Consider the following 54,860-nt stretch of genomic DNA (forward strand, 5'->3'; position numbering starts at 1 on the left):
AGCGCCGCGGGAGTGGCGGTGCGGGCAGCACCGGCCCCCCGGGGCGCCGCGACCACCAGACACACCCGGACCCGCATCCCCGCGTCGCGTTGGTCGGCACCGGTCCCTCCCCTGTGGGGACCGGTGCCGACCAACGCGACGGTTTCGATACGCGCCGCATCGACGTCAGCGCGGGTCGAGGAAGGGTCTGAGCCGCAGTCGCGCGACGTCGAGGGAGTGCAGCCTCACAGGGGCTCCCCCCTCTGGGCGCCGCACTGGTGGCCTACTCTGACGCTGCGCGGCCGGATCAGTACCGGAATCAGATCCTGCCAGTCGCAGCTCGGCCCGAGGAGTCCCCACTGTCGTCCGGACGACATAATCGCAGGTCAGACCTATACAGCGAGTTTTCCGGTCCGGATATCCGGGTGCGACAGAAGTAAGAGGTGGAGGCCTTGAGTCCTGGCTCAGAGGCACGCACAGCCTTCGCTGAGCGTCTCGCGCTGCTCTACAAGGAAGCCGGCAATCCTCCCCTTCAGCGCGTGGCCGAGGCGGTCGTTCGGCTTCAGCGGGTCGATGAACGAGGCCGGCCCGTGCGGGTGTCCGCACAGCGGATCAGCGACTGGCGACGGGCCAAGAATGTGCCCGCCCAGTTCGCCGCCCTCGCGGCTGTCCTGAACGTCCTGATCCCCGAAGCGCGGCGGCAGCGTCCCGCGCCGGTGTCCGCGGGGCTGTACGAGATGGCCCAGTGGCGGCTCCTCTGGAGCCGTGCGGTGGCCGACCCGGCTGCTGGACGCGCCACCGCGACGTCCGCGGGCGACGAGGAACGGCCTCGGGCCGAAGCGCCGGCCGACCCCGGCGTGTGCCCGTACCGAGGGCTGGCTTCGTATCGTCAGCAGGACGCTCAGTGGTTCTTCGGCCGCGAGCGGAGCACCGAGGACCTCCTTGCCCAACTCCGTACGACGGAGCAGACGGGCGGCCTGGTCATGCTGGTGGGCGCCTCGGGGGCGGGGAAGTCCTCGCTTCTGAACGCCGGTCTGGTGCCCACCCTGGAGAACGGCGCCCTGGCCGAGGAGAGCGGCCGGCCAGGTCTCGTACTGCAACTCGTACCGGGAGCGGATCCTCTCGCGGAGCTGACCCGCCGCATTCCGGAACTCGCGGATGCCGTCGCCCTCGCCGGGGAACCCGGGACGACGAAGTTCGCGGACGCGGTGCGAGGGTCCGTCACCGCATGGGCGCGGCAGCAGGCCAACGCCGCCGCCACCCGTCCGGTCATCATCGTGGACCAGTTCGAGGAAGTGTTCACCCTCTGCTCCGACGAAGCGGACAGGCGCACCTTCATCCAGCTCCTCCATGCCGCGTGCTCGCCCACCGACTCCGGCGGCCCCGCCCCGGCGCTCGTAGTCCTCGGTCTGCGAGCCGACTTCTACGAGCAGTGCCTCCGGCACCACGAACTGGCCGACGCGCTGCAGCACCGGCACATGGTGCTCGGGCCGCTGACGCACTCCGAGCTGCGCGACGCGATGACCGGACCGGCGAAGGCAGTGGGGCTGGAACTCGAATCGGGCCTCACGGAGCTGATCGTCCGGGAGGTGAGCACGAAAGGTCCCCACGGAGCGCACGACGCGGGAGTTCTGCCGCTCCTCTCCCACGCCCTGCTGGCCACCTGGCAGCGACGTAAGGCGGGACGGCTGACGCTGGCCGGTTACCGCGCGGCCGGAGGCATTCAGGGAGCGGTCGCGGCAACCGCCGAGCGCGCCTGGTCCGGCCTCGACCCCGAGGCGCGCGCGGCCGCGAGACTGCTTCTCCTCAGGCTGGTCCGGCTGGGAGAGGACACCCAGGCCACCCGGAGACGGGGGACTCGGCGCCAGCTCGCGGAGGAGTCCACGGATCCCGCCAAGACAGAGCAATCACTCGAAGCGCTGGTACACGCTCGCCTGGTGACACTCGACGCGGAAACCGTGGAGATCACGCATGAGGCGCTGCTCCATGCCTGGCCGCGCCTGCGCGAGTGGATCGACGAGGACAGGGACGACCACCTGCTACGCCAGCGCCTTGAGGAGGACGGCAAGGCATGGGAGGAGTCGGCCCGCGACACGGCCCTGCTCTACCGGGGTTCCCGGCTGGAGCAGGCCAGGACCTGGGCGCGAGCTACGGACGACACCTTCCTGACACGGGGCGCGGTCGACTTCCTGGCTGCTTCGGCCAGGCTGAACAGGCGCACGGTCCTGATCGCCCGTGGCGCGGTGGCGGCTCTGGTGGCCCTGGCGATTGTGGCTGCGTCTGCGGCGGTGGCCGCATGGAACCAGCGCAACGACGCCGTCTTCGAGCAGGTGGTCGCCGAGGCCGACCGCGCCCAGTACACGGATCCGTCGCTGTCCGCCCAGCTCAGCCTGGTCGCACACCGCCTGCGGCCGGACGACGCCGCGGCGAAGAACCGGTTGATCTCCATCGTGAACGCACCGCTGGCTACGCCACTTCTTGGCCACACCGGTGCCGTCTACCTCACGTCGTTCAGCCCGAACGGGCGGCTTCTGGCCACTGCGAGTTACGACCGCACCGTTCGGCTGTGGGACGTGGCAGATCCGTCACGCCCCAAGAGCCTGGGCGAACCCCTGAGCGGTCACCGGAGCTGGGTGAGCAGCGCGGTCTTCAGTCCGGACGGCTCCACCCTCGCCAGCGCGTCGGACGACGGCACGATCAGACTGTGGAACGTTCGCGATCCCCGGCGTCCGCGCCTGCTGGGTGCTCCCCTGATCAGCGGCGGCGGCTCCATCTATCTGGTCGCCTTCAGCCCGGACGGGCGCACGCTGGCCGCTGCCAATGACGACCACAACGTCCGTCTGTGGAACGTGGCGGACCCGGGCCGGCCGGAGGCGCTCGGTGCGTTTCCCGGGCACACCGCGGCCGTACGCTCCGTGGCCTTCAGCCGCGACGGGCGGACGCTCGCGGCCGGCGGTGACGACGGCACGATCAGGCTGTGGAACACGGCCGACGCGCGCCGGCCGAAGCCGCTGGACAAGATGTTGACGGGACACACCGGCACGGTGCATTCCGTGGCCTTCGCCCCCGACGGCAGGACGCTTGCCAGCGGAGGCTCGGACGAGACCGTCCGGCTCTGGAAGGTGGCCGACCCGCGTCACGCGGAACCGCTCGGTACGCCGCTGACCCACCACACCGGCCCCGTCTGGTCGGTGGCCTTCAACCCCGGCGGGTACATGCTCGCGGCCGCCAGCGCGGACAGCACGGCGAGTCTGTGGAACGTCAGCGACCCCGCGCATCCCTCTCAGGTCGGCGAGCCCCTCGCCGGCAGCAGCGGGGAGATGTACGCCCTCGGCTTCAGCCCCGACGGACGAACCCTCGCCACGGGCAGCGGTGACAACAAGGTCCGTCTGTGGTCGATACCAACGGCGGACATGCTCGGCCGCATTGGAGCGTTTCGCCCTGACGGGAAGGTGCTCGCCACCGCCGCGCGCGACGAGCGAATTCGGCTGTGGAACGTAGAACGCCCCGACCGGCCCTTGTCGGTCAGTCCGCCCTTCAAACCCGGGGAGGGAGACGTGCGTTCCCTGGTGTTCTCCCCCGACGGCAACACAGTGGCCGTGCTGACGGGACGCCGTGCGGTCCAGCTGTGGAACGTGGCCGATCCGGCCCACCCCGTGCCCTATGGTCCGCCCGTCGCGCTGCGGACCCGTTTCGCGGGCCCCCAGGCCCTGGCCTTCAGCCCGGACGGACGTACCCTGGCGACCGCCCTTACCGACCGCACCATCCAGTTGTGGAACGTCGACGACCCTGCTCACCTCGTTCCGCTCTCCCCACCGCTCACCGGGCACAAGGGCTACGTCAACTCCCTCGTCTTCAGCGCGGACAGCGGAACCCTCGCCAGTGGCAGCGCCGACGGCACCATCCGGCTCTGGAACGTGACCGACCCTCGCGGACCGGCCCAGTTGGGCAAGCCTCTGGCGGGGCACCTGGGCCCCGTCAACACGCTGGCCTTCAGTCCGGACAGCCGCGCCCTGGCCAGCGGCAGTGACGACGGCACGGTCCAGGTCTGGAACGTCACCGACCCTCTCAGGGCCGACCGCCCGGAGTCCTCCCTCTCAGGTCACACGGACGCCATAGTGTCCCTGACCTTCAGCCGGGACGGCCGCACGCTGGCGAGTGGAGGCAACGACAACACGGTCCGGCTCTGGGACGTCACTCACCCGTCCAGCGCCTCCCCCATCGGCCAGTCGATGAGCCCCAACGCCAAGACGGGCAGCTTCCTGTCGTTCAGCCCCCAAGGCCGCATGCTCGGCGTTTCGAGCGGCACCGACACGGTCCGGCTCTGGAACTTGGACACCACCGAGGCGATCCACCGCATCTGCTCGACTACGCGGAGTGTTCTGACGCGGGAGAAGTGGCAGGACTACCTCCCCCGTATCTCGTACGCCCCGCCCTGCGACGAATAGCAACTTTCTGCCTCTCACCTGCGCATCACGTCGCGTGATGCCGATCACAACCGCTCATCAAGACCAGGCAGTTGACTACCCCTGGGCAGTCAGTCTTGTTACGTTGAGTACAGCCCGGTCGCTGATGCATCCCCCGTCGTCAGCGACCGGGCGTTTTCGTGGTCCCGCCGCCCGTCCGACGCTGCGAACCCCTCACCTCTCCAAGGCACCTGGCGCACGTGGCTCGTCCGCGTGGGTGCGGCCTTGGACTTGCGCGGCTGGGCCGTCGGCCCCAGGTCTTCGTAGAAGGCGTGCTCGTCGACCGCGGCTCGGGCACGTTCCAGCCGAATGACGCGCTCGCGGGCAGCGGTCATCCGTCGACGGCGGCAGTCTCGGCGGCGCGGCCGGCGGCAAGGCCCGCCCCGTCCCGCGAGGGGAGGAGCCGGGTTCGCACGGGGAGCCGTCAGACGATGGCCGGGGGCTCCGTGTTGCTCCGCTCCGCCGCGGCCAGGAGCAGGGACCGAAGGTCGCCACCCAGAAGCGGGACGAGGCGGTTCTCGATCGCCTGCCAGGAGTCGGCGTCGATGGACATCAACGCAGCGACGGCCGTGGCGCCCTTCCCCTCCTCAACGGCGGTGAGCGCGTCGCGGAGTTCAGCGGAAGCCATCAAGGAGATGCGGGGCGGCGGGGTTGCGGTCTTCTCGCACATGGGTGGTGCTCCTCTCGGTGGATGGGCGGCGCGGAACGGCGACTCGGCTAGATGTCCGGGACGGCGTCGGAGACGGTCGTCACGACCTTGTCGAGGGACGGCGCGAGCGGGGACCGGGCCAGGTAGAAGCCGAAGAGCAGAACGACGATGGCGGCGCCCACTCCCACGGCCTTGTAGCGGACGAGCATGCAGACGATGAGGCCGGTCAGGAGCAGGGCGGAGATCGTGAAGGACAAGGCGGGCCTCCCGGGCGGAGCTGTCTGTGGGTGGATGGTCAGCGGGTGCCTTCGCGGTGAAGGCGGGAGACGAGGTTGCAGGCGCGGCGGCCCATGCGGAGTCGGCGGCCGTAGCCCTCGCAGCGGCGGCACTCGCGCCCGCGCCTCAGGCGACCGGTGCAGCGGGTCGCCCGGACCTTGGCCCCCCAGCCCCCGCACTTCCGGCAGGTGCCGAACGGGCTCGCGTAACAGCGAGCGGAGTAGCAGAACGTGACGACGACGATTCCGGGGAGGTACGCGAGCACGTCGGGCATCGAAACCCCTCTCAGGGCAGGATTCGGAGATGTGCGGGAAGGGGCCGGCAGGAGCTGGATCTGAGGATTTCGGCGCGCTTGATGCCGCGCGGGGGGCGCTTGATGCCGCGCGGCTTGGCGTCCTGGCCGCCCTCGGCGATGCCCCACACCTGCGTGGTGCGGATGCCGTGAGGCCTGAGCGCGGCGGCCAGTTGCTCGGCCGTCCGCCCGCCGTACGTCTCCGGCCGATTTCCTCCGGACGCCATCACACAGACACATCACTCCTCAAGAGGTCATGTCTTCAACTCCTCTTTATGAGTTGCCCCGACTATGACGAAACTCGCCTCACTCGTCAAGACCTCTTTAGGAGTCGTATGCTGATCAGCGTCGAACGACAGGACGGTGAGCACTTCCATGGCAGTGGCGTACGAGCGGATCGCGGACGAACTCCGCGAGGCCATCCGCGCAGGTCAACTCCAGCCAGGAGACCGGCTCCTGTCAGAGACGAAGCTCGCCGAGAAGTACCGGAAGAGCGTGCCGACGATCCGTGACGCGCTGCGGTTGCTGCGCGACGAAGGGCTCGTCGAGAAGCAGCACGGCCGAGGCACCTTCGTCCGCCGGCCCCGCACGAAGGTGTCCCGGACGAACGCTCGCCACCAGTGGGAGAAGGACCGCGTACGCGACCCGGAAGAGAACCGGGCGAAGACCGGAGCCACCGAGCACGACACCGGCCTCACGGTCAACGACCTGATCTTTCAGGCTTCATACCGTGAGATCGAGGCCTCCGAGGAGATCGCGAAGGCCCTCGGCGTCACCGAGGGAACGCCGCTCGTCGAGCGGACCTACCGGACGCGGTACGCCGCCGAGGACGCGCCCTTCAACCTGGTCACCTCGTACCTCGTCCGCGAGATGGTCGCCGCGAACCCCGACCTCCTGGACGAGACCAAGGAGCCGTGGCCGGGCGGCACACAGAGCCAGCTCCACACTGTGGGCATCGAGCTGGACCGCATCGAGGAGCACGTGACCGCACGACCGCCGACCCCGGAAGAGGCCGAAGAGCTTGGGCTTCCGCACGGCACAGCGGTCCTGATCCTGCGCAAGACCTCGTACGACACGAGCAACCGGGTGGTGGAGATGTCCGATATCACCCTTCCCGGCGACCGCACGGAAATGCTGTTCACGACTCCCCTGGAAAGGTGGTGAGCCGTGACCCGGCGCATCATCATCGTCACGGCCGTACACGCGCCCTCGGCACATTTCCTGCCGGACGCGTTCGAGTCGCTCTGTGATCAGGAGTTGCCCGAGGGCTGGGAATGGCACTGGCTCATCCAGGAGGACGGCAGGGGCGACGAGGTCGCACCACACGTCCCCGATGACAAGCGGGTGACCTTCCGGCAGGGCCGGCGGGGCGGACCGGGCGTCGCACGCACCATCGCGCTCGCGCACGCCGACGGCGACTACGTCAAGGTCCTGGACGCCGACGACCAGCTTCCGCCCGGAGCACTGGCCCGCGACCTGGCGGCGCTCGAAGCGGACCCGAGCATCGGCTGGGCGACATCGCGCGTGCTCGATCTGCTCCCCGACGGTTCGACCGCAGGCTTCCCGGGCGACCCGGAGCCCGGCCCCATCGAGCGGGGCGAAGTCCTCGACTTCTGGAAGGCCAACGGCTTCCGCGCCTCGGTCCACCCGGCGACCCTCTTCGTCCGCCGCGACCTCCTGGTCGCACTGGGCGGGTGGATGGCACTTCCGGCCTCCGAGGACACGGGCCTGCTGCTCGCCCTCAACTCCGTGGCCCGCGGCTGGTTCTCCGCCGAGGTGGGGCTCCACTACCGCAAGTGGGAGGGGCAGGCGACCGGCCAGGCCGATCACGTCGACCCCGCCGAGCGCGACGCACGCATGGCCGTAGTCGAAGCCCGCGCGCGTGCGCTGGACTTCTTCCAGTGGCGTTACCCGCTCAGCTCCGAGTGACCGGCGCTTCGTAGACGATCTCGCAGAGGACGGCGGGCACCACGATGCCCGCCGTCTCTACGAGGCGGTCCTGTCCCGGATCGCCGACGAGGTGGAAGCCGCGCAGCTCGACGTGGCGCACCGGGCCCTGGACGACGTCGACGACGTACTCGCACTCCAGCGCCGAACGAACTGAGCGTTTCGCTGGCCAGGTACGAACTGGTGCCTGCTCGGGAGGCGCTGATCGATGTGCTTCGGGTGGCAGAGAGCCGGGCCACTTGCTGCTGTAACGCATGCTCCACTGCCATTACTCGCCCTCCTGGACGTACTCGGCGCGAGGACCGGCCAGCCGCTCGGCCATGACAGCAAGCCAGCCGCTCGGCGCGTAGGGAGCTGGTGGGTCGACCTCCATACCCAACTCGGCAACGGCGACCGCGTAGTCGACCTCTTCCAAGCCGAGGACCAGCAGTTCGCGTACCTCTCCGACGACACGCGCCACGACAGTCGGGGCGGCCGAGGCGGCGTAGTCGCGCACGGCTGCATCGTGGTCGTCGAACTCGTCGGGCATGTCCTGAGAGAACCAGCCACCAAGAAACTGGTGGAGTTCGGGGAAGCGTGCGCGCCACTCCCAAGGAGTGACGGGCAACCGCACCGGAGGCGGGACGCGGCCTTCCTCGATGCTCTGCTTGACATGGTCGGCGACCAGCAGGAGCCACTGCTGGATCTCCCCCTCGGGGAGGCCTATGTCCGGAACAGGGTAGAACTCGCCAAGGCGCTGCCTAAGTCGTCCGGGAGGGTTCTGGGCATAAGTACGGAGCTGTTGCTCGGCAACTGACAGGGCCCAGGGGCGGGTGTGCCAGGTGTGGCGCAGATACGCAGTGAGGGCTTTGCTCGGCCGGTCGGGGGTGTCGTCGGCGGAGAGGCCGACGTATGCGGCGATCACTTGGTCGAGCTCGCCGTAGCGGCGGTCGAATTCCAGGGGCTTCATGTGCCTGGGCCTCTACAGGTAGATCGGAAAGGTGCTGTGCACGATGAAGCCGAGCGGGCTGGCGAGGTCCCTCCGCAGCACCACCCGCGCCGCTCTCACATCCACGGCGCCGCGTCCGGCAAGCATCATGGCCTGGATCAGGACGCGGCCGACCGGATCCTCGCGAGACGGCCAGGCGGCTTCGAGCGTCAGGCGAGGGCAGGTGTCCCGGGCGAGCCAGCGGTGGATGGCCTGCTCGTTCTGAGTGACGACCTGCTGGGTGGCCCACTGGGCGGTTGCACGGTCGGGGTATGTGGCAGATCTGGTGAGCACTGGGTCTTCCCGTTTCGGCGGGTGGAATCAGAGGGACTGGAAGTTCCAGAACACGGCCACTTCTTCGCTGTTGACGGCGATCAGCCCGGCGTCCCAGTCGTAGTGGCTGAAGGAGGAGTGACTCCGGAAGGGCTGTTTGTAGAAATTGGGTTGATCGCCTCTCCAGCCGAGGTTGGTATAGAAGCGGGTGCTGTCGGAGAAGCGCGAAAGGATGGCATCGGCCCGGCGCTCCCTCTCAGTTCTGTGTTCCTCCCAGCCCGGCGACCTTGAAACGTCCATGCCGCTAGCTCCGACTCCGAGCAGGACGACCAGCGACCTGACCGACGGCCGGGGGACCTCCTTCACTCGCCCCCGGTAACGTTCCGCATCCGCAGGCGTGGAGGGCGTCTCAAGCCAGGGGAACAACGGATCGTCCCCACGCTCGTCCTCTCCCTCGTAGGGATCAATGGACTCCCAGCCGCGTGGGTCGTGGGTCTCAAGACGCATGATCGCCCCCACGTCGGACCACCACTCGTCGTGCTCGCGCGGAGCAACTCCGACGAACGTAGAGACCCACTCGTACAGCTTGAGCGCCTCCGACCATGCCTGCGCGTCGAGCGGACCTTGCATGGCTCGCCCCCCCTATTCCGGTGCCGAGGTGTAGACGACGAACGGCGGATTCAGGCTCGGGTCGTACTTGAGGCGACTGGTCACGCCATGAGTATCCCGGGCGGGCTCTACGCGGCCGGTAGCGCCGTCCACCCCGACTGTCCGACCGGTTACCTCGGGAACACTGAACGGGCCGAGGTTCTGGACGGAGGAGACCTCGATGCTCAGATTCTCCGCAGGCGGTGGATTCTTGAGCCAGTCCTGAATCTCACCGGTGTTCTCTCGAATGTTGTACTGGGTATATTTCTGGGCCGAGTTGAGGTCCGTGAAGGACGAGGAGGAGAGGATGTCGAATTTTCCGTTGGCGCGCTGCTGGTCCTGGATTCGCTGCAAGAGCTGCTCATCCGTCTTGCCGACATGCTTGTCGATGGTGTGGGCACCCTGGAGCCCCTCGTTCGTCGCCAAGTCCAGCGAATACATGTAAGGGAAGGGGCTTTCACCACCGATCTGCCATCGGTGTTCCTTCTTGAATTCGTTGAGTGAACGTCCTCCGAAGCTCCGAGCGCGGGCGATCTCGGCCTGGTAGGTCGGAGCACTCTTGATCGCGATCTCAAGTTCCGGGAGCAGCGCCTTCATCCTGCCCGCTGCCTCGGTGAACTCATTGTGGTAGCGCTCGACGACCGCGTCGCACCCTTGCTTGTCCATATGAGAACGGAACGTGAGGACGATCCGGCCGACGAGCCCCCCGACCACCAGTTTGGTCAAGTTCGTCAGACTGACATCACTGAGGTCCGCAGCCGTAGCCCTCGCTGCGTTGATGGCAGCCTGCTTCGTGAACTTCGTGGTCTTCTCGCCGACATCAGCAAGGTGCTCCAGAACGACCGCGATCTCGTCCGCCGTCTTCTTCAGGACGTCGAGAGCAGGACGCCGTTTGGACGGCGGAAGGTCCTTGCTGGTCCGCCACTGACGACCCGTCTGGCTCCGATTGCCGTCCGCGTCAAGCTGACGGCCCCACGCCGTGGTTCCCCAGATCGTCTGGCCGAAGGTCCGCATGGCAGCCTGCCACTCACCCTTGTCCTTCGGATCTGTGATTCCTGCGATGGCGGCATTGAACTCGTCCGAGGCCTTGACAGCCTCGGAACCGAGCTTCCTCCATGCCTTGGCCATGTCCCGGACGTCCCCCTCCTCGATGCCCGGGGTGATCTCGTGGACCTTGCCGAGACGGAGTCCATGCTCGATGGCTGGCCGGATGACATCAGCAGCGAAGTCGGGGATCTCGCCCAGAGCCCCGGTGATCCACCAGGAATCGACGTCCTCGCCGGTCCCCGTCCATTTGATGGGATTCACAGGGCCATAGCGCGGAGGCTTGTTGATGACCAGGGGTACCGGATGGCGGGGCTGTTCCCCCTTGCGGCCTGCCGCTTCCCATTCGGCCACTGCGTAGTGGGTGGCGGTGGAGTTCAGGCCGACAGAGGCTCCGCCAGCACTGACCACGCTGCGACCCCACGCCTCCAGGAACTTCTCAGTGACCTCCATATAGGCGTCAGCGAACGCATCCGCACCCCGGCCGGCCCCGGCGGACTGGTCGTACTTGTTCAGCACATCGACGAGTACGAATGCCCGCTCCGCGTGGGCGGCCTGCGCAAGGCTCACCAGTTCGGCCGCATGGTAGACGTGCATCGGCTGGACATCGAAGCCGCCGTTCACGGCAGGGGAAGGGGGCGTACTCATCAAGCGGCTCCCCAGCCGCGCAGCACGGCCCGGTGCGCGGAAGCATAGGTGAGGCTGCCGTTCACCACGATGTCGTGCAGCCAGGCTTGAGTAGCCTGTAGATCCTGGGCCGATCGGTCCCATTTGTCGAGCTCGTCGACAAAGGTTTGGCGGGCCTCACCGTCCCAGGTGAGGACGGTCTTCTCCGCGCGCCGGTAGAGCAGGGCAAGCTGTTCGTTGAGCGTCTTGAGTATCCCTTCGAGATCCTCGGCCATACCCTGCAACGCCGCGAAGTCGACTGATATGTGGTCGCCGTCCAACGACATGGTTCCCCCTATGGTGGCCCTGCCCTGATTACAAGTCGCCGATGCGGCTGTGCGGGACCGCCTTCGGCGCGGGTGCGGTGTTGGGAGTGGACAGCACATCCGTCTCTGCCTGGATGTCGATGCCGGACTGAATGCGCCTGAACTCCTCCAAGACGTCAAGCTCATCTGCCGAGAATCCGTCCTTGCTCAGGCGGACAGCTTTCGCCAGGAGGTTCATGGTTCTCCGAATGCGGACGGCATGCTTGGCGGCGGCCCGATGCTTGGTGCGGTACTCCTCTGACGCGGGTCCGCGCCAGCGAGCTTCGATGTCGTCCACAATCTTGTCCATGCGGAGAAGCTGGTTCGTAAGTGCTTCCTGCATCGCGTCGAGGTCCTCAGCAAGCTTCCTCAGCTTGTCGCCATTGACCGCGAGATCTGCAGCAGCACCGGCCGAACCTGGCCCGTTGGGCGGTGGGTTCACGGCATACCTTCCCATGAGTGTGCCGACCATGAGCCAACCGTCCGACCGTAGCAAACGCGAATATCGCGCGCTTCAGAACTTGAGGCCTGGTCGCCCCACGACAGTGCCCCTGCCACGCGCAGGCCTGACACCTGCGCCCCAACGAACACACCCCAGTGCCCCACCGGCGCACAAATGGTTCAAGACTTCCCATAGCCTGATGCTTCCTGGATTACCGATGGTCGGCCGTCAGCCGTCGATGTACACGTGATCAGGCGCTGTCGAGCGGGACGGAGGAGTCTTGCCGCCGTCAGGACAGGCCCGTACGGTCACGAGCATGCTTCCCGCTGTTCCTCCGTCGGTATCGGAACTCATGACCACTCTTGGTCGTGGATACGTTCGCAACGCACCCGGCACGTTGCTCAAAGGGCAGTTGGCTGCCAAGTACCTCAATCCCCAACTGCGGGACCACCCTCGACAACGGGTGGTCGATGCTCGCTTCGGGGCCCGGTTCGCCGTCGACACCCGCGACTTGATCCAGCGGTTCATCAGCCTCTTCGGGGTGTGGGAGCCCCACATGACCCGATGGCTGCAGGGTCGTCTCAAGGAGGGCGACGTACTGATCGACGTCGGTGCCAACGTGGGCTACTTCTCCGTTCTCGGCTCGCGACTGGTCGGCAGCACCGGCCGAGTGGTCGCCATCGAGGCCTCCCCCGTGTTCCACCGCAGACTGCTGCAGCACCTTGAACTCAACGGCTGTGAGAACGTCCGCGCCATCAACGGCGCCGTCACCGACAGCCCGAAGATCTTGACGTTCGTGCTCGCCAGCTCGAACAACATGGGCGCCAACAGCATCGTCCCGTACGACGGGCCCGCGGAGTCGTCCTTCGACATGGAGGCACGTCCGCTCCCCGCACTCCTGGAGATGGAGGAGCTTTCCCGGGCCCGCGTCATCAAGATCGACGTCGAAGGCGCGGAAGGCGGCGTCGTCCGAGGGCTCGCCCCGGCCATCGGAGAACTGCGCCACGACGTCGAGATCGCCGTCGAGGTCACTCCTGAGCGGATGGCCAAGCTGGGTGACTCTGTTGAGGAGTTGCTGGAAACCATGCGTGAGCACGGGTTCCACACGTACCGATTGCCCAGCGACTACAAGCCCGAAAGCTATCCGCTCGCCCTACGTCGGCCGACACCACCGGTGCGATGGCGTGGGCCGATCGTGGGCGAGAGCGAGTTGGTGTTCTCCCGCGTCGACGCCGAGTCGCTGGCCTAGGGGACCCGGCCTCTTCCTCTTCAGACCGCGGTCGTGGCGGTGCGCTCTTGGTCGAACGCCAGGTCCAGCATGCGGATGGCGTTACCCCGCAGCAGCTTGTACGCAACGTCTTCCGGTAGATGTCCGACGTGCTCCTCGGCCACCTGCTTCGTGTGCGGCCATGTCGAGTCCACGTGCGGATAGTCGGTCTCGAAGGTCGCGTTGTTCACGCCAACGGTCTCGATCGCTTCGATGCCGTGCTTGTCGCGGAAGAAGCAGCAGAAGATCTGCCGGTAGTAGTACGAGGACGGGGGCTCCGGGATCAGGTCCTTCACCCCGCCCCACGCCCGATGCTCCTCCCACACGTCGTCGGCGCGCTCCAGGGCGTACGGGATCCACCCCATCTGCCCCTCGCTGTACGCCAGTTTGAGTCGCGGGAACTTCACCAGGACGCCGGAGAAGAGGAAGTCCATCATCGACGCCATCGCGTTGTTGAAGGACAGCGAGGCCTGGACCGCCGGCGGGGCGTCCGGCGAGGCCGCGGGCATCTGCGACGACGAGCCGATGTGCATGTTCACGACCGTCCCGGTCTCCTCGCACGCGGCGAAGAACGGGTCCCAGTAGCCGGAGTGGATCGACGGCAGCCCGAGGTGCGTCGGGATCTCGCTGAAGGTCACCGCACGGACGCCACGGGCGGCGTTTCGCTTGATCTCGGCAACGGCGAGGTCGATGTCCCACAGCGGGATCAGGCACAGCGGGATCAGCCGGCCGCCACTGTCGCCGCACCACTCCTCGACCATCCAGTCGTTGTACGCCCGGACGCAGGCGAGCCCGACCTCCTTGTCCTTGGCCTCGGCGAAGGTCTGTCCGCAGAACCGCGGGAAGGTCGGGAAGCAGAGCGAGGCCTCGACGTGATTCAGGTCCATGTCCGCCAGGCGTGCCTTCGGATCCCAGCAGCCACGCCGCATCTGCTCCCGTGTGATGCCGTCGAGAGTCATCTCGTCGCGGGAGAAGCCGACGGCCGCGATGATGCGCTTGTACGGGAAGAACAGCCCCTCGTACTCCCACCAGTCGGTGATCTGACCCTCGGGATCGGTGTTGAAGCGGTACTTCCCGCCGATGTACTCCAGCTCGCCGATGCCGGCGGTGAAGGGCTTGGGGCCCTTGTCCCGGTACTTCTTCGGCAGCCATGTGTCGAAGAGGTGCGCGGGCTCGATCACGTGGTCGTCCACGCTGATGACCTTGGGGATCTCCCTTGTGCCGATCTCGTTTCCCACCACGCTGTACCCCCAGCTGCTCGTCGGCTCAACCGACTCGAATCTGACGACCCATCAGTTTGAGGTTAGGGGCTCACACCCCGGGCGACAAGGAGAAGCAGGTAACTCGCCCTCTTGCGGTATTGCGCCACCTCCGCTGAACTGACGCACCATCAGTTCTAGCGGGAGCGAGGGGCACGAGGTGGAGACGATCTGGCTCAGCGGGGCCGAGTGGCTGGCAGTGCTACGTATCGGCCTCGGCCTGTGGTGGCTGGAGAGCTGGCGGCACAAGGACAAGAAGACCTGGTTCGCCGGCGGGGGCATCGGATGGGCGGAGGGGATCGCCGCCGACCACCGCTGGCCGTTCGTCCGCCGCGGCTTCGACCGGATCGTGAAGCCGCGCCCGCGCCTGATGGCCTACCTCGTCGCCTACGCGGAACTCGCCCTCGGACTCGGGCTGATCGTTGGCTTCCTGACGCCGATCGCGCTGGTCTGCGGCCTGATCCTGAATCTGATCTATCTGGTGCTGATGATCCACGACTGGGGGGAGCAGGGGCAGAATCTGATGATGGCCCTGATCTCGATCGTGGGCCTTCTCGCCATGTCCTGGCAGGTCTGGTCAGTGGACAAGGCCTTCGGCCTGTTTCTGTAGCGAATGGGCCGTGGGCCGGGGAGCAGATTCGTCCACTGGACCGATGTCAGTCAGGCCAACGTCCCCCTCCGAGGGAAGCGGTGGGGAGGTGCTGAAACAGATGGGGGCGTCACAGCTGTCACAGCGTCACGGCATGTCGCTGACCTCGATGAATGCCGTGTGACGGACCCTGACCCCCTCTGTTTCAGCATTCACCCACATCGGTCCGGCCCTCCCCCATACGATCACCCAGTCATTTTTAGGAGTGGGCCACACCTGGGGGACTGGTGGAGACCGGCGAACAGCTCATCACGATTGCCGCGGTGCTCCTCGGCGCACTCACCACGTACGCAACGACCTACATGATGGAGCGCACGCGCAACAAGCATGCGCTGCTGACCCGTTGGGACACCTCGAAGCTCACCGCGTACGAGACCTTCGTCGACTCCGTTCGGGCATGCATCTACCTGTCCGTCGAGCTGTACGAGGACACCACCCGCATACGTTCCAGCCCGAAGTCCCAAACGGAGCTGAACCTTGAGTTGATCGAGCTCGTCCGGTCCCGGGGGCGCGCCTTCGAGCGGGTCATGCTCCTTGGCGGTGACGATGTCGTCGAAGCCGCACATCAGTTGTCGGCCGCGGCGCTGAAGGTCGACTGGCAGGCGCAAGGCAAGACCGAAGGGACGTTGGACGACTGGCGCAGCGTGAACCGAGCCGTGTTCAACGAGATCAACGAGTTCCATGAGGCCGCTCGGGTCGACCTCGGCGTCAAGGGCAGCGTCAAGGGCGAGAGGCACCCTCAGCGGGACCTCCTGCTCCCTCCCGCTCGACGTAACGAGGACACCGCTTCCTGAGCGGTTGCTCTGGTCTGTTGGCGCCTGACGTGTCACCCTGCCCGACGCCCCCACGATGGGCGCTCCATCACCCTGTCAGGCAAGGAGATGGCCATGAGCGAGCACGTCGGAAACGGTGACCAGCGGGATGACTCACAGACCCCAGGGCCCTCTTCTGAGGAGTCGGGGATGGTCACTCTGCCTACTTCCCTCCGCGAACAGCATGCCGCTCGCGCCGCGAGCGCTGCGGCCAGGGCGACGGCTGTGTGTCATTACGTCGAGCAGCACGCCCCGAGTGAGCCGGGCGAGGGCGGTATGACGAAGGAGCAGATCGTCTGGAAGGCCGGTAACGCGGCGCGGGTCTCCGCCCAGGCACTCGCCGTGCTCGCCGAGTCCGCTCCCGATCCTGCGGCGGACTCCCGGTGCGCGAGGAACTCCGCCGCTGCCGCGGCCCAGGCCGCCCAGGCGGCCCAGCTCTGTGACGGCGACAGCGAGCCCTCTGCTGCTGCCTGCCGCGCCGCTGTCAAGGCCTCGCAGTCCGCGGGCGCTGCCGCCACGGCAGCAGCCAAGGGCGAGGACGAAGCGTTGAATGCTGGGGCGGATGCGGACGAGAAGGCGGCTGTGGCCTCCGCCGTCGCAGCGGGATGGGTGAAGCCGGGCCAAGAGGTCCCCGCGGTGTCGACCGGTGTGCGGAGCGCTGAACTCATGTCGATGATGCATCTCTGACCGGCCCGGGACCGCCTACCTCCCGGAGAAGCGGGAAATCACCAGGTCGGAGGAGTGCCGGGGCTTCGTTCGGGACGAAGAGGTCGTGGGTTCAGATCCCGCCACCCCGACAGCCAACACAGCAGGCGAGGCCCTCACCGGATTCGGTGGGGGCCTCGTCTGTTGTCGTGTGCGTTGGGTGGCTGTTCCGGTGCACCCCCCCCGGGGCGGTGCTTGTTGGGCGGGAAGGGCTCTTGGTGTACGGGGCGGCGTTCGTTGGGTGGACCCGCGCTCAGGGGGTGGTGTTGCGGCGCTCTTTGGCTGAGTGGGGGCGCGTTGGGGTTCGGTGGGTCGGATTGTGTGCAGGGGTGGCGGGTGCGGTGGTAAGCCGGAGTCACGGGATCGGGGCGGGTGGTGGGTTCCGGTCGGTGGTGGCGGGGGTGGGAGCGGGCCATGGCGCAGACGTTCGAGGTCACGGACCTGGAGGTCGTCAGCGAGTTCTTCCGGGAGCAGTACACCTCGACGCGGCTCAGCGCACGGGGTGACCAGCATCTGCTGCGCGTCGTGCAGGAGCAGCTCGGGCGGGCCCGGACGGACCGGATGACCTTTCGGATGCACCTGGACGTGGAGTGCGAGCCGTTGCAGACGCTGTGCTTCGGGCATGTGCACGGTGGGCGGGTCGGCTACCGGTTCGGGCGGGACGAGCTGCGCTGCCGGCAGGGTTCCGTCTATCTGGTGGCCCAGCCCGACGTGTCGTTCAGCGGGAGCATCCGGGACCTCGACGCCGACTTCACCTTCCTCGAACCCAAACTGCTCGGGGAGGTCGCGCAGAACGGGCCCGGGGTGCGGGGGCCGGTGTCGATCGTCGGCAACCGGCCGTACTCGCCGCTGGCCGGCGCGCAGTGGGCCCGTACCGTCGCGATGGTCCGCACCCTGGTCACCAGTTCCCGGACCGTCAGCGGCCCGCTGGTAGGGGCGCAGGCCGCGCGGCTGCTCGCCGCGGCCACGCTGACGGCATTCCCGAACACCGCGCTGACCGAGCCGACGATCGAGGACCGGCGCGACGCCCATCCGGCCACGGTGCACCGTGCGGTCGCCTTCATCGAGGCCAACCCGCACCGGGACCTCACCGTCACCGACATCGCCGCGGCGGCCCGCGTCTCCGTGCGCGCCGTCCAGCTCGCCTTCCGGCGCCACCTGGACACCACGCCCATGCGTTATCTGCGGCACGTACGGCTGCACCACGCGCACGAGCAGCTGTACGACGCCGTCCGCGGGGACGGGGTGACCGTCACCGGTGTCGCCGCGCAGTGGGGCTTCTCCAGCCCCGGCCGGTTCTCCGCCCTCTACCGCCAGGAGTTCGGCAGACCACCGAGCGACGCCCTGCGGGACCGCCGTACGGGGTGAGGGCGGTGGGCAACGACCTTCGGCGCGGGATCGGGCGTCCGGGGTGCGCGTACCGTCCGGGCCCGCCGGCCGGTGCGCGTCATGGCGGGGCCCGGTCCGTTCGCCGCGTCGTCGGCGGGGTCTGGGCCGACGAGTCCGTCATTGCCGGACCCTTCGAATTCTGTTGTGCCGTAAGCGAGTTGGCTAGAAGTGTGAGCGCCGTCTTCGGCCCGACAGGTACGAAAAGCGAAGGGGGAGGGGAAGGGGAAGGGGAAGGGGGATGGGAGTGGGGGTGGGGGCGGACGGCTTTGGTCGTCGGTCCGGCGTTCCGGTGGCCGGTGTTGCTCGGGCGTGTCCGTGCACAAGATCAACTGGATCAGCTGGAGAACGGTCCGTGCGGTGCGACGTCCGTGTCCGGGAGCGGCCTCGTCCGGGTGCCTTACGAGGAGGCCGCGCCCGACTCGTCCTGCGCGCGGCGGAGTTGCTCGCCCGGCGGGCGTACCCCGCCCCCGGCTGACGTGTCGCACGGGGGCGGCTCACCGGTGGGCGGGCCGTCCCGTCCGTGGCCGGAGGGGAGGAGTCACACACCATCGGCAGTCGCCGTCTCCCGGTCCCGCGGGGTCGGCCGCTGCTCGTGGCGCCCCTCCCACGCTGCCCGGTGGCGACCGTGCTGAGGGCCTTCCCGTACCGTGTGCCGACCGGTTTCCCGGGCGACGGGTGCGACGACGCCCGCCCGGTGATTCTGCGCCGGGCCATCGCCCACATCGAGGAGCACGCCCACACGGACCTGAGCGTGGCCGACATCGCCGAGTCCGCGCACGTCAGCGTCCGTACCGTGCAGTGCGCCTTCCGGCGGCACCTGGACACCACGCCCATGGGCTACGTACGCCGGGTGCGGCTGGCCCACGCGCACGCCGAGCTGGTGGCGGCCGGTGCCGGCTCCGAAACCACCGTCACCGCCGTCGCCGCGCGGTGGGGCTTCTTCCAGCCGGGCAGGTTCGCTTCCGTCTACCGCGGCGTCTACGGCTGCCTTCCGCACGAGACCCTGCACCGGAACGGCCCCTGACCGGCGCGGGAGCGGCCATCGCGGGCCCGATAAGAGGCAGCCGGGCCACGCCGGGCGCGCGTCGCGCGCAGCCGGCACGCCGACCGCTGCGTTTCCCGCATGGCCGGGCGTCGCCGGACCGGTCTTGACTGGGTTCCGGGCCGGACGGGGGACTCCCCCACGCCCCTCGGACCCCGCACCCCCCTCAGACCCCACGCCCCACGCCCCACGCCCCACCCCCTCAGGATCGAGGAACGTTCGATGCACACCACGGACCGCGAGGTACTGGTCGCCGAGGCGGTTCTCGACATGGCCACCCGCACCTACGGGTACGACGCCCCGGACCTCCTGCACGACCTCACCTCGTACGTGGTGTCCCTGGTGGGGGTGCGCGCGGCGGGGGCGACGGTCCTGAACGCGGCGGGGCAGGTGGACTACCTCACCGCCAGCGACGAGGTCTGCCGACGGCTGGTGGAACTCCAGCTCGCCCTGGACGAGGGCCCCTGTCTGGACAGCACCCGGGCCGGTGCCACCCTCGCCCCCCTCGCGCTCGGCCCCGGGAGTCCGGGGCTGCGGCGCTGGCCCCGTTTCGCGCCGGAGGCGCTGCGGGCCGGCATCACCGGTGTCGCCGCCGTGCCGCTGAGGGTCGGCGCCCACACGGTCGGCTCCGTCAACCTGCTGGGCGACGGCAGCGCGGTGCCGAGCGCGCCGGACCTGCGGCTGGCGCAGGTGCTCGCCGACGCCGCCGGGGCCTGGCTCCAGTACCGGCTGCTGCTGCGTTCCAGGGACGAGGTCGTGGAACAGTTGCAGAACGCCCTGCGGACCCGCGTCGTCATCGAACAGGCAAAGGGGGCGCTGGCGGCCCGGCTCGGCATCGGTGTGGAGGAGGCCTTCGCCCGGCTGCGCGCCCACGCGCGGGCCCGCCAGGAGAAGCTGCACGACCTCGCCGTACGTGTCGCGCGGGGGGCCGTGCCGGCCGAACTCCGCGTTCCGGTACGGCGGGCCGGGCCTTGACCGCGGCGCCGAACCGGCAGGGAAGGGTCCCCCGACGACGCGGCGCCGCACCGGCAGGCCGGTGCCCCTCGGCAACGTGCCCCCGGCCCGGGGGGCGCGTTGCCGCCGGTGGCATCAGTGGCAGTCGAAGCGCCAGTCCCACGGGAGGCCGGGGCACGCACGGCAGAGGAAGAAGTAGACGCCGCCGCAGTCGCCCAGCTGGATGTCGCCGGTGAGGGTGAGGAGGTGCTCCATCCGGTGTCCCGCGTCGCAGTCCGGCCACTGGGCGGGCTGCGTCCAGGCCGGCCAGCCGCCGACCTTGGTGGCGACGACATGGGCGTCGGGGAGCCACTCGAAGCCGTCCGCCGCGGGGCGGGGGCCGGGCAGGCCGCTCCCCCGCATCCCCTCGGGCAGGTCGAACCCGCTCGGGTGGTCCTGTGCGGTGGCCGGGGACAGCGTGGACGGGGTGGGCATGTTGTCCTCGTCGTACTGGCCCTCGGTCGCCTCGGGGTGCGGGCTGAGCACCCCTCCCGCCAGCACCTCGGCCTCATTGCGCCAGTACAGCCGCGGCATTACCGGGCCGGGGTCCTGCTCGTGCGTCAGGGCGCACCACAGGAGTTGCAGTACGTCCTTGCCCGCCGGGAACTCCAGCCCGGGGACGTCCCGGGCGTACAGCTGGAGCACCGGCACCATCGGCACCTCGCCGGGGACGATCGGGGTGTGGTTGCGCAGGTCGGTCCCGTACGTCCAGTGGTCGTCCTGGGCGCAGTACGGCCACGGTTCGGCCGCGGGCCACAGCAGTTCGCCGCCCAGCGAGCTCTCGGCGACGCCGGGTTCGCCGGGTTCCGGGTTGAGGAGGGTGGTCTCCCGCACCAGGTCCGCGTACTCCGGGGCCGGGGTCTGCGGGTCCTCGGCGGGCTGCGCGGTCGTTCCTCCGGGCATCGTGGCTCCTCGTGGGCGGTTCGGGGCGCGTTCGTGGTCAACGGGCTCTTGTGGTGGGCACGTTAGTGCGGGGGACCGACAATCCCCCGAGCGGTCGGACGGGGGGGGAGGCACCGGGGCGGTGCGGCGGGTCTGGTACGTGGCCTACGGGTCCAACACGCATACGGAGCGGCTGGCTTCGTATCTCCGGGGCGGCCGGCCCGAGGGGGCGGCACGGACGTATCCGGGCTGCCGGGACCGCAGTGCGCCGGTGGCCTCCGTCGCCGTGGAACTGCCCGGGACGGTGTACTTCGCCACCCGGTCGCCGGTGTGGTCGGGCGGCGGCCGGGCCTTCTACGACCCGGACGCCCCGGGGCGGGCACTGGCCCGCGCACGGCTGGTGACCGTCGCCCAGTTCTCCGACATCGCGGCGCAGGAGATGTACCGGGAGCCGGGCGAGGGCCCCGACCTCGACCTCCGCGAGGTGCTCGCGCGGGGGCGGTCCGTACAGGGCGAGGGGCGGTACGAGACCCTGGTGTGCCCCGGGGAGCTGTCCGGGCATCCGCTGCTGACGTTCACCGCCCCGTGGTCCGTGGCCGAGGCGGAGCTGAACGCTCCGGCGGCCGGGTACCTGGCGTACCTGGCCGGTGGCCTGCTCGCCGCCGGGGCCTGGGACGCCGGGTCGGTCGCGGCGTACCTGGCGAACTGTCCGGGGGCCGCGGGCACCTGGAGCGAGCGCGCGGTCAGGGAGCTGCTGGGGCACGGCGCACGGTCCTGAGGTACGAGCGGAGCGCCAGTGCCAGCAGGGCGAGCACGGTGAGCCCCAGCAGCGCGTGGTACCAGCGCCAGCCCACGCCCAGGCCGAGGAGGCCGTCGGCGACCAGGACCACCATGCCCGCGCCGATGCCCACCGAGGCGACGGCCAGCGCCGGGAGCAGGACGGGACGGGGGATCCGCCGGGCCATCGAGGAGGCGGCGACGAGGAAGAGCAGGGCTCCCGCCAGGCCGTTCGAGGCGGCCAGCCACTGGGCGGCTGTGACGTCCATCATGTCGGCCGCGTAGGTCGCGTACTCCTCGGCGGGCACCGTGGGGCCGCCCGGGAAGCCGAGCTTTCCCTGGGCCGCGAAGACGGCCTTGCCCAGGCCGTACAGGAGGAAGAGTGCGGCCAGCGCGCGGGCGGGCCAGCGGGGTTGGCGGGTCCGGTCGATTCCCATGTTCCGAGGCTAGGAACGGGTCGTGGGGCAGCCCTCCTGCGGCGGGAGGATCCCGCTCCGCCGTGCGGCGGAGGGCTGCCCGGGAGAGGCGCCGGCGTGCGCCGCGGACCGCCCGGCCGCGCTCGGCCGGGGCGCGGTGCCTGTGGACAACCCGGCGCCCGGGGACCCTCCCGCGCCTCGTTGTCCACAGGCGGGGAATGTCCGTCGTACCCATCGGCTTTGATGGAGCCATGAGCAATCGAGATGACGACGGCACCGACCGGACCACCGTGCCCGTGTGGGAGCAGCGCTTCCGCGCCCCGCGGGTGTCCCTGCCCGACTGGGCCGACGAGGCCCCCGACCACGCCCTGTTCGTGTCCAACGCGACGGGCACCTACGAGCTGTACGCCTGGGACCGGGCCACCGGGGCCCAGCGCCAGGTCACCGACCGCCCGAACGGGACCACGGACGGTGTGCTGACCCCGGACGGCCGGGACATCTGGTGGTTCGACGACACCGACGGCGACGAGTTCGGGGTGTGGCGGCGGCAGCCGTTCGGCGGCGGCGACGACGTCACCGCGGTCCCCGGTCTGGAGCCGTCGTACCCGGCCGGGCTCGCGCTGGGGCGGGACGGGACCGCCGTGGTGGGGCGGTCCACCGACGAGGACGGCTCGACCGTGCACGTGGTGCTGCCGGGCGCGGAGGCGCCGGTGGAGATCTACCGGCACCGGGAGTCCGGCGGGGTCGGTGACCTGTCGTACGACAGCACCCTGATCGCCGTCGAGCACACCGAGCACGGCGACGCCATGCACTCGGCGCTGCGCGTGGTGCGGACCGACGGGTCGACCGTCGCCGAGCTGGACGACACCAAGGGCGGCACGAAGGAGCTGGGGCTGGACGTCCTCGGCTTCGCCCCGGTGGCCGGGGACAGCCGGCTGCTGGTGGGGCACCAGCGGCGCGGTCGCTGGGAGCCGATGATCTGGGACCCGGTCGCCGGTACGGAGACGGAGCTGGCGATCGACCTGCCCGGCGACGTCAGTGCCGACTGGTACCCGGACGGTTCGGCGCTGCTCATCGGGCACAGCTTCGAGGCACGCAGCGAGCTGTGGCGGTACGACATCGGGGCCCGCGCGCTGACCAGGGTGGAGACGCCCGCCGGTTCGGTCTCGGGGGCCACCGCCAGGCCCGACGGGACCATCGAGTACCTGTGGTCGTCGGCCGCGCAGCCGTCCGCGGTGCGCTCCACCGGCGGCGGTGTGGTGCTCGACCCGCCCGGGGCCAGGGCGCCGGAGTCCGTGCCGGTGGAGACCGTGTGGGTGGACGGTCCGGCCGGGCGCATCCACGCGCTGGTGCAGAAGCCGGCCGGGGGCGAGGGCCCGTTCCCGACGATCTTCGAGATCCACGGCGGGCCGACCTGGCACGACAGCGACTCGTTCGCGGCGGGCCCGGCGGCCTGGGTCGACCACGGCTACGCGGTGGTGCGGGTCAACTACCGGGGCTCCACCGGCTACGGCCGGGAGTGGACGGACGCCCTCAAGCACCGCGTCGGCCTCATCGAGCTGGAGGACATCGCGGCGGTCCGGGAGTGGGCGGTGTCCTCCGGGCTCGCCGACCCGGAGCGGATCGTGCTGTCCGGCGGCTCGTGGGGCGGCTATCTGACGCTGCTCGGGCTCGGCGTGCAGCCGGAGGCCTGGGCGCTGGGCCTGGCGGCCGTACCGGTGGCCGACTACGTCACGGCGTACGAGGACGAGATGGAGGCGCTGAAGGCGATGGACCGGACGCTGCTCGGCGGCACTCCCGAGGAGGTCCCGGAGCGGTTCGCGGCCTCGTCGCCGCTGACGTACGTCGACTCGGTGCGGGCTCCGGTGTACATCTCGGCGGGCGTCAACGACCCCCGGTGCCCGATCCGGCAGATCGACAACTACGTCGAGCGGCTGGTCGCGCGGGACGCGGTGCACGAGGTGTACCGCTACGACGCCGGGCACGGGTCGCTGGTGGTGGAGGAGCGGATCAAGCAGGTCGCCCTGGAGATCGATTTCGTACGGAGGCACCTGGGCTGATCCGTGGGCCGGGGCGCGGGGCGGGCCCGGGAGCGCGGGCGGGCTCGGCGCGCGTTCCCGGTGCGCGCGGTGCGCGCGGTGCGCGCGGTGCGCGCGGTGCGCGCGTTCCAAGTGCCGCCCCGCCCTTCGGCGGGGCGGCGCGGGAACGTACCGTGGGGGCGTGTACCGGTTTCTGCTGACTCCGCGCTGGTGGGGGATCAACCTCTTCGTCGTGCTCGCCATCCCCTTCTGCGTGTTCATGGGGTCCTGGCAGCTGGGCCGTTTCGAGGACCGGGTCGACTCGCACCGCAGCGCGGAGGCGGCCCCCGACGCCACGAAGCAGGCGGCGGTGGAGCTGGACGAGCTGCTGCCGGTCTCCACCGAGACCTCGGGCAGGCAGGCGAAGGCGTCCGGGCGGTACGGCGAGCAGTTCCTGGTGCCGGGCCGGACCCTCGACGACAAGCAGGGGTACTACGTCCTCGCCATGCTCAAGACCCGGGCCGCGGGCGGCAAGGCGCTGCCGGTCGTACGGGGCTGGGCCCCGGGCGACGCGCGCAAGGCCATCCCGCCGCCCGTGCCCGCCGGCGAGGTCACCGTCACCGGTGCGCTCCAGGCCCCCGAGAACGCCAGGACCTCCGGTGTGAACGCCTCCGGCGGACTGCCCGAGGGCCAGGTCGGCATCATCAGTTCCGCGACGCTCGTCAACCTCGTCCCGTACCCGGTCCAGGACGCGTGGATCACCCAGAGCAGTGGCGAGAGCGGCCTGAAGCCGGTGCCCGCGGTGGCGCCGCAGGGCAGCGGACTCGACCTGAAGGCGTTCCAGAACCTGGGCTACACCGGCGAGTGGTTCGTCTTCGCCGGGTTCGTGCTCTTCATGTGGTTCCGGCTGATGCGACGCGAGGCGGAGGCGGCTCGCGACCTGGAGCTGGGAATCACGGCGGAGGACGCCGGGTCCCCGTCCCCGGAACCGTCGCAGGACGCCGGACCGGCGGAGAGCCCGAAGCCCGCGGGGACCGGAACGACCGCGGCGGACGCGGACGCGGTGGCGACGACGGGCAGGCCCGACGAAGCGGCCCGGGACACGTCCGGCACGACCACCCGCTGAACCCGTCCGTCCGCTGAACCCCTCCGTGCGCGGCACCCGTGCGGAACGACCACCCGGTGCACCGCTCCGTCCGGGACGCGCGTCCGGCACGACCGTCCGCCGAGCCCCTCCGTGCGCGGCACCCGCCCCGCACGACCGCCCGCCGCACCCCGGCCGGCAGCCGCTTCCGTCGGCGCGTTCCTCAGGGTGCGTCCAGGACGCCCGTTCGGTAGATCGTGCCCGCGCAGGCGTTGGGGATCGTGGTCTCCGCGCTCGGGGCGCCCGGTTCCGCCGTGTGGGACACCGCGACCTTGCCGTCCGCCGGGTCGCCGTCGGCCGTGCCGAGCTGCGGGGCCGTACCCGTCGAGTCCGTACCGACGCCGGGGTCCGGTTCGGGGACCTTGCCGCCGCCGTCGCCGCCCGGGGTGCCGCCGCCCGTCGCCTGCCCGCCGGTGTCCCCGGTGCCGCTGGTGGGCGTGGGGTCCGGGGAGGCGCCGCCCGTGGGGCAGGTGTCCTGGGGGACCCAGGCGAACTGCACCTCGTACGCCGCGTCCGGGGGCAGCACCAGGGCGCGCGCCTCCTTCGCCGGGTCGGGCAGGCCGTCCGCCGGGTCGCCGGAGGTGTGGTCGACGACCTTGATGCGCGACTGGTCGGCCGCGCCCATCGCCTGGAAGTTCATCCGCCCCTCGCCCGGTACCGCGCATTCCGAGCCGGACTTGTTGGCGATGCGGAAGGTGCCGTAGACGCGGCCCTTGGCGTCCGGGGTGCCGGAGACCGCCTTGACGACCTTCAGCTGGCCCCCGTCGCAGGCGGGCTTCGGCGGCTCGCCGCTGATCTGCTCGTACGCGCCCTGGCCCGAGCTCTTGCCGCCCGTGCCGCCGCCGGTGCCGCCCTGGCCCGCGTCGGGGCTGCCCGCCTCGGACTCCTTCTGCTTGTCCTCCGGGTCCTGGCCGGGCGACTTCCCCGGGGTCCTGTCCTCGGGGTCGCTGCCCGTGCCGCGGGAGCCGCCGTCGGTGCCGGCGTCCGGCGAGTCGCCGTCGGTGCCCTTGGAGGTCTCGGCGTGGCCCGCGTTGGCGGGGTGGGCGGTGGTGGAGTCGCCGGAGTTCGACACGTGCAGGAAGGCCGGGACCGCGGTGCCTATCAGCAGTACGGCGGCGGCCATTCCGACCACCGCCTGCCGTCGCCTGGCCCGTCGGACCGGGACGGCTCTGCGCAGGTGGTCCAGGGCGCCGTCGGAGGGCGTCAGGCCCTCCACCGCGCCCTGCATCAACCGGCGGACGGCCAGCTCGTCGGGGCTGAGCGCGGGGCCGTCGGGAACGGGGCCGGCGGCCGGACCGCCGGGGCCGGGTACGGAGGCACCGGCGCCGGACCCGGCGCCGTGCCCGAAGGGGCCGCCCGGGACGGTGTTGTCCGCCCCGCCGGGCCCGTACGGGGAACCGCCCGCCGGGCCGCCCCGGACCGGGCCGTTCCCGTCTCCCGGCGGGTTACCGCGCCCGTGGCGCTCCTCGCGCCCGTTGCACCCGTCGTTCACAATCCCGTTCCCAGTCCGGTCGTTTCGCGGCCCGTCCGGGCCGCGCCACCCGTGGCGCGTGTGGCCCTCGCCACGGCCGTCGCGCCCATGTCCTTCGCGTCCGTGCCCGTCGCGGCCACGGCGGTCGCGGCCGGGCCCGTTCCTGCCCGTGCTCATGCGGTCGCCTCCATCGCGACGCGCAGCGCCGCGATCCCGCGTGAACCGTACGCCTTCACCGAGCCCAGGGATATTCCGAGCGTCTCGGCGACCTGCGCCTCGGTCATGTCCGCGAAGTAGCGCAGGCTCAGCACCTCGCGCTGGCGCCGCTGGAGCCCGCGCATCGCCTTGATGAGCGCGTCCCGCTCCAGGCTGACGTACGCGCCCTCCTCGGCGCTCGCCATGTCCGGCATCGGCTTGGACAGCAGCTTGAGGCCCAGGATGCGGCGGCGCAGCGCCGAGCGGGACAGGTTCACGACCGTCTGCCGCAGGTACGCCAGGGTCTTCTCCGGCTCGCGGACCCGTCCGCGCGCGCTGTGCACGCGGATGAAGGCCTCCTGCACGACGTCCTCGCAGGAGGCGGTGTCGTCGAGCAGGAGCGCCGCGAGGCCGAGCAGCGAGCGGTAGTGCGCCCGGTAGGTCTCGGTCAGGTGGTCGACCGTCGTGCCCTCGGCGAGGGTCGTCTCCTCAGCGGCCACGAGCGAGGGACCGTACGTCGCGGAAGGCTGCGCCGGAAGCCGTGCCGGGTGCTCCGCGGCGGGAGCGCCCGGGGCCGGGACCGTGTCCGGGGCGGTGCCCGGGGACGCGGGCGCCACGGAGGGCTGCGCCGCCGTCCGGGCAGGCCGGGCCGCGGGCATGGGCGCGATCACCGGCATTCCGCCGGGCGCGCGGGCCGTACGCCGCGGGCGCACCGATGCGCCGCGCAGCGAGACCGCCGTGATGTCGAGAACCTCTGCTGCCACGCCTGTTGGACACGCTTCTCCCCGTCAGGGTTGTACGCGCAGGACGCCGCTTTTGACGGTGTGCTCGGATCACCGATTCGCCCCATGCGTAACCGCCCCTCCCCATTGCCACGATTTTGCCGTGGCCTCGTCCGAGGGCGACGACAGAGACGCTCCCCACCCAACTCCCGGTTCCCACAAGGCCGGAGGCAATCAATCAAACACGATCACACCCCGCGGCGGACGGACGGGACCCGTCGCCCACTCACAGGGTGTTCACAGATCCTACAAACAATTCCACTTAGTCGGCCGCGAGTTCCGCGGCGACCAATTCACCGATCTGCACCGTATTCAGGGCAGATCCCTTGCGGAGATTGTCGCCGCAGACGAAGAGTTCCAGGGCCTGCGGATCGTCCATCGAGCGCCGGACCCGGCCGACCCAGGTGGGATCGGTGCCCACCACGTCGGCGGGCGTGGGGAAGTCCCCGGCCGCCGGATCGTCGAAAAGGACCACGCCAGGGGCGGTGGCGAGGATCTCGTGGGCCCGTCCGACGCTCACCTCGGACTCGAAGCGGGCGTGCACCGAGGCGGAGTGGGTGCTGATGACGGGGACGCGTACGCAGGTCGCGGTGACCCGCAGCTCGGGCAGTCCCAGAATCTTCCGGGACTCTTCACGGACCTTCAGCTCCTCGGACGACCATCCGCCGTCCTGCACGGAGCCCACCCAGGGCACCACGTTCAGCGCGAGCGGCGCGGGGAAGGGGCCGAGGTCGTCGCCGACGGCCCGCCGTACGCCGCCGGGGGCGGTGCCCGCGCCGGGTTCGGCCGCCAGCAGCGAGAGCTGCGCGCGCAGGGTGTCGACGCCGGCCTGGCCGGCCCCGCTGGCCGCCTGGTACGAGGAGACGACCAGCTCGGCGAGGCCGAACTCGGCGTGCAGCGCGCCCAGCGCGACGATCATCGAGAGGGTGGTGCAGTTCGGGGTGGCGACGATGCCGCGCGCGCGGTTGCGCACACAGTGCGGGTTGACCTCGGGGACCACCAGCGGGACCTCGGGGTCCAGCCGGAACGCCGCGGAGTTGTCCACCACGACGGCGCCCCGCGCGACGGCGACCGGCGCCCACTGCGCGGCCACCTCGTCGGGCACGTCGAAGAGGGCGACGTCCACGCCCTCCAGTGCCTCTTCGTCGAGCGCCCGCACCTCCACGTCCTGCCCGCGCACGGCCAGCGTGGTGCCGGCCGCGCGCGGGGACGCGAGGAGTCGGATCTCGCCCCAGATGTCGGCGTGCTGCGACAGGATCTGGAGCATGACCCGGCCGACCGCCCCGGTCGCCCCGACGACCGCGAGCGTCGGCTTCTTCGTCACCTGCCGGTGCCTCCGTAGACCACGGCCTCGTCGGAGTCCGTGTCGAGTCCGAAGGCGGTGTGCACCGCGCGCACGGCCTCGTTGACGTCGTCGGCGCGGGTGACCACCGAGATGCGGATCTCGGAGGTCGAGATCAGCTCGATGTTCACGCCCGCGTCGCTGAGCGCCTCGAAAAAGCCCGCGGTGACGCCCGGGTTGGTCTTCATACCGGCGCCGACCAGCGAGATCTTGCCGATCTGGTCGTCGTAGCGCAGCGAGTCGTAGCCGATGGCCGCGCGCGCCTTCTCCAGCGCGTCGGTGGCCTTGCGGCCCTCGGTCTTGGGCAGCGTGAAGGAGATGTCCGTCAGCCCGGTGGAGGCGGCGGACACGTTCTGCACGACCATGTCGATGTTGATCTCGGCGTCCGCGATGGCGCGGAAGATCGCCGCCGCCTCGCCCGGCTTGTCCGGGACCCCGACGACCGTGACCTTGGCCTCGGAGACGTCGTGGGCGACGCCCGAGATGATGGCCTGCTCCACCTGCGTATCTCCCTGCGGCTCGTTGCTGACCCACGTACCGCGCAGGCCCGAGAAGGACGAGCGTACGTGGATCGGGATGTTGTAGCGGCGTGCGTACTCCACGCAGCGGTGCAGCAGCACCTTGGAGCCGGACGCGGCCAGCTCCAGCATGTCCTCGAAGGAGATCCAGTCGATCTTCTTCGCCTTCTTCACCACACGGGGGTCGGCGGTGAACACGCCGTCCACGTCCGTGTAGATCTCGCAGACCTCGGCGTCGAGGGCGGCGGCCAGCGCGACGGCCGTCGTGTCGGAACCACCGCGACCGAGGGTCGTGATGTTCTTCCCCTCCTGGCTGACGCCCTGGAACCCGGCGACGATGGCGATGTTGCCCTCGTCGATCGAGGTCCGGATGCGGCCCGGGGTGACGTCGATGATCCGCGCCTTGTTGTGGACCGAGTCGGTGATGACACCGGCCTGGCTGCCCGTGAAGGACTGGGCCTCGTGGCCCAGGTTTTTGATCGCCATGGCAAGCAGTGCCATGGAGATCCGCTCTCCTGCGGTCAGCAGCATGTCGAATTCGCGCCCGGCAGGGATCGGCGATACCTGCCCGGCGAGGTCGATCAGCTCATCCGTCGTGTCACCCATCGCCGACACCACGACAACGACCTGGTGGCCGTTCTTCTTGGCATCCACGATTCGCTTGGCGACACGCTTGATGCCTTCGGCATCGGCGACGGAGGAGCCTCCGTACTTCTGCACGACAAGGCCCACGTGCGCTCCTCGTTAGGTCATTACTGCGGTCGGCTCAGTTTAACGAGCAGTACGTTCACGCCGGGTGTGTATCGCATCGCGAGACGATCCGCTCACGGGGCGGACGGTATCCGGCGCTCGTCCTGCTCGAACGGGATGCTGCCCCGGCCGGGCGGGGGTACGCGAAAGGTGTGCTGCCTCACATCCGGGCAGCGGACGGCGGGGCTCCCCCGCGGCACGGCGGAACCCTTTCGCGGAGCGCGGCGTCACACGGCCAACTCGCGCAGCACACAAGGGAGTTCACATGTCCCGCTGGAGTACGGACCGCCTCGCCCTCGGCTGTGCCACGGCCGGCGCGCTCGTCCTGCTGACCACCGGCTGCGGCACCGCGATCGTCGCGGACGACCCGCTGCCCGAGCCCCGGACCGAGGCACCCGGCAAGCCCGGAACCGCCCCGCCGTGCCCCTCCCCCGGCCTCTCGTCCGCCCGGGGCACCGCCGGGGCGAACACCCCCGGGGCCAACGCGCTCGTCGCCGCCCTCGGGCTCCGCGAGCGCGAGGGCGCCCCCTACACCACGTACGCCGACATCTTCAGCAAGGTGATCGTGGACCACCCCAGGGGCCGGGTCGCCCTCTGCGTGACGGACCCGGTACGCGGCGAGGCGTGGGTGGCGGCGGCCGGGAAGGCGCATCCGGGCGTCGACACGACCCGGGTGGACCTCTACCGGGGGCGCTACGCGCGCCACGAGACCCAAGCGGCGCGGGAGCGGCTGCGGGACTGGGCGTCGTACCCCTTCCCGATCCACGTCGTCGCCGTGGACGACGCCGGGCTGAGGGTCACCACCAGCCCGGCGGGCGCCCGCTCGAAGGAGTTCCGCGAGCAGCTCACCAAGGACGCCGGACTGGCGGTGCGCGTCGAGGCGGGCGAGCCGGTCCTGCCGCTCACCGGCGACCGGCCGCGCCCGCCGCGCGGCTGAACCCGCGCGGTCAGCCGGTGGTGCGGATGCCCAGCGGTCCCGCGATCTCCTCCAGCATCACGCGTCCCGCCTCCTCCTCCAGGTCGCTCTCCGCCAGGTCCTCGTCGGTGTCCAGTCCGTCCAGCTCCTGGAGGGGCTGGTCGAGGCGGACGTGGGCGACCAGGGACTGGAGCGCGCGCAGGGTGGCCGAGGCGGTGGAGCCCCAGTTGGAGAAGTACGAGAACTGCCACCACCACAGCGCCTCGGTGGTGCGGCCCGCGCGGTAGTGCGCGAGGCCGTGCCGCAGATCGGTGACGACGTCCGCGAGGTCGTCGGAGATGCGGCAGGCGACCGGTGCCTTGCGCGGCTCGTACGGGTCGAAGACCTCCGAGTACACGTCGATCGGCTCCAGCATGCGCGCGAAGCGGATGCGGAGGTCGTCGACGTCCGGCTCGGGGCCGAGGTCGGGCTCGTAGCGCTCGTCGGGAACGATGTCCTCGTGCGCGCCCAGCCGGCCGCCCGCGAGCAGCAGCTGGGACACCTCCAGCAGGAGGAAGGGCACCGCGCTGTCCGGCTCGTCGCCCTTGGCCACCTCGGTGACGGTGAGGATGAAGCTCTCGATCTGGTCGGCGATCTGGACCGCGAAGGAATCCGGTTCCTGCGCCGGCACCCGGCCGGGCACCAGGTCCGGACCGGGCGCGGTCGCGGTGGCTTCGGTCATGTCAGACATCCAGCAATCGTCTCCCCTCGAAGGCACGCCCGAGCGTGACCTCGTCGGCGTACTCAAGGTCTCCCCCTACAGGAAGACCACTGGCCAGCCGGGTGACTCTCAAACCCATGGGCTTGATCATCCGGGCCAGGTACGTGGCGGTCGCCTCGCCCTCCAGGTTCGGGTCCGTCGCCAGGATCAGTTCGGTGACGGTTCCGTCCGCGAGACGGGCGAGCAGTTCGCGGATCCGCAGATCGTCGGGGCCGACGCCCTCGATGGGGCTGATGGCCCCGCCCAGTACGTGGTAGCGCCCCCGGAATTCCCGGGTCCGCTCGATCGCGACGACGTCCTTGGGCTCTTCCACGACACAGATGACGGCCGGGTCGCGGCGCGGGTCGCGGCAGATGTTGCACCGCTCCTCCTGCGCGACGTTCCCGCACACCGCGCAGAAGCGGACCTTGTCCTTCACCTCAAGGAGGGCGTGCGCGAGCCGCCGTACGTCCGTGGGCTCGGCCTGGAGGATGTGGAAGGCGATCCGCTGCGCGCTCTTGGGACCGACGCCGGGCAGCCTGCCCAACTCGTCGATGAGGTCCTGAACCACGCCTTCGTACAACGGCTTGCCTTCTCTGCTTCTCGGTCGGTCCTGCTCGGTACGTACGGTAGTTGGTGCGGGGGCCCGCACAGAAGGGCTTCGGGCCCCGCTCCCCGCGCCGGTGGCGGGAAACCGCTCAGAAGGGCAGGCCGGGCATGCCGCCGAGGCCCTGGGTGAGCGGGCCGAGCTTCTGCTGCTGGAGGGTCTGCGCGTTCTCGTTCGCGGCCTGGACGGCGGCGACGACGAGGTCCGCGAGGGTCTCGGTGTCCTCCGGGTCGACGGCCTTGGGGTCGATCACCAGGGCGCGCAGTTCGCCGGAGCCGTTGACGGTCGCCTTGACCAGCCCGCCGCCGGCCGTGCCGTCGACCTCGGTCCTGGCGAGCTCCTCCTGCGCGTTGGCGAGGTCCTGCTGCATCTTCTGGGCCTGCTGGAGCAGCTGCTGCATGTTGGGCTGGCCACCACCGGGAATCACGGCATGTCTCCTCGTCGTCCTGGATCGTCCTGAGATCTCGGTCGGATCTCGGTGTCGGGTGTTTCCGAGCCTACGTGGTCGCCCGACGGCGTGCCCCATGCCGTACGGAGCGACTCTTTCGAGTGAGAGTCCCGGGGCTCCACCTCCTGATCAAGACCCCCCTACGGGGGGAAATACCGGGACAACGGACACATGGCCCACCATTCGGCGGTAGGAAGGGCAAGCGCACCCGTACGGGCCAGTTTGCCGACGGGCCGACGACGCGGTGTGCGCGCCTCCTGTTACGCGGTCGGTCCGTGGCTCTTGCACGTGATCCGTACACGCGGCTCAGCAGTCCCAGAAGTCCCAGACGCAGAGGAGTGCCCGGTGAGTCAGCCGGAGATGCAGCCCGAAGGGCCGCCGGCCCGGCACGACGCCGGTTCCGGCCCAGTTTCCGGCGCCGGTGGCGGTGACGAGTGGGGCTGGGACGCCGAGGACCTGACCGGGCGGCCCTTCCCGCTCGGCGACTGGGGCGAGCCCGCGGAGCGGCTGGACGAGCTGTACCGGTGGGTCGAGGAGGGGGCGCTGCGGACCGCCCGCTGGTACCTGGCCGACCGGGGCTGGAAGCGCCGCACCGCACGGGCCCTGCGGCTGGGGGCCGCGGTGGGCGTGGTGACCGGCGCGGCGCTGCCGCTGCTCGACCTGACCGGGACGGTGCCGGGCGGGGCGGGCTGGGGGTACCTGGCGCTGCTGGTCGGGGCGGCGTGCGTGGCCTGCGACCGCTACTTCGGGCTGACCTCGGGCTGGATGCGGGACATGGCGACCGCGCAGGCGGTGCAGCGGCGGCTGACGGCGCTCCAGTTCGACTGGGCGTCGGAGAGCGTGCGGGAGATCCTCGGGCCGACGGAGGGGACGGCGAGCGAGGCGGCGGAACGTTGCCTCGCGGTGCTGCGGAGGTTCACCGAGGACGTCACGGAGCTGGTCCGGGTGGAGACCACGGACTGGATGGTGGAGTTCCGGTCGGGGCCGGCGCCGCTGGTCATGCAGACGCTGGGGGCGGCGCCGGCCGCCCGGCCGGAGGGGCCTTCGGGGCATCCGAGCAGGGTGCCGTTGCCGCCGGGGACGCGGCCGAACATGCCGCGGCAGAGGCCGCCGGAGCCGCCGCGGTAGGGGTGGGTGGGGGGTGTGCGGGTTCGCCGGGGGCGTCCGGGGCGGGTACGTGCGGCTCCGCCGGGGGCCGCCCCCTTGCCCGCCCGTTCCGCCCCCGGGGGGCGGCCCCGCCGCCCAAGGGGGCGGGGCGGGGGATGGGGTTAGCTGAAGACGATCATGGAGCCTTGGCCTAGGCTTCGGGTCACGGCTGCGTGCAGGCCCAGCCACACATGGCGTTCCCGGGCGAAGGGGGACGGGTCCAGGGGGGCCGGGGCCGGCTCCTCCAGGGCGGTCGGCCCGGACGGCGGCAGCGGCGGCGCGGGCGGGTTCCCCGGGTCGATGCCGATCGCCGGAGCCACGTACTCCAGCTCCCTCAGCAGTCCCTGCGCGGAGCCCAGGGGCCCGCCGCCGCCCAGGAGTTCCTCGTTCGAGAGGGGTGCCGCGAAGTCGACCGGCACGTACGCCCCCGCGTGGTCGAAGTGCCAGACCAGGTGCGAACCGAGCGCCGTCTCCTCGAACACCTCCAGCAACTGCTCGTAGTCGCCGCCGAGTTCGCCGACCGGGGTGACCGCGAGGCCGCGCGCGGACAGCAGGTACGCCCGGCGCAGCAGGTGCAGCGCGTCGTAGTCGAACCCCGCGACCGGGGCGACGTCGCCGGACAGGCCCGGCATGTACGGGAAGATCGGAACGGTCGGCAGACCGGCCTCGGTCAGTGCCTTGTCGTACGCGGCGATCTCTTCGGCAAAGGGGTTGTCGGGACTCTGGCACAGCACGTCGACAAGGGGCACCAGCCACAGGTCACAGGCCAAGGGGGCTCCTCCACGGTCCGAGGCGTTCCGGCCCCGTGGCCGGCGCCGGTCCAGGCAGCGTAATGCCCTGCGCACGCCGCGCGAAGAGCGCGGGGGCGCCCGAAGTGCCCGTCCGCCCGGCCGGATCGCTCAGGCCTCCGCCGCCCCGGCCAGCCCCCGCGACCACTCCAGCGCCGCCGCGTCGTGCCGTGCCAGCACCTCGTACACGGCTTCCTCGTCGCACCGTACGAGTGCCGCGACGACCTCCTCGTACCCGTTCCACAGGCGTCCGCCGCCGCGCAGGTCGCGTTCCGCGCGCAGCCGGGGGACCGAGAACACCCAGCAGCGGACCCGGAGTTGGTGCAGGAAGTCGGCGATGTGCGGATTGCCGATCATGGTGGCGAGTTCGCGCCAGAAGCGCAGGTCGTAGCCAATGAGCACATCCAGGTCGCCCGCCCCGGCGGCCCGGCCCGCCTCCTCGGCGCGGCGGCGCAGCACCGCGAGCCGGTCCGGCGGCAGGTCCCCGGCGGCTATCGCGAGCCGGTGGTGGACGCCCTCGATGACCAGCCGCCGCGCCTCGACCATGCCGCGGTACTCCTCGACCGAGTACTCGCGGACCTTGAAGCCCTTGTGCTGGTCGGAGGTGAGCAGTCCCTGCGCGGCCAGGTCGACCAGGGCCTCGCGCACGGGGGTCGCGGACACCTCGTACTGCTCGGCGATCTGCTTGACGGTGAACTCCCGGCCGCACTGCATCCGTCCGGCCAGCACCTCGTCGCGCAGCGCGTCGGTGAGCTGTTGCCGCAAGGTGCTGCGGTTCACGGGCCCGCGGGTGGCGGCGCCGCTCGCGGGCATGGTGGTTCCCCCTTCGTCCGCTCCCCACACCCTAGGCGGCGTCCGGAGCGGAACAAGGGGGAAGATCACATTCCGTCACCTCTGGCGGGATTTCGCCCCGCCCTGGTCACACGGTGTATTCGTCCGCCACCGACAGAGCGACATCCAGGGCCGCCAGCCCCTCCTTGGCCTCGGCCTCGGAGACGTTGCAGGCGGGGACCACGTGGGTGCGGTTCATGTTGATGAAGGGCCACAGGCCGTTCTTCTTGCAGGCGGCACCGAAGGCGGCCATCGGAGCGGCGTCCGCGCCGGTGGCGTTGTACGGCACGAGCGGCTCGCGGCTCTCGCGGTCCCTGACCAGCTCCAGTGCCCAGAACATGCCGGTGCCGCGCACCTCGCCGATGCTCGGGTGGCGCTCGGCCAGGTCGCGCAGGCCGGGCTCGATGACGGTCGCGCCGATGTGGGCGGCGTTCTCGACGACCTTCTCGTCCTCCATCACCTGGATGGTGGCGACGGCGGCGGCACAGGCGAGGGGGTGACCGGAGTAGGTCAGTCCGCCGGGGAAGGGGCGCTTCTCGAAGGTCTCGGCGATCTTCCCGGAGATGGCGACGCCGCCGAGCGGGACGTAACCGCTGTTGACGCCCTTCGCGAAGGTCATCAGGTCCGGTACGACGTCGAAGTGCTCGGCCGCGAACCACTTTCCGGTGCGGCCGAAGCCCGCCATGACCTCGTCCAGGACGAAGACGATGCCGTAGCGGTCGCAGATCTCGCGGACGCCCTGGAGGTAGCCGGGCGGCGGGGTCATGATGCCGGCCGTGCCCGGGACGGTCTCCAGCACGATCGCGGCGACGGAGGCCGGGCCCTCGAAGGCGATGGTGTCCTCCAGGTGCTGGAGGGCGCGGGCGCACTCCTCCTCCTCGGTCGACGCGTAGAACGCGGACCGGTAGAGGAACGGCGCCCAGAAGTGGACCGTGCCGGAGGAGCCGTTGTCGGAGGCCCAGCGGCGGGGGTCGCCGGTGAGGTTGATCGCCGTGTTGGTGGCGCCGTGGTACGAGCGGTAGGCGGCGAGCACCTTGTGGCGGCCGGTGTGCAGACGGGCCATCCGGACGGCGTTCTCGACGGCCTCGGCGCCGCCGTTGGTGAAGAAGATCTTGTCGAGGTCGCCGGGGGTGCGGGAGGCGATGAGGCGCGCGGCCTCGGACCGGGCCTCGACGGCGAAGGCCGGGGCGAACGTCGTCATGCTCGCTGCCTGCTCCTGGATCGCCTGGACGACCGTGGGGTGCTGGTAGCCGATGTTGGTGAAGACGAGGCCGCTGGTGAAGTCGAGGTAGCGGTTGCCCTCGTAGTCCCAGAAGTAGGACCCCTCGGCACCGGCGACGGCCAGGGGGTCGATCAGGCCCTGCGCGGACCAGGAGTGGAACACGTGCGCCCGGTCGGCGGCCTTGACGGCTGCGCCCTTGGCCGGGTCGGGGGTGAAATGAGGGGTCATGCGGGCAGGGTAGATCGCCGCAGGTGGGAGCGGCCATGGCCATCTTGTACGGGATGGGGGCGGCGGATCGGCAGGGTGTCGAGCGGGGGCCTGGCGGTGGGCGGGGGTTGGGGGGTGGCGGGTGATGCGCGTGGGTGCGCGGCACCCGGGCTGCCGGGCGGGGTCGCGCCTGCGGCGGGCGGTGCCCCTTCCCGCTGCGCCGGGTTTGCGGCTGCCGCCGCGAGGCGCCGGTTCCGGCAGGCCGGGTGGGGTCGCGCCTGCGGCGGGCCTTGGCCCCTCCCCGCCCCTTCCCTGAACCGCTGCCGCGGGGCTGTCCGATTCCCTGCGGAGGCGTTGTTGGTTGCTCGCGCAGTTCCCCGCGCCCCTTTGAGGGGCGCGGGGAACTGCGCGAGCGGGCACAGCGAAAGCCGCGGATTCGCGCCCGGCACGGGAGGGCTCGCCACCCCTTTCGGGAAGGGGCGGGGTGGGGAGCAAGCCCCGCGCAGCGGACGGGCGGCCGGGCCCGGCCCGGCATTGACAGCAAGCTGTCATAGTGACAGCATTCTGTCATCGGCCCCCCGGGGCCGGCCGATCGCCACGATCCGGAGGAGACCCCCATGTCCCGCAAGACCGTGCACCTCGCCGTATACGACTCCTACGCCGACTGGGAGTCCGGCCACATCACCGCCGAGCTCACCAACCACGGCTACACCGTCCGCACCGTCGCCCTCACCGAGTCCCCCGTCACCACCAAGGGCGGCCTCCGCGTCCTCCCGGACCTCGTGCTCGCCGACCTGCGCGCCGAGGACAGCGCCCTCCTCGTCCTCACCGGCAGCGAACTCTGGGACGCGGGCGAGGACCTCGCCCCCTTCGCCGCCGCCGCGCGCACCTTCCTCGGCGCCGGCGTGCCCGTCGCCGCGATCTGCGGCGCCACCGCCGGGCTCGCCCGCGAGGGCCTGCTCGACGACCGCCCGCACACCAGCAACGTCTCCTTCTACCTCGACGCCACCGGCTACCGGGGCTCCGCCCACTACGTCGACACCGACGCCCTCACCGACGGCGACCTCATCACCGCCAACAGCACCCAGCCCGAGGCGTTCGCCCGCGAGATCCTGCGGCGGCTCGACGTCCTCCCGCCGGAGAAGCTGGACGCCTGGTACCGGCTGTTCCACGACTCGGACCCGTCCGCGTACGAGATCCTCGCCTCATGAGCACCACGTCCCCCACGCCCCCCACGTCCCCCACGCCCGAAGTCCCGGCGCCGGAGTCCTCCACGCAGCGGCTCCTCACCCGCACCGCGCTCGGCGTCTTCCACCTCAACGGCCAGTTCCTCGCCGTCTCCGACGCGATGGCCCGCGAGGTGGGCCTCACCGCCTCCTGGTGGCAGGTGCTCGGCGCCGTGGCCCGCACCCCCGCGCCCGTCGCCGCCATCGCCCGCACCATGGGCATCACCCGCCAGAGCGTCCAGCGCATCGCCGATCTGCTGGTGGCGCAGGGCCTCGGGGAGTACGTCGACAACCCGGCCCACCGCCGCGCCAAGCTCCTGCGGGCGACCCCCGCCGGACTGGACGCGATCCACCGGCTCGACCCCGCGCACGCCGAATTGGCCGACAGGCTCCGCGCCGAACTCGGGGACGAGGAATTCGCCGAAACCGTCCGCGTTCTCGAACGCCTCTCCGAAGCCATGGACTCGGTGACGACCGCGTGACGGAACGGTAGCGAGCACCGGATCCTTTTGTCGTACGGCGGCACTATCCTCGGGCCATCGCTGTCACATCGGGGGAGGGTGGCGCAGCACTCATGGCCATGGAGAAACTGGGGGCTTCCGACCCCCAACGCATCGGTGCCTACCGCCTGTTGGCCCGCCTCGGCGCGGGCGGGATGGGCCAGGTCTACCTCGCCCGCTCCGACCGCGGCCGCACCGTCGCGGTCAAGCTCGTCCGCCGCGAACTCGCGGAGCAGGAGGAGTTCCGCTCCCGCTTCCGGCAGGAGGTGCAGGCCGCCCGGCGCGTCGGCGGACGCTGGACCGCGCCCGTGCTGGACGCCGACACCGAGGCCGAAGTCCCGTGGGTCGCCACGGGTTACGTCGCCGGGCCCACCCTCCAGCAGGTCGTCTCCGGCAACCACGGCCCGCTCCCCGAGCGCTCCGTCCTGGTCCTCGCCGCCGGGCTCGCCCACGCCCTCCAGGACATCCACGCGGCGGGCCTGATCCACCGCGACCTCAAGCCCTCCAACGTCCTGGTCACCATCGACGGCCCCCGGGTCATCGACTTCGGCATCGCCCGCGCCCTCGAAACCGTCACCGACAGCGGCCTCACCCGCACCGGCGCCCTGGTCGGCTCCCCCGGCTTCATGGCCCCCGAGCAGATCCGCGGCGACCGCGTCACCGCGGCCTGCGACGTCTTCTGCCTCGGCTCGGTGCTCTCCTTCGCCGCGACCGGCAGACTTCCGTTCGGTACGGCGCACAGCGGCGTGCACGCGCTGATGTTCCGCATCGCCCAGGAGCCGCCGGACCTCTCGGACGTGCCCGAGAGCCTGACCGACCTGATCCGCGACTGCCTCCAGAAGCCGCCCGCCGCACGCCCCGCCCTCGCCCAGGTGCTCTCCCGCACGGGCCCCGGCCCCACCCCCGGCGACCCCTGGCTGCCCGCCGCCCTGGTGGCCCAACTCGGCATACACGCCGTGCAGTTGCTCGACCTGGAGAACCCCACCACCTCCCTCCCGACGAACGCCCTGTCCAAGCGCGCCGACGAGGGTGGACCTGGTGGGAGCGGTGCGGGCGGTGCGGGCGCGAACGGCGGTGCGGGGGCGAACGGCGGTCCCGCCGCGCCCGGCCCCGTACGGCCGCAGGGCAAACCGGCCGCGGGCCAGAAGGAAGCGGGGCGGCCCAACCCCGCGCCCGCGCCCGGCACACCGAACCCCTCGCCCGGCACTCCGGGCGCCACCCCCCAGCCGCCCGGCGCCGGCACCCCCGCCGCCCCTCCGCACAGCCCCGCCTCCACCAACGCCCCCTCCCCCGCCACCCCCGACGGCTCCCGTACGCCGACCGTCGGAGCCGGGACGCCCCCGCCGCCCGGCACTCCGCACCGGCCCGGCGGAGCCGGAAGCGCCGACGGGGTGCACTTCATGCCCACGTACGTCGTGCCGTCCCAGCCCGGCACACCGGGCTCCCCCGGCACCCCGCCCGCCCCACCCTCACCGTCCACTCCTCCCACCCCGGAGGGCGCGGGCCCCCCGCCAGCGCACCAGAGCCCGGCGTCCCATGCGTACGGCTATCCCAACTCCGCCGCCCCGTACGGCGGTTACGGCTATCCGCAGGGCGGCGGCCAGCACCCCCAGACCCCTCAGCCCGCTCCCGACCTGTACGGATACCCCACTCCGCCCGGCGGTTACGGCTATCCGCACCCCGGCAGCACCCCCGAGCCGCCGCCGCGCAGCAGGCGTTCGACGCTCGCGCTGGTCGCGGTCGCCCTGGTCGTCGCGCTGGCCGCGGGCGGCTCGGTGTACGCGTTCATGCGCGGCACCGACGGGGACAAGGACCCCGTCGCGGGCCCCACCGGCAACAACAGTCCCGCCCCGCAGGGTTCGGCCCCCGGCTCCGGCACGCCCGGCGACACCGCCCCGCCGAGCAGCACGGGCAGCGGGAACACCCCGTCCGACGACGCCGCCCCCTCGACCATCCCGTCGGGCTTCCTCGGCACCTGGCACGGAACGGTCCTGGACAGCACCCGCGACCTCACGCTCCGTCAGGGCGAGGTCGGGGACACCGTCATGTCGCTCACCGCCGACGGCGCGGGCGGCTCGTTCCACTGCCTCTTCGAGGCCGACCTGACCGCGGAACCCGGCTCGGACGGACCCGTCAGGCTCGGCAGGTCCCGCGTCGTCCAGGGCCCCGCGGACTCCTGCCGCCCCGGCGAGACGTCCGAGGTGGAACTCCTCCCGGACGGCCGGCTGAAGCGCACATCGGCGGACGGCAAGTCGGTGACGTACACCAAGTCCGGCTGAACCGGGGCCCCTGGGCCCGCACGCACCGACCGCCGTCAACGAACTGACCACCCCCGGAGCGGAGTTCGGCAACCGCACGACCCGGTCGCCGCACCGCCCGGCAACCCGGGCGTCCCCGACAGCACGCCACCGCACGACTACCATCCGTGACTGACGTGTCGCCCAGCGCGACCACAGCAACGGAAGAGGTACACACGTAATGCGACGCATGGCAAAGGCCCTGGGGACCGCGGGGGCGGCACTGGCACTCGCGTTCTCCGTCCCGAGTTCCGCCTTCGCGGCCGAGGGTGTCCTGGTCGTCAACGGCGCGGCGTTCGAGAACCCGAGCGGCTGCTACTCGGTCGACTGGTTCCCCTCGTCGGTCGCCAACCACACCGACGCCATCGCCGAGGTCCACAGCGGCCCCGGCTGCACGGGCCCGGTCGAGTGGCTGGTCTACCCGGGCGAGACGTACAACACCGAGACGGCCCAGAGCGTCTTCATCCTCTGACCGCACCCGCTCGCGCACCCACCGCGAGACGGCGAACGGGCTCGCCGCCCCACCGGCGGCGAGCCCCTCTGCCCGAACGGGGCCTCTTTCCCGGAAAGCCCGTCCCCCACTGTGCACGCTCGGCTACGTTGCGCAGCGACTGGCCCGATCCGCACAGGAGGCGCATCATGCCGTTGATGCAGGAGCGACCGATCGAACACGGCACGACCTCCCCCAGCTTCACAGGGCTGCTGAACGTCCTCGACGAGCTGCACGTGCCGGACGGCTTCAGCGCCGAGATCATCAAGGGGAGCATTGTTGTGTCACCGTGGTCCAAGCCGTACTACCTGGACGTCATGGACTCGATCTGCGATCAGCTCCGGGACCATCTGCCCGAGGGGCACCGCATCAGCCAGGCTCCCGCCCTGTACACGTTCCCCGGCATCGAGCGGGCATACGGCCCCGACATCCACGCGGCCCACCGGAATGTCCGGCGCTCCACCTCCCGCCACCTCGACGGCGAAGGTCTCTCCTTCGTGGCCGGGCTGACCTCGCCCGCCACCCGGGAGAACGACCGTGGCGACAAGGTCGAGCAGTACGGCAAGGCGGGCGTTCCGGTGTATCTGCTGCTCGACATGCAGGAGGGGCTCGCGACCGTCCACTCCTCGCCCACCGATCGCGGGTACGCGGTCACCGTCACGGCGGCGTTCGGTGAGAAGGTCCCCGTTCCCGGGCCGTTCGACTGTGAGCTGGACACCTCCGGGTTCGACGCACCCGACGAGGGCGAAGCTGCCTGACCGGGCATGCGGAACGGGCCCGCCACCTGGGAGGTGACGGGCCCGTTGCGAAGAAGTGCGAGGGGGCGGGCGGGTCAGGCCGCGAGGGCCCAGACCTTCATGCCGCCCGGGGAGTCGGCGCCGGTCCGGTTGCCGGTTCGCGCGCAGTCGGCGGCGTGGCCACCGCACGCGGCGCACTGCGCCACCGGTGCGGGCTGCTGGTGTTTGTCCTTGTACACGGCCCACCAGACCGCGATGTAGGCGGGCCCGGTCGTGATCACCGCGACGACGATCTCCGTGATGTCCATCGGTCTCACCCCCCGGCTTCCTTGTCGTGTCCGTTTCACCATACGGACGGGTGGTGCGATCGGGAAGAGATTTTCCGACGGCCCCTCAGATCCCGGGCGGGTCAGGCGCGGCGGGTCAGCCAGAGCCAGAGGGCCGTGCCGGACAGCACGGCGAGCGTCACCAGGTTCGCCACCAGGGCCGGAAGGTCACCGGCCGGGGCGACGGTGGTCTCCTCCCAGACGGTGATCGCGGCGGTCGGCAGCACGGCGGTGAGCAGCACGCCCACGACCTTCTGGACCGTGCTCCAGCGCACCGAGGTGCACAGGAGCACCGCGCCGACGACGCGGAAGACCGTGCTGAGGAACCCGAAGAGGGTCGCGTCGGGGAAGACCGTCGCGAAGAGGTACGGGACGGTGAGCATCAGCAGCGGAACCAGGGGGTGCACCTTGCCCCGGCCCTGCGCGGGCACGGCGCCGCTGCCCCAGGCCGGTGCCGCGGCGCTCGTGGTGCCGGCCTCGGCGAGCGCGGTGGACGCGATCGTGCGGGGGTCGCCCAGCTCCGCGAGGATCTGCCCGATCGCCGCGTCGGGGCGCTCGGCGCGCGTCACCTCGATGTGTTCGGCGAGGTCGGCGACGAGTTCCTGGCGGCGCTCGGCCGGAAGTGCGGAGGCCTCGCGCTCGACGGCGGAGAGGTAGTCGCGTACGGGGTCGGCAGAGGTCTTCATACGGGGTCTCCGGTGGGGGGAAGCGCGGGTGCGGCGGGGTGGGGGGAGGTCAGGAAGGCGTCGACGGCGTTGCGGAAGCCGGGCCAGACGCGGGTGAACTCGTCGAGCGCGGCCCGGCCGCTGTCGGTGAGCGCGTAGTAGCGCCGGGGCGGTCCGGAGGCGGACTCCTGCCAGGTGGTGGTGACCAGGTCGTCGCGGCGGAGCCGGGAGAGCAGGGGGTAGACCGTGCCCTGGCTGGTGGCCAGCGCCCCGGATTCCTCCAGGGCGTGCAGGAGTTCCACGCCGTAGCGGGGCCGGTCCCGCATGAGGGCGAGTACGCAGTACTCCAGCACCCCCTTGCGCAGCTGGGCGGCGGCCCGTGCCTGCTTGGTCGAATCACCTGGTTCCATGCGATGCAAGATACCTGGCGGAACAAGTGGAGGGGAAGGGGGGTCGGAATTCTCGGTTCCGGGCTGTCCCCGGGGCTGGGGATTCGCGGCGCGGCCGTGCGGGGGGGGGCGAGGGGGTGGGGGCTTGCTTCCGAGTGGGTGCGGTGTCGTCGTACGGGTCCGGTGTCGTCGTACGGGTCCGGTGTCGTCGTACGGGTCCGGTGCGTCGTACGGGTGCGGTGTCGCCGTACGCGTGCGGTGTCGCCGTCCGGGTGCGGAACCGCATCGGCCGCCCGCCGCTCGACCGGTGCACGAGTGTGCCCGTACGGCCGCGGTGAAGCGTGTGATCATGCACGGATGACGGTTGCCGGGCCTGGGGAGGGTCCGGTGCCGGGGACCTGACGGCAGGGGTGGGGCATGGGCAAGGACGGGTCGATACCCGACGAGGAGTGGGACCGCTTCCTGCGCGAGGCCGCGGCCGGGAGCGCGGACGCGCCGCAAGAGCCGTCCGCGCGGGCGCGGATGGTGGCCCGGCGGCTGAGCGAGGAACCCGGGCCGCCGGACGGCTGGCGGACCCACCGGCCGGTGCCGCGCCGGCGGCTGCGGGGGTGGTACGTGGTCGGGCTGGTGGCGGCGCTCGCGCTGCTGGCGGTGGCCCTGGTGGGGCCGGGGCGCGTACTGGACCTGCTGGCGGGCGACGACGGGGCGACACCGCTCGCCGCGGAGACCGGGCGGCCCGACCGGCCCGAGGCGGACACGGCGGCCCAACGGGCCACCCCGAGCGCCCCGTTCCGGGGTTCGCCCGCCGAGCAGTGGGCCGACGGCGCGGCCGGGATCCACCTTCCGGCGGCACGGGCCACCGGCTGGATGAGCCGGGAGCAGGTCGCGGGGGCACTGCGGACGTCGCGGGACTTCCTCGCCGCGTCCAGCCTGGACCGCGGGGTGCTGCTCGGCGCGTACCCCCGCAAGGCCGTCGCGGCGCTCAACCCCCGGCAGCAGGACGTCCGCGCGTACCTGGCGGCGGCCTTCCGGACGCCGCGCACCGAGCCGCTCGCCAAGGAGAACGACCCGCTGCTGCTGTTCAGCCGCTTCGAGAAGGACAAGGTGCGGCTGGTCGGCGACGTGGTCAAGGCGCGCGGCCACCTCGCCTTCCGCGAGGGCAGGCTGGGCGCGGTCGAGGTGACGGCCGATGTCACCTACGTCTATCCGGTCGCCAGGGCCGCGCCGGGCAGCGACGAGGTGGTGCGGACCATCGTGCGCCGCGAGACGGTGATGAGCTGGGACGATCCGGCGAAGGTGGAGATCGACGGGGGGACCTTCTCCCTCTCCTCGTACAAGGTCGACACGACCAACGGCGGCTGCGACAGAGCCCGCACGGGCTACTTCGCCCCGGAGTTCGGCGCGGAGCGGTCCGGTTCGGGAGGCGGCCCGGTGGTCGACCCGTACGACCGGAGCACATCGATGGACGCGCGGATGCGGGAGGCGGGCGACGCCCGCTGCGGGACGGCCAGCCGGTCCTGAGCGGTGCCGGGGACGGCCCTGCCGCGAGCGGCGGCGGGCCGGGTCAGTCCTTGCGGCCCGTCGCCGCGACCGTGATGCCGAGGCCGATCATGGTGAGGCCGCCGATGCCGCCGACCAGCGACAGCCGGCGCGGGGAGCGGGCGAACCAGTCCCGGCCGGTGGCCGCGAGCAGGCCCCACACGCTGTCGCAGGCCAGCGCGATCACGTTGAAGACCAGGCCGAGCAGCAGCATCTGCAGCGGGACGTGCCCCTGCGCGGGATCGACGAACTGGGGCAGTACGGCAGCGAAGAACACCATCGTCTTGGGGTTGGCCACCCCGACCGCGAACCCCTCCCACAGGGTGCGCCGACCGCCCCGCGCGGACCCGCCCGAGGTGAACGCGCCCTGGAGCGAGCCGCGTTGACGCCACGCCCTGACCCCGAGGTACACCAGGTAGGCGGCCCCGGCGAGCTTCAGCAGGGTGAAGACGAGGGCCGAGCGCGCCACCACCGAGCCGACCCCGAGGGCGACGGCGACGACGAGTACGCAGGCCCCCAGGGTGTTCCCGACGACGGTGGTCAGCGCGGCCCGGCGGCCCTGCGCCAGCGCCCGCCCGATCACGAACAGCACGCTCGGGCCGGGTATCACGATCAGCAGCAACGACATGGCCGCGAAGGCCGGCAGACTCTCGGCGGGCACCATGCGACCCATGGAAGCACGGGGGCCGGGGCGGGGGCCCGGGGTTTTTCCGGGGCATCCCCCCGAGCGGGCGCGGCGCGCGGCCGGTCACCCGTGGCGTGCGTCCAGCAGCTGGTCGACGTAGTGGCCGAGCACCTTTCTCGCCACCTCCGGCTCGCGGTAGCCGAGGGCGACGTCCATGCCGAGGCTGGTGGCGAGGGACCAGCAGATGTCGGCGTCGGTCGCCTCCGTACCGCTCGGCCGGTCGCCGCGCGCCAGCCGGGCACCACTGATGAGGCCCGCCGTGAAGGTGAGGAGTTCGTCGTCGGTGGGGGCCAGCACGCGGGCCATCGTCGGGTCGGAGACCGCCCGGCCCGCCACCGCCAGCGAGAACCGCATCAGCCGGGTGCTCTCCTCGTCCGGCGAGACCAGCGCGAGCAGACAGGTGCGGAGCAGGGCCTCGGGGGCGGTGTCGCCGGCCGATGCGACGGCCTGCTCGATACGGGCGTTCACGGCCTGGACGGCGCGGGTCAGGGCGTCGGCGATCAGGGCCTGCATCGAGGAGTAGTAGTGCTGGACCTGGCCCATGGAGACGCCTGCCTCCTCGGCGACCTTCCGCAGCGTCACCTGCTCGGTGCCGCCGCGCACGGCCAGCGCCCAGACGGCCTCGACCAGGCGTCTCCTGCGTTCCTCGTGGTCCACGATCTTCGGCACGACGGCCCCTCTCCGCTTTTACCATGCGACTGCATTGCATCGCCGTCGATGCCGCATTACAGTGCAAGTGCATTGTAAACGTGGCGCTCGCGCGCCGTCCCGCAGCTCGTCGGAGGGTACGACCGTGAAGTACGACGCCGCACAGATCCTCGGAATGATCGTGATGGTCCTGGGAGTGCAGGGCACCATCCGCAAGCTCCTCGACCACGAGTACAGCGGCCTGCTCAGCTGGGTGCCCGGCGGCTTCGGGCCCACGCTCGCCGCGTACGTGCTCGCCGCGCTCGTCGGCGGGGCCGCCGTGGCCTGGGCGCACGGCAGGGCGAAGGCGGCGGGCCGCAGGGGCTGAACACCCCCGCGAAACCGCCGCCGGCCGGGGCGCACGCACCCCCGGCGGGCGCACGCACCCCGGCAGGAGGACCCACCCGGACAGGAGGAGCGCCCCGCTTCCGGGGCGCTCCCGCGCCGCGGCCCTCAGCCCACGTCCCGCCTGCGCAGGCCCGCCAGCCCCGCTCCCACCAGTACGGCCGCCAGCGCCGTCAGGACCACGACCGGCGTCCAGCTCGGCTCGCCCCCCGGCAGCTTCGGCAGGTGGCCGAAGGGCGAGAGGTTCATGACCGCGTGGGGGAGGTCCAGGGCGGGGCCGATCCAGCCGAGGGCCAGGCACAGCCCGACCACCCCCCAGCTCGCCGCCGCCGCGCGCGGCACCACTCCGTACAGCAGGACCGTCAGGCCGCCCAGCACCCAGATCGCGGGGAGCTGGACCAGGGCCGCACCGAGGACCGGGCCGAAGTCCTGGCCGTAGCCGAGGGCCAGGGCCAGGCCGCCGACGGCCATCAGCAGCGCCGCGCCGCCGAAGGCGATCACCAGGTGGCCGGTCGCCCAGCGGATCCGGCCGACCGCTCCCGCGAGGACGGGTTCGGCACGCTGGGAGGTCTCCTCGCCGTTCAGCCGCAGCACGGACGAGACGACGTACAGGGCGGCGACCATGCCCAGCATGCCGACCATGGCCGCCAGGAACGCCTCGCTCAGGCCCTGCTGGCCGCCGAGCCGCTGGAAGATCTCCTTGGTGCGCGCGTTGCCGCCGACCAGGTCGCCGACCCCGGCGGTCATGCCGCCGAAGAGCACTCCGGCCGCCAGGAAGCCCAGCGTCCAGCCGAGCACGCTGCCCCGCTGCAGCCGCCAGGCCAGCCCGTAAGCCGTCGAGAGGCGGCCCGCGGCGGGTCCGGGGCGGGTGGCCAGGAAGCTCATGCCGACGTCGCGGCGGGCGGACAGCACACGGGCCGCCAGCATCAGGGCGCCGGCCGAGGTCAGCAGGACGAGGATCAGCCACCACCGTTCCGAGGCGTACGGGCGGACGTTCTCCGCCCAGCCCAACGGGGAGATCCAGTTGAGGACCGAGGACGCGTCGGCCGTGCCCGCGTCGCCGGCCGCACGCAGCGCGAACGCCGCGCCGAGCACCGCGGCCGTCAGGCCCTTCGCGAGCCTCGCGCTCTCCGTGAGCTGCGCCATCACCGCCGCCACACCCGCGAAGAACGCGCCGCTCGCCGCGATGGCCAGCCCCAGCGCGAGCGCGCCCGCCGCGTCCCCGGTGGACTGCGCCAGCGCACCGGTCACCAGCAGCGCGACCGCCGCGTTGGCGATCAGCGCGGTGATCAGCGCCGCCGTCAGCGGGGCGTGCCGGCCGACCCTGGCCGCCGAGATCAGCTCCTGACGGCCCGTCTCCTCCTCCTCGCGGGTGTGCCGTACGACGACGATCAGGCTCATCGCGCCGGCGAGCAGCGCCGCGAACGCCCCGAACCGCCAGGCCACGAGGCCGCCGACGGACGGGTCGAAGACCGGCCCGTACAGGGCGCGCAGCGAACCGTTGGAGGCCATCGACTCGGCCGCCCTGGCCCGGTCCTCGGGGCTCGCGTACAGGGCCTTGATGGTGTTGGCGCCGCTGCTGACCATCACGCCGAGCACCAGCACCCACACCGGCACGACCACCCGGTCCCGGCGCAGTGCCAGCCGCAGCAGGGCGCCGGTGCCGGTCAGTTGACCCGCCCGTGCGCGTCCGGGGACGAGTGCGACGGCGGTCATCGGGCCACCGCCTTGCGTCCGGTCGTGCCGGTGCGCGCGTCGTCCTGCCCGGCGTCCTCGCCGTAGTGCCGCAGGAACAGTTCCTCCAGCGTCGGCGGTGTGCTGGTCAGCGACCGCACGCCCGACGCGGTGAGCGCCCCGAGCACCGCGTCCAGCTTGTCGGTGTCCACCTGGAGGCGGACCCGGTTGCCCTGGACGTCGACGTCGTGGACACCGGGGAGTCCGGCGACGCCGCCCGGCGGCGAGGCCAGTTCGGCGGCGATCGAGGTACGGGTGAGGTGGCGCAGCTCCGCCAGCGAGCCGGACTCCACGGTCCGGCCCTGCCGGATGATGCTCACCCGGTCGCAGAGCGCCTCCACCTCGCTGAGGATGTGCGACGACAGCAGGACGGTGCGCCCGGCGTCCCGTGCCTCCTCCACGCACCGCTGGAAGACCGACTCCATCAGCGGGTCGAGGCCGCTGGTCGGCTCGTCGAGGATCAGCAGGTCCACGTCCCGCGCGGCGAACGCGGCGACCAGCGCCACCTTCTGCCGGTTGCCCTTGGAGTACGTACGTCCCTTCTTGGTCGGGTCCAGCTCGAACCGCTCCACCAGCTCCGAGCGCCGGGCCGGGTCGAGACCGCCCCGCAGCCTGCCGTACAGGTCGATGACTTCGCCCCCGGAGAGGTTCCGCCACAGGGTCACGTCGCCCGGCACGTAGGCGATCCGCCGGTGCAGGTCGACCGCGTCCTGCCACGGGTCGCACCCCAGCACCCGGGCGCCGCCCGAGTCGGCGCGCAGCAGGCCGAGGAGGACCCGGACGGTGGTGGACTTGCCGGCCCCGTTGGGTCCGAGGAAGCCGTGAACCTCGCCGGCCCTGACGTCGAGGTCGAGGCCGTCCAGTGCATGCGTGCGGCCGAAGGACTTGTGCAGTCCGGCCACGCTGATTGCCTTGGTCATGTTTCTGAACGTACGCTTACTTCACAAATTTGTGAAGTTAAGAAAGCGTATAAACTCCGCTGCACGGCCGGACGTGGGGAGACGATGAGCCAGTGACCAGCGAGAACACCACCAGCGGCAACACGGAGAGCACCGAGAACGAGGACGGCGCAGTGAGCACGGAAGCCACCGGGAGCACCGGAGAGGACTCGGCCCCCCGCGACGAGGAAGTGGTCTCCCGCTTCGTCGAGCGCTTCGCCTCGGAGATGACGGAGGCCGGCATGCAGCGGATGGCCTCGCGCGTCTTCGCCGCCCTGCTGGCCTCCGACAAGGGCGCGCTCAGCTCCACCGAACTGGCCGAACAGCTGCGGATCAGCCCCGCCGCCATCTCCGGCGCGATCCGCTACCTGACCCACGTCAGCATGGTCCGCCGCGAACGCGAACCCGGCACCCGCCGCGACCTCTACCGCCTGCACGACGAACTCTGGTACGAGGCCTTCGGCCGCCGCGACCAGATCTTGGTCCGCTGGGAGGCGGTCCTCCTGGAGGGCGCCCAGAGCCTGGGCACAAACACCCCGGCGGGCCGCCGCATCGCGGAGTCGGCGGACTTCTTCGCCTTCGTGCAGAAGGAGATCCCCCTGATGATGGACCGCTGGCGGGCCCACCGGGACGAGCTCGCGGCGGAGCCCCCGGCAGAGCCCTCAGCAAGGACCTCGGCAAAGGCCCCGGCGGAGGACGGCTAGGCGCGGCCGACGGTACGGGTGCGGCAGGTCCCGGGGACGCAGCCCCTCACCGCCCCTCCGGCAGCACCAGCCCCCACGCCCCCTCCCGTGCCGTCCACGTGCGGGTCCGGACCGGGCCGCCGAGCGCGGCGTCCGCGCGGTAGCGGAAGTCGGGGCCGGAGACGGTGACCGTGCGGGCGTGGGCGGTGACCGGGGGGCCGCCGGCCGCACCCGGGCCCACCTCGACCTCCGCGAGACCGCCGGCCCCGGCGCGTACGAGGACTCCCTCCACCGGCTCGTCCAGGTCGCTCAGCAGCACCCCGTCCGCCTCCACCCGCAGCCGGTGGGTCCGCAGGGCGGGCTCGGGGGCCGGGCGCACCAGGGTGCGGACCAGCGAGCGGCAGGCGGACCAGGACGCCGACCACACGGACGGCCCACCGCCCCCGCCGTGCAGCGGCACCGTCGGCGGGACGGGCGGCGGCGCGGGGACCCGTACCCCGCCCAGCACCACCCCGCCCCGGTCGTCGGTCAGCAGGTCCATCCGCCGAACCGTTCCGTCCAGGACCGCGCGGGCCGCCGCGACCGGGCCCTCCGGCACCCCCAGCGCCCCGGCCAGGGACACCTCGGAACCGATCGGGACCAGCGCCAGCGCGTCCTCCTCGGCGGGCCCGCGCTCGCGGTGCAGCAGCCCCACCGCGCGTACCAGCGCGAGGTCGTCGCCGAGCACCACGAGCCTGCGTCGGCCCCGGCGGGCGAGGGCCCGCGCGAACTCCTCGGCACTGTCCGCAAGACAGATTTTCGCGCGCGCCCCGGCACACAGCACATCTTTCGCGATACGCACGGACTCACCGTCCGTACGCCGGGCGACCGGGTCGATGACCACCATGAGCTGGTCGGGAGCCGACACCTCGGTCCTTCCTCGGGTAGCATCTTTGTGCAAGAGCCCCTTGCGCTATTGCGCCAGGGGCTTCGTCTATTCCGGGGCAGCGGTTCACAGGTCAAGGCACGCGACGTACGTCGACACAGTCGTCGAGGCACGTCGTCGCGCACACCCCTGACCTTGGACATGCCCCGCCCGGAAGGGGTGTACGCCTGTGCCCGCACTTGTGCTGCTCGGTGCTCAGTGGGGTGACGAAGGCAAGGGAAAGGCCACCGACCTGCTCGGTGGATCCGTCGATTATGTAGTGCGCTACCAGGGCGGCAACAACGCCGGCCACACGGTTGTCGTAGGCGACCAGAAGTACGCGCTGCACCTTCTCCCTTCCGGAATCCTCTCTCCTGAGTGCACGCCCGTCATCGGAAACGGTGTCGTCGTCGATCCCGCCGTCCTGCTCTCCGAGCTGAGCGGACTCAACGAGCGCGGTGTTGACACGTCCAAGCTCCTGATCAGCGGAAACGCTCACCTGATCACGCCGTACAACGTCACCGTCGACAAGGTGACGGAACGGTTCCTCGGGAAGCGGAAGATCGGTACGACCGGCCGCGGCATCGGCCCGACGTACGCCGACAAGATCAACCGCGTCGGCATCCGCGTCCAGGACCTCTACGACGAGTCGATCCTCACCCAGAAGGTCGAAGCGGCGCTGGAGACCAAGAACCAGCTGCTCACCAAGCTGTACAACCGCCGCGCCATCGAGGCCGGGAAGATCGTCGAGGAGATGCTCCAGTACGCGGAGCAGATCAAGCCCTTCGTGGCCGACACGACGCTCATCCTGAACAAGGCGCTGGACGACGACAAGGTGGTCCTCTTCGAGGGCGGCCAGGGCACCCTGCTCGACGTCGACCACGGCACGTACCCCTTCGTCACCTCCTCGAACCCGACCGCGGGCGGCGCCTGCACGGGTGCGGGCGTGGGCCCGACGAAGATCAGCCGCGTCATCGGCATCCTGAAGGCGTACACGACCCGCGTCGGCGCCGGTCCGTTCCCCACCGAGCTGTTCGACGAGGACGGCGAGGCGCTGCGCCGCATCGGTGGCGAGCGCGGTGTCACCACCGGCCGTGACCGCCGCTGCGGCTGGTTCGACGCCCCGATCGCGCGTTACGCCACCCGCGTGAACGGCCTGACCGACTTCTTCCTCACCAAGCTGGACGTGCTGACCGGCTGGGAGGAGATCCCCGTCTGCGTCGCGTACGAGATCGACGGCAAGCGCGTCGAGGAACTCCCCTACTCGCAGACCGACTTCCACCACGCGAAGCCGATCTACGAGAAGCTCCCCGGCTGGTCCGAGGACATCACCAAGGCCAAGACCTTCTCCGACCTGCCGAAGAACGCGCAGGCGTACGTGAAGGCCCTGGAGGAGATGTCCGGCGCTCCGATCTCCGCGATCGGCGTGGGGCCGGGCCGTACCGAGACGATCGAGATCAACTCGTTCATCTAGCGGCTGCTTCCCTCTGGGTGTGACGACGCCCCGGGGGCCGGTTCCGACCGGCCGCCGGGGCGTCGTCGTGTCCCGTTCCGGCCGCGTGGGCTCAGAGCGCGACGCGGGTCAGCCGGCCGGACTCGTGGTCCTCGACCGTCGCCGTGGTGCTGGTGACGCGGGTCGGGTGCGCGGGGTCCTCGCACCGCGGCGCGTCGAGGACGGTCGCCCCGTGGTGCGAGCGGTAGAGCACGGAGGGGCCGGGTCCGCCGTAGTAGTGGCGGAGTTCCCACTGCCCGGTGCCGTCGGTCTCGTCGGCGGCCAGGCGGTGGTTGGCCGTGGTGAGGTTCGCGAGGAAGGCGTACGCGCTGTGGTGGGCGCCGCTCCGGAACCGGACCACGCCCTGGTAGACGGCCCCTGCCGGGCCCGGGGCGGTCCAGTCGAGCGCGGTTCCGCCGCAGACCGCCGGGGCGGGCCCGGCGGCCTGTGCCGCCGGAGCGAGGGCCAGGGGTGCGAGCAGGACTGCGGTGGCGGCGGCTGCCGTGGCGAGGGCGGTGCTGGTGCGGCGGGGCAAGGGGGCGCCTTTCGGGAGGGGCGGATGCGTTCGCCCCACCCTGTGCCGCGACGACCGCACCGCGCCCCACGGATACCCGAATGGACGCGGGAGCGGAGGGGCGCGGACAGGGCGCACGACGGGCGCGGAACGCCCCTCGGTCCGGCGGGCGGGTGCCGCGCCGATGTTGCGGCCGGTTGCCGCGCGGGTCCGGGCCCCCTGTCGCTCCGGTCCCGGGCTCCTCGGGCCGTCCGGGTCAGACCGTCTCCGTGAGGTCCTTCGCGTAGTACTCGATCGCGGCGCGGTACTGCCGCACGCCCTCGTCCTCGCTCGTCTCCGCGAGGAGCCCCAGCAGCAGCCGCATCCCCTCGTGGGACTCCCCCACGTTGTACAGCGCCATCGCCAGGAAGGTCCGCAACGCCCCGTCCGCCGGGAACTCGTCCGCCCCCTGGCGCAGCGTGGCCACGGCCTCCTCGTACCGGCCGAGGACGCGGTACGTGCTGCCGAGGCCCAGCAGCGCCCCGCGCCGGTCCGTGCCGCTCAGCTCGCCCTCCAGGGCCCGCTCGTAGAACGGCGCCGCCTCCGCCTCCAGGCCGAGCCGGTCGTGCGCCCAGGCGGTCTGGTAGGCGATCTCCGCGTCCGCCGGGTAGCGCTCGCCGAGCACGAGCAGACGTTCCCTGGCCTCCTCCGTACGGTCGGCCGTACGCAGGGCAACGGCTTCGGCGAGCAACGAGTCGCGGTCATCGGAGAAGGTCATGCGGCCATGCTCGCAGGGTCACCGGGGCGACGGCCTCTGCTTTTCCGCGGGTGCGACGCACATCTCAACGGGGTGCGGCGCCCTTTCCCCGGGGTGCGACGCCTGCTTCCCCGGGGTGCGTTTTCCCGGGGTGCGTTTCCCGGCCCCGCGCGCCGCTAGCCCGGTGTCACCAGGCGTGCCTCGTAGGCGAAGACCGCCGCCTGGGTCCGGTCCCGGAGTCCCAGTTTCACCAGGATCCTGCTGACGTGCGTCTTGATCGTCGACTCCGCGACGACCAGGTGCGAGGCGATCTCGCCGTTGGAGAGGCCCTGTGCGATGAGCACCAGCACCTCGGTCTCGCGCTCGGTCAGCTCGCCGTACTGCGCCGTCCCCGGGCCGCGCGGCGCCTGGGCCCGCTTGGCGAACTCCGTGATCAGCCGCTTCGTCACCGTCGGTGCGAGCAGCGCCTCCCCGGACGCCACGATCCGCACCCCGTCCGCGAGCTGCCGCGCGGAGGCGTCCTTGAGCAGGAACCCGGACGCGCCCGCCCGCAGCGCCTGGTAGACGTACTCGTCGAGGTCGAAGGTGGTGAGGACGAGCACCTTCGCCTCCGGGTGCGCGGCGACGATCTCGCGGGTCGCCTCGATGCCGTTCATCTCCGGCATCCGGATGTCCATCAGCACGACGTCCGGCTTGAGGGCGGC

Annotated in this window: 59 protein-coding genes (1 of these 59 only partly in view); 24 read left to right on the forward strand and 35 right to left on the reverse strand. The window is 71.3% G+C overall.

Features of this window, described 5'->3' with window-relative positions; translation table 11 throughout:
- Nucleotides 1–422: 422 nt before the first annotated feature.
- Nucleotides 423–4,427 (forward strand): hypothetical protein, encoded by a 4,005-nt coding sequence (locus tag ACFYVL_RS28180; RefSeq protein WP_389249620.1) that lies wholly within the window; start codon nt 423–425, stop codon nt 4,425–4,427.
- 442 nt (nt 4,428–4,869) lie between these two features.
- On the opposite strand, the gene ACFYVL_RS28185 is transcribed toward ACFYVL_RS28180, so the two are convergent.
- Genes ACFYVL_RS28185 through ACFYVL_RS28200 form a run of 4 tightly spaced genes read right to left on the reverse strand, consistent with a single transcriptional unit; the run spans nt 4,870 to nt 5,889 of the window.
- The gene (locus tag ACFYVL_RS28185) at nt 4,870–5,115 is read right to left on the reverse strand and encodes a hypothetical protein (protein WP_389249622.1); all 246 of its coding nucleotides are present in this window, start codon (nt 5,113–5,115) and stop codon (nt 4,870–4,872) included.
- Nucleotides 5,116–5,162: 47 nt separating this feature from the next.
- The gene (locus ACFYVL_RS28190; protein ID WP_389249624.1) at nt 5,163–5,351 is read right to left on the reverse strand and encodes a hypothetical protein; all 189 of its coding nucleotides are present in this window, start codon (nt 5,349–5,351) and stop codon (nt 5,163–5,165) included.
- Between the two features lie 38 nt (nt 5,352–5,389).
- On the reverse strand, nt 5,390–5,644 hold the full coding sequence (locus tag ACFYVL_RS28195; RefSeq protein WP_389249626.1) for a hypothetical protein: 255 nt from the start codon (nt 5,642–5,644) through the stop codon (nt 5,390–5,392).
- Between the two features lie 11 nt (nt 5,645–5,655).
- On the reverse strand, nt 5,656–5,889 hold the full coding sequence (locus ACFYVL_RS28200) for a hypothetical protein (protein WP_389249628.1): 234 nt from the start codon (nt 5,887–5,889) through the stop codon (nt 5,656–5,658).
- A gap of 148 nt (nt 5,890–6,037) precedes the next feature.
- Here ACFYVL_RS28200 and ACFYVL_RS28205 point away from each other — a divergent pair, with 148 nt between their 5' ends.
- Nucleotides 6,038–6,826 (forward strand): GntR family transcriptional regulator, encoded by a 789-nt coding sequence (locus ACFYVL_RS28205; RefSeq protein WP_389249790.1) that lies wholly within the window; start codon nt 6,038–6,040, stop codon nt 6,824–6,826.
- 3 nt (nt 6,827–6,829) lie between these two features.
- Complete coding sequence (locus tag ACFYVL_RS28210; protein ID WP_389249630.1) at nt 6,830–7,591, forward strand: glycosyltransferase family 2 protein; 762 nt, start codon at nt 6,830–6,832, stop codon at nt 7,589–7,591.
- Here ACFYVL_RS28210 and ACFYVL_RS28215 read toward each other — a convergent pair.
- The 7 genes from ACFYVL_RS28215 to ACFYVL_RS28245 are packed head-to-tail and all read right to left on the reverse strand — an operon-like array spanning nt 7,578 to nt 11,984.
- Nucleotides 7,578–7,865: a hypothetical protein gene (locus ACFYVL_RS28215; RefSeq protein WP_389249632.1), complete on the reverse strand. Its 288-nt coding sequence runs from the start codon at nt 7,863–7,865 to the stop codon at nt 7,578–7,580. The two genes, ACFYVL_RS28210 and ACFYVL_RS28215, sit on opposite strands and share 14 nt — an antisense overlap.
- Before the next feature lie 12 nt (nt 7,866–7,877).
- Nucleotides 7,878–8,558 (reverse strand): contact-dependent growth inhibition system immunity protein, encoded by a 681-nt coding sequence (locus ACFYVL_RS28220; protein WP_389249635.1) that lies wholly within the window; start codon nt 8,556–8,558, stop codon nt 7,878–7,880.
- Nucleotides 8,559–8,570: 12 nt separating this feature from the next.
- Complete coding sequence (locus tag ACFYVL_RS28225; protein ID WP_389249638.1) at nt 8,571–8,870, reverse strand: RNase A-like domain-containing protein; 300 nt, start codon at nt 8,868–8,870, stop codon at nt 8,571–8,573.
- A 27-nt stretch (nt 8,871–8,897) separates the two neighbouring features.
- Nucleotides 8,898–9,479 carry a hypothetical protein gene (locus tag ACFYVL_RS28230; RefSeq protein WP_389249640.1) on the reverse strand — a complete coding sequence of 194 codons (582 nt, stop codon included), beginning with the start codon at nt 9,477–9,479 and terminating at the stop codon, nt 8,898–8,900.
- 12 nt (nt 9,480–9,491) lie between these two features.
- Nucleotides 9,492–11,189: an RNase A-like domain-containing protein gene (locus tag ACFYVL_RS28235; protein WP_389249642.1), complete on the reverse strand. Its 1,698-nt coding sequence runs from the start codon at nt 11,187–11,189 to the stop codon at nt 9,492–9,494.
- On the reverse strand, nt 11,189–11,494 hold the full coding sequence (locus ACFYVL_RS28240; RefSeq protein ID WP_389249644.1) for a WXG100 family type VII secretion target: 306 nt from the start codon (nt 11,492–11,494) through the stop codon (nt 11,189–11,191). The genes ACFYVL_RS28235 and ACFYVL_RS28240 overlap by 1 nt, the downstream gene beginning before the upstream one ends.
- Before the next feature lie 28 nt (nt 11,495–11,522).
- Nucleotides 11,523–11,984 (reverse strand): WXG100 family type VII secretion target, encoded by a 462-nt coding sequence (locus ACFYVL_RS28245; protein ID WP_389249646.1) that lies wholly within the window; start codon nt 11,982–11,984, stop codon nt 11,523–11,525.
- Between the two features lie 322 nt (nt 11,985–12,306).
- On the opposite strand from ACFYVL_RS28245, the gene ACFYVL_RS28250 reads away from it, so the two are divergent.
- Nucleotides 12,307–13,203 (forward strand): FkbM family methyltransferase, encoded by an 897-nt coding sequence (locus ACFYVL_RS28250; RefSeq protein WP_389249792.1) that lies wholly within the window; start codon nt 12,307–12,309, stop codon nt 13,201–13,203.
- 20 nt (nt 13,204–13,223) lie between these two features.
- On the opposite strand, the gene ACFYVL_RS28255 is transcribed toward ACFYVL_RS28250, so the two are convergent.
- Nucleotides 13,224–14,462 carry an amidohydrolase family protein gene (locus ACFYVL_RS28255; protein ID WP_389249648.1) on the reverse strand — a complete coding sequence of 413 codons (1,239 nt, stop codon included), beginning with the start codon at nt 14,460–14,462 and terminating at the stop codon, nt 13,224–13,226.
- Nucleotides 14,463–14,640: 178 nt separating this feature from the next.
- Between ACFYVL_RS28255 and ACFYVL_RS28260 the strand changes: the two genes are divergently transcribed.
- From ACFYVL_RS28260 to ACFYVL_RS28285, 6 genes are all read left to right on the forward strand, one after another.
- Nucleotides 14,641–15,090 (forward strand): DoxX family membrane protein, encoded by a 450-nt coding sequence (locus ACFYVL_RS28260; RefSeq protein ID WP_389249650.1) that lies wholly within the window; start codon nt 14,641–14,643, stop codon nt 15,088–15,090.
- Between the two features lie 266 nt (nt 15,091–15,356).
- A complete protein-coding gene (locus tag ACFYVL_RS28265; RefSeq protein WP_389249652.1) occupies nt 15,357–15,923 on the forward strand; it encodes a hypothetical protein in 567 nt (188 codons plus the stop codon).
- A 168-nt stretch (nt 15,924–16,091) separates the two neighbouring features.
- Complete coding sequence (locus ACFYVL_RS28270) at nt 16,092–16,628, forward strand: hypothetical protein (RefSeq protein WP_389249654.1); 537 nt, start codon at nt 16,092–16,094, stop codon at nt 16,626–16,628.
- Nucleotides 16,629–17,060: 432 nt separating this feature from the next.
- Entirely contained in the window at nt 17,061–18,014 is a 954-nt protein-coding gene (locus ACFYVL_RS28275) for a helix-turn-helix domain-containing protein (RefSeq protein WP_389249656.1), read from the forward strand.
- A gap of 637 nt (nt 18,015–18,651) precedes the next feature.
- Nucleotides 18,652–19,059 (forward strand): helix-turn-helix transcriptional regulator, encoded by a 408-nt coding sequence (locus ACFYVL_RS28280; protein WP_389249658.1) that lies wholly within the window; start codon nt 18,652–18,654, stop codon nt 19,057–19,059.
- Nucleotides 19,060–19,299: 240 nt separating this feature from the next.
- The gene (locus ACFYVL_RS28285) at nt 19,300–20,052 is read left to right on the forward strand and encodes an ANTAR domain-containing protein (protein WP_389249660.1); all 753 of its coding nucleotides are present in this window, start codon (nt 19,300–19,302) and stop codon (nt 20,050–20,052) included.
- Nucleotides 20,053–20,166: 114 nt separating this feature from the next.
- On the opposite strand, the gene ACFYVL_RS28290 is transcribed toward ACFYVL_RS28285, so the two are convergent.
- Nucleotides 20,167–20,973 (reverse strand): hypothetical protein, encoded by an 807-nt coding sequence (locus tag ACFYVL_RS28290; protein WP_389249662.1) that lies wholly within the window; start codon nt 20,971–20,973, stop codon nt 20,167–20,169.
- Between the two features lie 250 nt (nt 20,974–21,223).
- Here ACFYVL_RS28290 and ACFYVL_RS28295 point away from each other — a divergent pair, with 250 nt between their 5' ends.
- Nucleotides 21,224–21,730, forward strand: a complete 507-nt coding sequence (locus tag ACFYVL_RS28295; protein ID WP_389249664.1) for a histone deacetylase — start codon at nt 21,224–21,226, stop codon at nt 21,728–21,730.
- Here the strand turns inward: ACFYVL_RS28295 and ACFYVL_RS28300 are convergent.
- Complete coding sequence (locus tag ACFYVL_RS28300) at nt 21,696–22,166, reverse strand: hypothetical protein (protein ID WP_389249666.1); 471 nt, start codon at nt 22,164–22,166, stop codon at nt 21,696–21,698. The two genes, ACFYVL_RS28295 and ACFYVL_RS28300, sit on opposite strands and share 35 nt — an antisense overlap.
- A 230-nt stretch (nt 22,167–22,396) precedes the next feature.
- Here ACFYVL_RS28300 and ACFYVL_RS28305 point away from each other — a divergent pair, with 230 nt between their 5' ends.
- Nucleotides 22,397–24,205: a prolyl oligopeptidase family serine peptidase gene (locus ACFYVL_RS28305; RefSeq protein ID WP_389249668.1), complete on the forward strand. Its 1,809-nt coding sequence runs from the start codon at nt 22,397–22,399 to the stop codon at nt 24,203–24,205.
- A 160-nt stretch (nt 24,206–24,365) separates the two neighbouring features.
- A complete protein-coding gene (locus ACFYVL_RS28310) occupies nt 24,366–25,289 on the forward strand; it encodes an SURF1 family protein (protein WP_389249671.1) in 924 nt (307 codons plus the stop codon).
- Between the two features lie 181 nt (nt 25,290–25,470).
- On the opposite strand, the gene ACFYVL_RS28315 is transcribed toward ACFYVL_RS28310, so the two are convergent.
- The 4 genes from ACFYVL_RS28315 to ACFYVL_RS28330 all read right to left on the reverse strand — a co-directional run bounded on the left by ACFYVL_RS28315 (nt 25,471) and on the right by ACFYVL_RS28330 (nt 30,347).
- Complete coding sequence (locus ACFYVL_RS28315) at nt 25,471–26,799, reverse strand: hypothetical protein (RefSeq protein WP_389249673.1); 1,329 nt, start codon at nt 26,797–26,799, stop codon at nt 25,471–25,473.
- A 152-nt stretch (nt 26,800–26,951) separates the two neighbouring features.
- A complete protein-coding gene (locus tag ACFYVL_RS28320; RefSeq protein ID WP_389249794.1) occupies nt 26,952–27,650 on the reverse strand; it encodes a SigE family RNA polymerase sigma factor in 699 nt (232 codons plus the stop codon).
- A 367-nt stretch (nt 27,651–28,017) separates the two neighbouring features.
- Nucleotides 28,018–29,079: an aspartate-semialdehyde dehydrogenase gene (locus tag ACFYVL_RS28325; protein ID WP_389249675.1), complete on the reverse strand. Its 1,062-nt coding sequence runs from the start codon at nt 29,077–29,079 to the stop codon at nt 28,018–28,020.
- Nucleotides 29,076–30,347 carry an aspartate kinase gene (locus tag ACFYVL_RS28330; protein WP_389249677.1) on the reverse strand — a complete coding sequence of 424 codons (1,272 nt, stop codon included), beginning with the start codon at nt 30,345–30,347 and terminating at the stop codon, nt 29,076–29,078. The genes ACFYVL_RS28325 and ACFYVL_RS28330 overlap by 4 nt, the downstream gene beginning before the upstream one ends.
- Nucleotides 30,348–30,630: 283 nt before the next feature.
- Here ACFYVL_RS28330 and ACFYVL_RS28335 point away from each other — a divergent pair, with 283 nt between their 5' ends.
- Entirely contained in the window at nt 30,631–31,302 is a 672-nt protein-coding gene (locus tag ACFYVL_RS28335; RefSeq protein ID WP_389249679.1) for a hypothetical protein, read from the forward strand.
- Between the two features lie 10 nt (nt 31,303–31,312).
- Here ACFYVL_RS28335 and ACFYVL_RS28340 read toward each other — a convergent pair whose 3' ends face one another.
- From ACFYVL_RS28340 to ACFYVL_RS28350, 3 genes are all read right to left on the reverse strand, one after another.
- Entirely contained in the window at nt 31,313–32,002 is a 690-nt protein-coding gene (locus tag ACFYVL_RS28340; protein WP_389249796.1) for a DUF5063 domain-containing protein, read from the reverse strand.
- A gap of 1 nt (nt 32,003) precedes the next feature.
- Nucleotides 32,004–32,603, reverse strand: a complete 600-nt coding sequence (gene recR, locus ACFYVL_RS28345) for a recombination mediator RecR (protein ID WP_190087931.1) — start codon at nt 32,601–32,603, stop codon at nt 32,004–32,006.
- Nucleotides 32,604–32,718: 115 nt separating this feature from the next.
- Nucleotides 32,719–33,054 carry a YbaB/EbfC family nucleoid-associated protein gene (locus tag ACFYVL_RS28350; RefSeq protein ID WP_389249682.1) on the reverse strand — a complete coding sequence of 112 codons (336 nt, stop codon included), beginning with the start codon at nt 33,052–33,054 and terminating at the stop codon, nt 32,719–32,721.
- 366 nt (nt 33,055–33,420) lie between these two features.
- Here ACFYVL_RS28350 and ACFYVL_RS28355 point away from each other — a divergent pair, with 366 nt between their 5' ends.
- Entirely contained in the window at nt 33,421–34,203 is a 783-nt protein-coding gene (locus tag ACFYVL_RS28355; protein WP_389249684.1) for an SLATT domain-containing protein, read from the forward strand.
- Nucleotides 34,204–34,343: 140 nt separating this feature from the next.
- Here the strand turns inward: ACFYVL_RS28355 and ACFYVL_RS28360 are convergent, their stop codons facing one another.
- The 3 genes from ACFYVL_RS28360 to ACFYVL_RS28370 all read right to left on the reverse strand — a co-directional run bounded on the left by ACFYVL_RS28360 (nt 34,344) and on the right by ACFYVL_RS28370 (nt 37,290).
- Nucleotides 34,344–34,991 (reverse strand): hypothetical protein, encoded by a 648-nt coding sequence (locus ACFYVL_RS28360; protein ID WP_389249686.1) that lies wholly within the window; start codon nt 34,989–34,991, stop codon nt 34,344–34,346.
- 129 nt (nt 34,992–35,120) lie between these two features.
- Complete coding sequence (locus tag ACFYVL_RS28365; RefSeq protein ID WP_389249688.1) at nt 35,121–35,822, reverse strand: GntR family transcriptional regulator; 702 nt, start codon at nt 35,820–35,822, stop codon at nt 35,121–35,123.
- Between the two features lie 106 nt (nt 35,823–35,928).
- On the reverse strand, nt 35,929–37,290 hold the full coding sequence (locus tag ACFYVL_RS28370) for an aspartate aminotransferase family protein (protein WP_389249690.1): 1,362 nt from the start codon (nt 37,288–37,290) through the stop codon (nt 35,929–35,931).
- A gap of 596 nt (nt 37,291–37,886) precedes the next feature.
- Between ACFYVL_RS28370 and ACFYVL_RS28375 the strand changes: the two genes are divergently transcribed.
- The 5 genes from ACFYVL_RS28375 to ACFYVL_RS28395 all read left to right on the forward strand — a co-directional run bounded on the left by ACFYVL_RS28375 (nt 37,887) and on the right by ACFYVL_RS28395 (nt 42,540).
- The gene (locus tag ACFYVL_RS28375) at nt 37,887–38,480 is read left to right on the forward strand and encodes a DJ-1/PfpI family protein (RefSeq protein ID WP_389249691.1); all 594 of its coding nucleotides are present in this window, start codon (nt 37,887–37,889) and stop codon (nt 38,478–38,480) included.
- The gene (locus ACFYVL_RS28380) at nt 38,477–38,977 is read left to right on the forward strand and encodes a MarR family winged helix-turn-helix transcriptional regulator (RefSeq protein WP_389249693.1); all 501 of its coding nucleotides are present in this window, start codon (nt 38,477–38,479) and stop codon (nt 38,975–38,977) included. Before ACFYVL_RS28375 ends, ACFYVL_RS28380 begins: the two co-directional genes overlap by 4 nt.
- A 98-nt stretch (nt 38,978–39,075) precedes the next feature.
- Nucleotides 39,076–41,274, forward strand: a complete 2,199-nt coding sequence (locus tag ACFYVL_RS28385; protein ID WP_389249798.1) for a protein kinase — start codon at nt 39,076–39,078, stop codon at nt 41,272–41,274.
- A 208-nt stretch (nt 41,275–41,482) separates the two neighbouring features.
- Nucleotides 41,483–41,764 (forward strand): hypothetical protein, encoded by a 282-nt coding sequence (locus ACFYVL_RS28390; protein WP_389249695.1) that lies wholly within the window; start codon nt 41,483–41,485, stop codon nt 41,762–41,764.
- Between the two features lie 167 nt (nt 41,765–41,931).
- Nucleotides 41,932–42,540 (forward strand): Uma2 family endonuclease, encoded by a 609-nt coding sequence (locus ACFYVL_RS28395; RefSeq protein WP_389249697.1) that lies wholly within the window; start codon nt 41,932–41,934, stop codon nt 42,538–42,540.
- Nucleotides 42,541–42,614: 74 nt separating this feature from the next.
- Here the strand turns inward: ACFYVL_RS28395 and ACFYVL_RS28400 are convergent, their stop codons facing one another.
- The 3 genes from ACFYVL_RS28400 to ACFYVL_RS28410 all read right to left on the reverse strand — a co-directional run bounded on the left by ACFYVL_RS28400 (nt 42,615) and on the right by ACFYVL_RS28410 (nt 43,920).
- Nucleotides 42,615–42,836 (reverse strand): hypothetical protein, encoded by a 222-nt coding sequence (locus ACFYVL_RS28400; protein WP_389249700.1) that lies wholly within the window; start codon nt 42,834–42,836, stop codon nt 42,615–42,617.
- A gap of 92 nt (nt 42,837–42,928) precedes the next feature.
- Entirely contained in the window at nt 42,929–43,531 is a 603-nt protein-coding gene (locus ACFYVL_RS28405; RefSeq protein WP_389249702.1) for an HAAS signaling domain-containing protein, read from the reverse strand.
- Entirely contained in the window at nt 43,528–43,920 is a 393-nt protein-coding gene (locus tag ACFYVL_RS28410; RefSeq protein ID WP_389249704.1) for a PadR family transcriptional regulator, read from the reverse strand. Before ACFYVL_RS28410 ends, ACFYVL_RS28405 begins: the two co-directional genes overlap by 4 nt.
- A 396-nt stretch (nt 43,921–44,316) precedes the next feature.
- Between ACFYVL_RS28410 and ACFYVL_RS28415 the strand changes: the two genes are divergently transcribed.
- The gene (locus ACFYVL_RS28415; protein WP_389249706.1) at nt 44,317–45,420 is read left to right on the forward strand and encodes a hypothetical protein; all 1,104 of its coding nucleotides are present in this window, start codon (nt 44,317–44,319) and stop codon (nt 45,418–45,420) included.
- Nucleotides 45,421–45,463: 43 nt separating this feature from the next.
- On the opposite strand, the gene ACFYVL_RS28420 is transcribed toward ACFYVL_RS28415, so the two are convergent.
- Both ACFYVL_RS28420 and ACFYVL_RS28425 read right to left on the reverse strand, forming a co-directional pair.
- Entirely contained in the window at nt 45,464–46,102 is a 639-nt protein-coding gene (locus ACFYVL_RS28420) for a LysE family translocator (RefSeq protein WP_389249708.1), read from the reverse strand.
- Between the two features lie 84 nt (nt 46,103–46,186).
- Nucleotides 46,187–46,792: a TetR/AcrR family transcriptional regulator gene (locus ACFYVL_RS28425; protein WP_389249710.1), complete on the reverse strand. Its 606-nt coding sequence runs from the start codon at nt 46,790–46,792 to the stop codon at nt 46,187–46,189.
- 124 nt (nt 46,793–46,916) lie between these two features.
- Between ACFYVL_RS28425 and ACFYVL_RS28430 the strand changes: the two genes are divergently transcribed.
- On the forward strand, nt 46,917–47,138 hold the full coding sequence (locus tag ACFYVL_RS28430) for a hypothetical protein (RefSeq protein ID WP_389249712.1): 222 nt from the start codon (nt 46,917–46,919) through the stop codon (nt 47,136–47,138).
- A gap of 125 nt (nt 47,139–47,263) precedes the next feature.
- On the opposite strand, the gene ACFYVL_RS28435 is transcribed toward ACFYVL_RS28430, so the two are convergent.
- The gene (locus tag ACFYVL_RS28435; RefSeq protein WP_389249714.1) at nt 47,264–48,871 is read right to left on the reverse strand and encodes an ABC transporter permease; all 1,608 of its coding nucleotides are present in this window, start codon (nt 48,869–48,871) and stop codon (nt 47,264–47,266) included.
- Entirely contained in the window at nt 48,868–49,809 is a 942-nt protein-coding gene (locus tag ACFYVL_RS28440) for an ATP-binding cassette domain-containing protein (protein ID WP_389249716.1), read from the reverse strand. The genes ACFYVL_RS28435 and ACFYVL_RS28440 overlap by 4 nt, the downstream gene beginning before the upstream one ends.
- Before the next feature lie 152 nt (nt 49,810–49,961).
- Between ACFYVL_RS28440 and ACFYVL_RS28445 the strand changes: the two genes are divergently transcribed.
- Complete coding sequence (locus tag ACFYVL_RS28445; protein WP_389249800.1) at nt 49,962–50,531, forward strand: GbsR/MarR family transcriptional regulator; 570 nt, start codon at nt 49,962–49,964, stop codon at nt 50,529–50,531.
- Between the two features lie 46 nt (nt 50,532–50,577).
- On the opposite strand, the gene ACFYVL_RS28450 is transcribed toward ACFYVL_RS28445, so the two are convergent.
- Nucleotides 50,578–51,396 (reverse strand): diacylglycerol kinase family protein, encoded by an 819-nt coding sequence (locus tag ACFYVL_RS28450; protein WP_389249802.1) that lies wholly within the window; start codon nt 51,394–51,396, stop codon nt 50,578–50,580.
- Between the two features lie 208 nt (nt 51,397–51,604).
- On the opposite strand from ACFYVL_RS28450, the gene ACFYVL_RS28455 reads away from it, so the two are divergent.
- The gene (locus tag ACFYVL_RS28455) at nt 51,605–52,888 is read left to right on the forward strand and encodes an adenylosuccinate synthase (protein WP_389249718.1); all 1,284 of its coding nucleotides are present in this window, start codon (nt 51,605–51,607) and stop codon (nt 52,886–52,888) included.
- A gap of 91 nt (nt 52,889–52,979) precedes the next feature.
- Here the strand turns inward: ACFYVL_RS28455 and ACFYVL_RS28460 are convergent, their stop codons facing one another.
- From ACFYVL_RS28460 to ACFYVL_RS28470, 3 genes are all read right to left on the reverse strand, one after another.
- Nucleotides 52,980–53,441 (reverse strand): hypothetical protein, encoded by a 462-nt coding sequence (locus ACFYVL_RS28460; RefSeq protein ID WP_389249721.1) that lies wholly within the window; start codon nt 53,439–53,441, stop codon nt 52,980–52,982.
- A gap of 235 nt (nt 53,442–53,676) precedes the next feature.
- Nucleotides 53,677–54,177, reverse strand: coding sequence for a tetratricopeptide repeat protein (locus tag ACFYVL_RS28465; protein WP_389249724.1), 501 nt, complete (start codon nt 54,175–54,177; stop codon nt 53,677–53,679).
- 155 nt (nt 54,178–54,332) lie between these two features.
- Nucleotides 54,333–54,860, reverse strand: the 3' portion of a protein-coding gene (locus ACFYVL_RS28470) for a response regulator (protein WP_389249726.1). Its footprint extends 135 nt past the window's final position; the window shows 528 of its 663 coding nt (coding positions 136–663); its start codon lies off the right edge, out of view — the gene reads right to left on this strand; its stop codon occupies nt 54,333–54,335.

Source organism: Streptomyces sp. NPDC004111 (genome assembly GCF_042874215.1).
Taxonomy (GTDB): domain Bacteria; phylum Actinomycetota; class Actinomycetes; order Streptomycetales; family Streptomycetaceae; genus Streptomyces.

Excerpts from the sequence above, each read along its gene's own strand:
- ACFYVL_RS28305 (WP_389249668.1), top strand. The coding sequence starts at position 22,397 with ATGAGCAATCGAGATGACGACGGCACCGACCGGACCACCGTGCCCGTG.
- ACFYVL_RS28440 (WP_389249716.1), bottom strand. The coding sequence starts at position 49,809 with ATGACCAAGGCAATCAGCGTGGCCGGACTGCACAAGTCCTTCGGCCGC.
- ACFYVL_RS28335 (WP_389249679.1), top strand. The coding sequence starts at position 30,631 with ATGTCCCGCTGGAGTACGGACCGCCTCGCCCTCGGCTGTGCCACGGCC.
- ACFYVL_RS28230 (WP_389249640.1), bottom strand. The coding sequence starts at position 9,479 with ATGCAAGGTCCGCTCGACGCGCAGGCATGGTCGGAGGCGCTCAAGCTG.
- ACFYVL_RS28235 (WP_389249642.1), bottom strand. The coding sequence starts at position 11,189 with ATGAGTACGCCCCCTTCCCCTGCCGTGAACGGCGGCTTCGATGTCCAG.
- ACFYVL_RS28415 (WP_389249706.1), top strand. The coding sequence starts at position 44,317 with ATGGGCAAGGACGGGTCGATACCCGACGAGGAGTGGGACCGCTTCCTG.
- ACFYVL_RS28205 (WP_389249790.1), top strand. The coding sequence starts at position 6,038 with ATGGCAGTGGCGTACGAGCGGATCGCGGACGAACTCCGCGAGGCCATC.
- ACFYVL_RS28370 (WP_389249690.1), bottom strand. The coding sequence starts at position 37,290 with ATGACCCCTCATTTCACCCCCGACCCGGCCAAGGGCGCAGCCGTCAAG.
- ACFYVL_RS28285 (WP_389249660.1), top strand. The coding sequence starts at position 19,300 with ATGCACACCACGGACCGCGAGGTACTGGTCGCCGAGGCGGTTCTCGAC.
- ACFYVL_RS28320 (WP_389249794.1), bottom strand. The coding sequence starts at position 27,650 with ATGCCGGTGATCGCGCCCATGCCCGCGGCCCGGCCTGCCCGGACGGCG.
- ACFYVL_RS28300 (WP_389249666.1), bottom strand. The coding sequence starts at position 22,166 with ATGGGAATCGACCGGACCCGCCAACCCCGCTGGCCCGCCCGCGCGCTG.
- ACFYVL_RS28195 (WP_389249626.1), bottom strand. The coding sequence starts at position 5,644 with ATGCCCGACGTGCTCGCGTACCTCCCCGGAATCGTCGTCGTCACGTTC.
- ACFYVL_RS28450 (WP_389249802.1), bottom strand. The coding sequence starts at position 51,396 with ATGGTGGTCATCGACCCGGTCGCCCGGCGTACGGACGGTGAGTCCGTG.
- ACFYVL_RS28410 (WP_389249704.1), bottom strand. The coding sequence starts at position 43,920 with ATGGAACCAGGTGATTCGACCAAGCAGGCACGGGCCGCCGCCCAGCTG.
- ACFYVL_RS28275 (WP_389249656.1), top strand. The coding sequence starts at position 17,061 with ATGGCGCAGACGTTCGAGGTCACGGACCTGGAGGTCGTCAGCGAGTTC.
- ACFYVL_RS28250 (WP_389249792.1), top strand. The coding sequence starts at position 12,307 with ATGACCACTCTTGGTCGTGGATACGTTCGCAACGCACCCGGCACGTTG.
- ACFYVL_RS28420 (WP_389249708.1), bottom strand. The coding sequence starts at position 46,102 with ATGGTGCCCGCCGAGAGTCTGCCGGCCTTCGCGGCCATGTCGTTGCTG.
- ACFYVL_RS28435 (WP_389249714.1), bottom strand. The coding sequence starts at position 48,871 with ATGACCGCCGTCGCACTCGTCCCCGGACGCGCACGGGCGGGTCAACTG.
- ACFYVL_RS28290 (WP_389249662.1), bottom strand. The coding sequence starts at position 20,973 with ATGCCCGGAGGAACGACCGCGCAGCCCGCCGAGGACCCGCAGACCCCG.
- ACFYVL_RS28245 (WP_389249646.1), bottom strand. The coding sequence starts at position 11,984 with ATGGTCGGCACACTCATGGGAAGGTATGCCGTGAACCCACCGCCCAAC.
- ACFYVL_RS28215 (WP_389249632.1), bottom strand. The coding sequence starts at position 7,865 with ATGCGTTACAGCAGCAAGTGGCCCGGCTCTCTGCCACCCGAAGCACAT.
- ACFYVL_RS28380 (WP_389249693.1), top strand. The coding sequence starts at position 38,477 with ATGAGCACCACGTCCCCCACGCCCCCCACGTCCCCCACGCCCGAAGTC.
- ACFYVL_RS28405 (WP_389249702.1), bottom strand. The coding sequence starts at position 43,531 with ATGAAGACCTCTGCCGACCCCGTACGCGACTACCTCTCCGCCGTCGAG.
- ACFYVL_RS28185 (WP_389249622.1), bottom strand. The coding sequence starts at position 5,115 with ATGTGCGAGAAGACCGCAACCCCGCCGCCCCGCATCTCCTTGATGGCT.
- ACFYVL_RS28395 (WP_389249697.1), top strand. The coding sequence starts at position 41,932 with ATGCCGTTGATGCAGGAGCGACCGATCGAACACGGCACGACCTCCCCC.
- ACFYVL_RS28375 (WP_389249691.1), top strand. The coding sequence starts at position 37,887 with ATGTCCCGCAAGACCGTGCACCTCGCCGTATACGACTCCTACGCCGAC.
- ACFYVL_RS28240 (WP_389249644.1), bottom strand. The coding sequence starts at position 11,494 with ATGTCGTTGGACGGCGACCACATATCAGTCGACTTCGCGGCGTTGCAG.
- ACFYVL_RS28340 (WP_389249796.1), bottom strand. The coding sequence starts at position 32,002 with ATGACCGAAGCCACCGCGACCGCGCCCGGTCCGGACCTGGTGCCCGGC.
- ACFYVL_RS28220 (WP_389249635.1), bottom strand. The coding sequence starts at position 8,558 with ATGAAGCCCCTGGAATTCGACCGCCGCTACGGCGAGCTCGACCAAGTG.
- ACFYVL_RS28270 (WP_389249654.1), top strand. The coding sequence starts at position 16,092 with ATGGTCACTCTGCCTACTTCCCTCCGCGAACAGCATGCCGCTCGCGCC.
- ACFYVL_RS28200 (WP_389249628.1), bottom strand. The coding sequence starts at position 5,889 with ATGGCGTCCGGAGGAAATCGGCCGGAGACGTACGGCGGGCGGACGGCC.
- ACFYVL_RS28385 (WP_389249798.1), top strand. The coding sequence starts at position 39,076 with ATGGAGAAACTGGGGGCTTCCGACCCCCAACGCATCGGTGCCTACCGC.
- ACFYVL_RS28365 (WP_389249688.1), bottom strand. The coding sequence starts at position 35,822 with ATGCCCGCGAGCGGCGCCGCCACCCGCGGGCCCGTGAACCGCAGCACC.
- ACFYVL_RS28390 (WP_389249695.1), top strand. The coding sequence starts at position 41,483 with ATGGCAAAGGCCCTGGGGACCGCGGGGGCGGCACTGGCACTCGCGTTC.
- ACFYVL_RS28465 (WP_389249724.1), bottom strand. The coding sequence starts at position 54,177 with ATGACCTTCTCCGATGACCGCGACTCGTTGCTCGCCGAAGCCGTTGCC.